Genomic DNA, 57,671 nt, shown 5'->3' with positions numbered 1-57,671 from the left:
CCCGACTCGAGCTCGAGCACGAACCCGGCCGGGGTGTCCCGCCGGACGTCGCTCACGCTGAACCGGGTGCTGTCCCAGTCGGGGTCCTCGTCGGTGGCCGCGGCGCTCGACACGGGGGCGACAGGTGCGGCAGGCGCCTGCTGGGGCGGAGCGGAGGGCGCGGCGTAGGACACGGGGGGCTGCGCCGTCGGGCCGGGAAGTCCCCCGCCCGACGACGGAGCCTCCGTGGGAGCGGAGGGCGCCACCTGGGCGGCGGTTCCCCCGGGCACCGAGACGCCGGGTGCTCCCGGGACTCCCGTGATCAGGCCGTCCTGGGCGCCCGCCTTGGGCGCCGGAGCCGCGCTGAACGCCCACGGGTCGGACGCGACCGGGACCTGCTGCGGGGCACCGGGATATCCGGGCGCGACCGGGGCCGCGTAGCCCGCGGGCGGGGTCGACGAGTACTGGACCGGCGTCGCGGCCGGGGCCGCGTACCCCGTGGGCGGGGCCGCGAAGGCACCCGTCGGGGGCATCGCCGCGAACGGCTCCGCGGGTGCGTGCGGCGCCCCGGACGCGGACGGCGCCACCGCGCGGACGTCGAGGACCACGGCCTTGGCCGCCTTGTCGTGCCAGCCCTGCCCGCGGCCGGACTTGTCGAAGGCCGGGGAGAGCGCCACGAGGAACTCTCCGACGCCGCACGCGATCGCCCCGAGCCCGATCACGATCCACCGCAGCGCGGCGCGGCCGAAGCCCAGGGGCGAGCGGTCCTCGGCCCGGACCGTGCGCAGCCCCAGCAGGAGGTTGCCGATCGTGCGGCCCGTCCGCCCCTCCCAGAACCAGATCCCGAGCCAGTAGACGAGCCCCAGGGCGCCGGTCACGGCCCACAGGATCGTCACGCTCCCGAGCAGCTCCTCCGCCTGAGCCTGCGTCGCCACGGTCATGCCGCCCGTGAGCGGCACGCCGAGGGCGGCCAGCCCACCGAGCACGACTCCCCCGGCGACGAGCCCGATCACCGCGCAGTCGACGAGGAACGCGACGAAGCGGCGGCCGACGCCCGCGACAGGGGCCGCGTGCCCTCCTGCCGACAAGGACCCGGAGGACGCCGAGGACACGGCGGGTGCGCCCGGGACCCCGGGTGCGCCCGGCTGCCCGGGACCCACGGGGAGGCCGTACGCACGCTGGGTCATGGCCGCGACCTCGCGCTCGGTCGTGACCCCGAGGACGGGCTCCGAGGCGGGGTCCGGCACCGGGTCCGGTGAGAGGCCCGCCGCGTACGGGCTGCCGGTGCGCGGGAACCTGGTCCCGCAGACCGCGCAGAACGCGGAGCCTGCGGCCTGCGTCGTGCCGCAGGCGCTGCAGGTCGTCGTCTCGGACATCACTTGTCTCCTGGCTTGGTGACGGGACCCGCCGCCGGCGTGCGCGCCGACCGGACGGACTGTCGAGCCCGACGGAACCTGGCAGGCAGCCAGGACCTCCGTGCGCCCCGCAGGGATCGTAGCGACACCGCGGCGCGAAGTCGCTGCCTGCGCGGCAGGGTGGACCGCATACCGGTCAGCACGGCGTCGACCTCCGTCCAGAAGGACTCGATCTCCTGCGGGCTCGGGTCCCCGGTCCCGAAGACCTGGGCATCGGCCGTCCGGGCGAGCGTGACGGTCGGTGCCGCAGCCGCGGGGAACGACTCGGACAGTGCCCCCGCGCCCTCCCGGCGCGTCGCACCGCCCGCGACGGGCGCTCCCAGGTCGGTGGCGGCGTCGAGCACCTCGCGCCAGCCACCGCTGATCCGGTCGACGGGCCGCTCGGCCTCGCGACGCCTCTTCCTGCGCCGTGACTTGAAGGCCACGATCAGGAGCAGCGGGAGGGCGAGCAGGATCAACGGCACCGCGACCGCGACCGCGACGAGGGCTGCCTGACCCCAGTCGAACCCGGACGACTCGGCGTCGTCCTTCTTCTCCTCGTCGTCGACCGTGCCGGCCTCCGCGTCCGCGGGCTCCTCGGGCGGCTCCGGGTCCTCGAGGACCGGGGGCTTGGGCACCTGGTCGCTCTTGGGCTCGGGCTCGATCTTGTTGTCCTCCTCCGGGATGGCGTCGACCGGCACCCACCCGTAGCCCTCGAACGGCACCTCGACCCAGGCGTGGACGTCGGCGCCCGTGGCCACGAACGGCGTGCCCTCCTCCCAGGTCTCGGGTGGGTAGAAGCCCATGACGACGCGCGCCGGGATCCCGGCGGACTGCGCCATCAGGGCGAGCGCGACCGCGAACTGCTCGTCGTCGCCGATCATCTCCTCGTCGGCGAGCAGCGTGTCGATGCGCTCGGCCGAGTGCCCCGGGCGCGAAGGGAGCTGCGTCTCGAGACCGCTCGAGAAGATGCCGCTCGCGACGAGGCCGTTCTTCAGGTTGTCGAGCTGGACGACGGGGTCCGTCTCCTCGGCCATGAACTGCGCGGCCTTGCCCGCGACCGAGTCGGGGACGTTGATCGAGCGCGGGAGCTTCTCGTCGAGGATGCGCGTGGACTGCAGGTCCTCGGCCGACGGGGCGGGCGCGACGATCGCGTCGAGGCGGAACGAGTCGCCCGGGCGCAGCCCCGCCGTCACGACACCGGTCGCCGTGGTCGAGTTGTAGTAGGTGGTCGAGCCCAGGTCCTCGGCCCGCTCGCCCTGGTAGACGATGCCCGCGAGCGACCCGACGTCGGGCACCCACACGCCCCGGTAGTCACCGATCGTGACCGTGAGGTCGGTCGGCGTGCCCTGGGCGACCGTGGCGATCTGGTCACCGGCCCGCGTGAAGACCCCCGACCCGGACCCGGCCCCGCCGCTCGAGACGTCGTAGACGACGCCGTTGTACGCGTCGAGCGTCGCGAGGCGGACGCGGGCACCCGCGGGCAGGCCCTCGACCGTGAACAGCTCGTCCTCGGTCATCTCCTTGGCGTACTTGCGGAACGACGCGAGCGGGCTGACGTACTCGTGCAGGTCGAGCGGCGGCACGACGTTCTCCCGCAGGACCATGCGCTCGGTGTCGGGCGTGAGCACGGGAGCCAGCAGGACAGCCGCGACCCCGCCGAGGGCGAGCATCGCGGCGCCGCCCCGGGCGCGGTGCCAGCGCAGCCGACGGGTCGCCGCGAGGCTCGCCTCGGTCGTGACCTGGTGCTCCCCGAGCCTCGCCTCGGTCGCGCGCCACGCGCCCCACAGCAGGCCGACGACGACCAGGACCAGGCCCTGGACCACGGGCACGGCAGGCACGACCGTGCCCAGGAGGATGATCGCGACGAACGCCAGCGCGACGGGGACGAGCGCCCACTGGGCGTCGCGGACCCGCCACGCGAGCGTGCCCGCGACGAGCGACGTGACGAAGAGCAGGAGGAACGGCACGACCCCGAGCTCCGGGAACGACTGGAGCGGCGGCACGGACGTGACGATCTCCTTCCAGCCCGTCACCGCGCCGAGCAGCAGGCCGCGGAACGTGTCGAGGGTCGGCAGGACGCCGGCGACCGTGGTGCCCGGCAGTGCGAACGGACCGCCGAGCAGCACGTAGACGAGGACCGCGGCGGCCGCGACGCTGAGCGTTCCCCAGCGGCGCCAGGCGCCGAGCCAGGCGACGCCGAGGCCCAGGACCATGCCGCCGACGGCGGGCAGCAGGTAGGCGGTCGAGCCCCACGCCGGGCCGAACCCGACGATCGCCGCGCCCAGCATCACGACGAGCGCGAGCGCGTCGAGGGCGCCCGAACCCGTGAGGGCCCGCGGGGCGCTCGTGCCGCGCGGGGCCCGGGACGTCGTCCCGTTCGAGCGGGTGCCCGTCGCGGTCGAGCCCGTGGTGTGGCCCGCGGGCCTGCCCTGCCAGGAGGGGCTGCCGGGACCGGCCGCCCGACCCCGGGTGTCGTTCTGGGACATCAGTCGTTCAGCCTCCGCAGTGCGAGGGGAAGGTCGCCCAGCTCCCCGATGGTGAGCACGACGAGCTCGGCGATCCGGTGGCGGCTGACCTTGGCGCCCGGGACGCACTGGATCGCCATGACCCGGACGTCCTGCGGCAGGCGGGCCGAGGCCGCGCGCAGCTCCGTGGGCGTGACCGAGCTGCCGACCACGAGCGCGACGACCGAGGCGTCCGTGACGCTCGCGGTCGCGACGCGGGCGACGTCGACGAGGCTCGTGCGCAGCTCACGGGTCTCGACGCGGGCGAGGTCGTCGAGCAGGCGTACGCGGTTGTCGCCGCGCAGGCTGCCGTCGTTGACGAGGACCGTGAGGCCACGGTCCTCCTTGATGGCCTGGAGGCCGAGCGAGCCGCACGAGCTCACCGCGAGCTCGAACTCGTCGGGGTGGCCGTAGTCCTCGGTGCGCGTGGACAGGATCACCGCGAGGTGCGAGCGCCGCGTCTCCTCGAACTGGCGGACCATGAGCTGCCCCGTGCGGGCCGTCGTCTTCCAGTGGATGTGGCGACGGTCGTCGCCCGGGACGTAGTCGCGCAGCGCGTGGAACGACACGTCGGAGTTGGAGATGTCCTGCGTCACGCGACCTTCGAGGTCGCGCAGGAAGCCCGTCGAGGAGCCCGACAGGTTCTTGGTGCGCGGGTGGACGAACAGCTCCTCGGGGTCCGTCCAGACGACCTCGCGACGCAGCAGGCCCAACGGGTCGGCACGGACCGAGCGCACGGGGCCCACGGGGATGACCGAGCGGCGGTGCGTCGGGATCGTGAAGATCTCCTCGTGGCTCGCCCCGGTGCGCAGGCGCGGGACCGGGAACGAGGCCACGCCCGCGCCCACGGGCAGCTCCATCACGGCGGGCAGGAGGGGACGCTGCGACTGGTTGCTCACCTCGAGCCGGCCGACCGCGCGGTCGCCGACCGTGACACGCTGCTGCCCGAGGTCCAGGTCCACCGTGTACTTGAAGGTCCCGCGCACGAACGCGACGGCTGCGAGGAGCGCGACCGTCAGGACGACCGCGACCACGATCAGCTCGACCCACGAGAACAGCAGCCCGGTCCACCACGCCGCGACCGTCCCGACCAGGACGGCCCAGCCGAACGGGCTCACGACCGAGGCCACGGGCGCGAGCGCCTCCGCGACGGGCGTCGTCACGGGCGCGAGGAGGCGGCGCAGGCGCGTCCCCCTGCCCGACGGCGTCGCGCGCCCCGGGCGCGCGGGCGCGGCCCTGCCCGTGGTCGGGCGGGCCGGACGGCTCCAGGGAGTCCGGGCGCGTCGGGGAGCTCCGGCCGGGGCCCCAGGGGACTCGGGGGCGCCGGGCGCACCCGTGGTGCCCTGGGCGCTCGGGACGCCCTGGGGCGTCCGTCCGGGAGCCGGGTCTGGGGTACCGCCTGCGGCGACGGAGGTCTCGGTCGTGGTCATCAGGTCAGGCCGACCGGCGTTCCTGCGGCGCCGCGACGTCGGCCAGGAGGCGCGCGAGCACGCCCTCGTTGGTCGCCCCCGCGAACTCGGCCTCGGGGTCGAGCACGAGCCGGTGCGCCCAGGCGGGCTGTGCGAGCTCCTTGATGTCGTCCGGCAGGACGTAGTTGCGACCGTGCGCCGCGGCCCACACCTTGGCGCACCGGACGAGCGCGAGCGCCCCACGCACCGAGACCCCGACGCGGCACTCGGCCGCGTTGCGGGTCTCCTCGGCGAGACGCGAGATGTACTCGAGCACGGCGCCGTCGACGTGGACACCCGCGGCGAGGTCGGCCATCTCCGCGACGGCCTGCGTCGTGATGAGGGCCTGCAGAGTCGCGCTGCGGTCACGCACCGAGGCCCCTTGCAGGATCTCGACCGTGGCCGCGTGGTCGGGGTACCCGAGCGACGTCTTCATGAGGAAGCGGTCGAGCTGCGCCTCGGGCAGGCGGTAGGTGCCGGCCTGCTCGATCGGGTTCTGGGTCGCGATGACCATGAACGGCCGACCCACCGAGTGGGTCACGCCGTCGACCGTGATCTGCCCCTCCTCCATGACCTCCAGGAGCGCGGACTGCGTCTTGGGCGAGGCACGGTTGATCTCGTCCGCGAGGACGATCGACGCGAAGATCGGGCCCTGGTGGAACTCGAACTTCGCGGTCTTCTGGTCGTAGATCGTCACGCCCGTGACGTCGGAGGGGAGCAGGTCCGGCGTGAACTGGATGCGGTTCTGCGTGCCCTGGACGCTCGCGGCCAGCGCTCGGGCCAGCGAGGTCTTGCCCGTGCCGGGCGCGTCCTCGAGGAGGATGTGGCCCTCGGAGAGCATGCACGTGAGGACCAGGCGCACGACGTGCGGCTTGCCCAGCACGGCCTGGCCCACGTTGGTGACCAGACGGTCGAAGGTCTGAGCGAACCAGGCGGCCTGCTCGGGGGTCATGGTGGTCATGGTGTTCTTTCCTGTGCGGAGGTCCGAGGGGTGAGAGGGCGCGGTCATCGGTTGGGCCAGGTCTGACGTTCGACCGTGACGCCTCCGTGGTTGATCGTGACCCAGGCCTGAGGCGCCGGGTAGTAGTTGCCCATGATGCAGGGAAGGTCGACCGAGCTGCCGGCAGCGAGATACGCCGAGTACGTGCGTCCAGCGGACACGATGTTGTGGTCGTACCCCGATGCGTTCGACCAGCACTGGAAGTTGTACGTGCCGCTGGGGAAGGTCTCGTTGGCGTTGACCCGGTACTTGGTGCAGATGTACGTGTCGTTGCAGTCACCGAGCGATCCGGTCGCGGCGCCGACGCCACGGGTGACCCAGACCTTGGGCGGGATGGGCGGTGCGTCGGTCGAGTAGCCGACGTAGCCGCTCCAGGCCCCGCACCCGGCGTTGTTGCAGGCCTGTGCGCGCAGCGAGAAGGACTGTCCGTAGTCGCTCCCCACGTTGATGGTCGTACCGGAACCCGAGCGGCCGTCGGTCAGAGCCCAGTTGTAGCTCGTCACGGGGTTGCCTCCGTCGGAGCCGGGGGCGTGGACGGTGTACTGGCCGCTGGTCGCTCCCGTGCGTCCGGCCGAGACGCCGGGCGCCCCCGGGGTCGTGTAGGCCTTGACCGCGCCCGAGGCCCCGCTCGCTGCCGAGGTCCCGCCGTCGTTGGTCGCGACGACCGTGAATGTGTACGTGGTCCCGGCGTTGAGGCCCGTGAAGGCGGCGGACGTGCCCGTCACGGTCTTGGTGCCGCCGCCGTTGCTCGCGGTCACGGTGTAGCTGGTGATCGGGCTGCCGTTGCTGTCGGGGGCGCTCCAGGCGATCTGGGGGACGCCCTTGGCGTCGCTGGCGCTGACACCGGTCGGGGCGTCGGGCTTGGCGAACGGCGTCACGGCACCCGAGGTCGCACTGGGCGCGCCGAGGCCTGCCTTGTTCTCGCCGACGACGGTGAACGTGTAGGACGCGGCGTTGTCCAGGCCCGTGGCCTTGTGCGTGGTGCCCGTGGTCGCGACGGGCCCCCCGTCCGCTGCGCCTCCCTTGTAGCGCTGGACGTAGTACGTCTTGGTGTCACCGTTCCACTGCTCGCCGGTGAGAGCTGTCCAGGAGACGTCGATGACGCCGCCGTTGATGGCGGACTCGCCCGAACGCTTGGCGCTCGGGGCCGAGGGTGCCGCGGGCTTGCCCGCGGGGACCATCCCCGCCGACCATTCGCCGAACTCGGAAGGGTCGGGTGCGAGGTTGACGGCCTGGATCCGGACCTTGTAGTCCACGCCGTTCTTCAGACCGGTCCAGACGAACTGGTTGCCGCCGATACCGGTCTTCTGGATCGCGCCGCCCGGCGGCGCCGGGGAGATCTCGAGGTTGACGGACTCGATCGCCGAGCGGTCGGTGTAGGTCTTGTTGACCCACGTGATCGTCAGCGACTGGTCGCCGAACTCGAGGGTCGGCGGGGCCGGCGGGTCCGGCTTCTCGTCGGGTCGTGCGTCCTCCGAGGGCGCCGACGGGTCGGAGTCCCCCACCTCGTTGGTCGCGACCACGGTGAAGTTGTAGGTCACGTTGTTGGTCAGGCCGTCCAGGGTGCACGTGGTGGTCGCGCACGCCTTGCTGTACCCGTTGGCCGACTTGACGGTGTACCCGGTGATCTCGGCACCGTTGTTGACGGGCGGGTCCCACGTCAGGACGACCGTCTTGGAGCGGACCTCCTCGACCGTGGGCTTGGCCGGGGTCTCGGGGCGCCCCTGGACGGTCACCTGGATGCGTCCCTCGACCTCGCGGTCGGGGTCCGCCGTGGCGTCCTGGATGCGGTAGCGCACGACCATGACCCCGACGAACGTCTTGTCCGGGGTGACCACGACCTGGTCGCCGGAGACCGCCGCCGAGCCGTTGCCGGTCTCGACCATGGCGCCGACGACCTTGAGGCCGGTCTCGGGGAACGGGTTGGAGTCGTTGGCCAGGACCTTGACCGGGACGTCCTTGCCCTGGTGGGCCTTGTCGACCGTGTCCTCGTTGGCCTTGGCCAGAGGCCGCGTCGAGGCCACGACCTTGACGGTCAGGGTCCCCTCGACCGGCGGGTGCTCCCCGTCGGTCACGGAGATCGGGACGCTCAGGACCGTGCCCTTGGCGACCTCCGGGGTGGCCTGGACCGTCGCGGTGGTACCGCTGATAGCGACCGAGATCCCGGCCGGGGCCCCGCCCGCGGTGAACGTCACGGGGTCCCCGTCCGGGTCCTCGACGAACCGCGCCAGGTCGACGCTGCCCTCGTCACCGGCCGCGACGTCGACGTTCGCGGCCGACAGGACCGGGGGAAGGTTCTTGGGTGCCAGCACGATGATGGGCAGCGTGAGCAGGGCCTTGTGCCCCTCGGGGTCGTCGGGCCCCGACCCGTCGGTGACCTCGAACGACAGGGCCGCGGGCCCGGCGTAGTCCACGCGGGGGGTGTACGTCAGGTTCGTGGCGTCGGTGACCGCGAACGTCCCCTCCAGCGCCGAGATCTTCGACTCCTCGGTCAGGCGCGGGGTGCGCCCCTCCAGGACCAGGACGTAGTCGGTGATGTCCACGGGCAGCGACTCGCCCGCGTGGACCTCGAGCGGCGCGATCCCCGGGCGCAGCTGCGGGATCTGCTCGGTCAGGCCGGGCACCTTCACGAACGCCCGGGAGGTGAGCCCGTCGACGTCGGTCACGGTGTACGTGATGACCTGGCGGTCCTGGGTCAGCGGAACCGTCAGCACCCCGTCCGGTGCCACGGAGACGCCCAGCGTCTCGGTCGTGACCGTGAGCTCGGACCCGGCCCCGTCGGGATCCTCGTCGTTGTCGAGGACCGCGACCTGCACGCTCGTCCGGCCCAGGATCGAGTCCATCGGGACCGTGTCGTCGCGCGCGATCGGCGCGAGCAACGGGGCGTCCTGGTCCACGTTCACCGTGATCGAGGCCGCGGCGCGCGCGCCGAGCGCGTCCTCGATCCCGTAGTAGAACGACGTCGCGCCCGCCTCGGCAGGGCTCGTCAGGACCACGCGGCCCTTCACGACCTGTGCGTCGAGCTCCTTCGGAGCCTCCAGGCCTGCCGGGCGCAACGCGATCTGGTCCCCGTCGGGGTCGGTGTCGTTGGCCAGCGCGGCCACCGAGACCGTGCGGTCGGGGCGGACCGTGACCACGTCGTCGATCGCGACGGGCGGCTGGTTCGCCGCCGGCGGGCGGGAGATCCCTACCTGGGCCGTGCCCACCGCGATCTCGCCACGCGCGTCCTGGACCGAGTACGTGAACGTGTCGGAACCGGTCGCGTCCTTGGACGCCTCGTAGACGAGGTACCCGTCCTCGACCGTGGCCTTCCCCTTGCCCGGTGCCGACGCGATCCCGGTGAGCTGGACCGAGTCGCCGTCCGGGTCGATCCCGTCCAACGGCACCGCGACCCGCACGCTCGCACCGGAGAGCACGCGCATCTGCACGGGCAGCGGCTGGGGCGCCGAGTTCTCCTCACCGTCACGGATGTGGATCGTGACCTGGGCCGAGTCCTCCTGGCCGTTCTTGTCCCGGACGCGGTAGATCGCGTACGCCGTGCCGGCCTCGGGACCGGCCTTGAACCGCAGCTGGCCCTCGGACGCGAAGATCTCGCCCTGCTCGGGGGCCACGCCCTGCTCGAGCTCGTCCTGCAGGAAGAGCTCCAGACCGTCGGGGTGCGTGTCGTTCTTGAGCACGGGGATCGTGACCACGTCGCCCACCCGCACGGTCGCCTCGTCCGCGGCGGCGTTCGGCGGCTGGAGCTTGACCGGGGCCGGGACCGGGATGACCCGCACCTGACCCGTCGTGGTCTGCGTCCCGTTGGAAGCCGTGTACTCGATCGTCACGGGCGCGTCCAAGCGGCGGATCTCGGTGATCCGGAGCATCTGGTGCCCCAGCACCGCGACCGACACACCAGCGTTGTCCGGCACGTTGACCGACTGCACCACGAGCACCCCGCCCGCAGGATCGGTGTCGTTGGCCAGCACGTCCACGAGCGTCTTGCCACCCGAAGGCAGCAGCGCGGTGTCGGAGACCACGATGGGCGGCCCCTCGGCGGCCGAGGCCGGCAGCACGTCGACGCGCACCAGCCCCGTCGTCGCGTTGGGACCGTCCGAGACCTGGTAGGTCAGGTCGTACGAACGCGGTTCGTTGGAGAAGAACTGGAACGTGCCCGCATCGAAGTTGGGCGTGATCTGCGCGGGCGCGGACTCGGAGACCGCCGCCAGGCGCAGCTCGTCACCGTTCGCGTCGTAGTCGTTCAGCAACGGCTCGACCGTGACGGGCTGCCCCGCGGGAACGACCACGTGGTCCGCGACGGCGACGGGCGCGAGCTGACCGGCCCCCGACACGTCCACGTTCAGCACACCCTCGAAGACCTCCTGGCCGTCGGCCACCATGATCTTGACGATCTTGCGGCCAGTCGACCCGCCGCCGTCACGGAACTCGACCGTGCCGTCCGGGCGCGAACGCACCTCGTCCCCGGCGGACGTCACCGATGCCGCCGCGAGGTACAGGTCGTCGCCGTCCGGGTCCCGGAAGAACGGCAGGACCTTGATCTCGGCGGTCTTGCCGGACTCCACGACCAGGACCGGCTCCCCCGTCTGCTCGGGCGCGGCGTTCTCGCTCCACGGCGAGACCTTCAGCTCGACCCCGGCCTCGGCGACCCCGCCGCGACCGTCGGACACCGAGTACCGGAACGAGGACGTCCCCGCCTCGGCGTCCGCCGGGACGACGGCCTGGAGCGCTGCGCCTCCCAGCACCGTCTGCACCTGCGCGTCGCGCGGCCCCTCGCCGGCGAGCGTCGCGGTCATGACGTCCCCGTCAGGGTCCACGTCGTTGCCCAGGACGGGCAGCAGGGTCGTGCGCCCGGGGCGCACGCCGAACGTGTCGTCGACCGGCAGCGGCGGCTGGTTGGGCTGGGAACGGTCGAGCACGAACTGGTCGACCTGCTCCGGGGTGCTCAGGTCCGCCTCGGACTCCTCGCCCTCGGCCTGCTCGGGGAGCACCAGCTCCCAGTCGTCGACCTTCTCGTACTCGTCGGCCGCCATCCAGAGCGTGCCCGCCGACAGGTCGTTGAGCACGATCGCCTTGCGGTTGACCCTGTACTCCAGCCGGTTCTGCGGATCCACCCCGTCGAGGCGCTTGTCGATGTCCAGGTCCGTCCCTGCGCAGTCACGGATGACCTGACCCGACTGCGACCACGCGCCGTACGTGCACCCGCCCAGCTGCACGGGCGCCGCCGGCAGGCCGGACGCCGCACGTGTCACGGCGTCCCCCCCGCCCAGGGGCGCCAGGACCAACCCCGAGCTCGTCGCGACCGCGACGTCCGCCGTCTTGGCCCCTGGCTGCTGCAGGCGCGCGTCCGACGCCCCCTCGAGCGGGACGGTCTTGCCCCCCGGGAGGACCAGCTGCGACTGCGTGCGGTTGAGCACGACCGGCTCCGAGCCCACGGTCGTGACCTCGACCTCGTCGCCCTTGCCGACCGGCACCTTGGACGAGGTGACCTCCTCGACCGTCCCGGTCGCCGTCGTCGTCACCTTGGTCAGCTCACCCGTGGCCGGGACCACGGCGTACACCGTGCCGTCCTGGGAGACCTGGACGACGCCCTCACCGCCGAGCTCGGCGGTCGGCTCGAGGTTCTCCGCGTCGAACGACGCGACCCCCGCGAACGGGACCACCCACAGCAGGCCCTCCTCGCCGTCGAGGACGGCCACCGTGGAACCTCCCAGCGCGACCTTCGCGCCCGTCGGCGGACGCACCGTCCCGTCGAGCTTCAGCCGCGCCACGTCGACGGGGCTCACGGACCCGGCGCCGTCGTCGACGAGCAGCACCTTGCCCGCGTTCTGCAGCACGTCGAACGAGGCCGACGACGCCAGCAACGACCCGTCCAGGGCCTGGGACTCGAAGTTGAACCGGCCCAGGGCACCCCCCGACGTCCGGGTCACCCAGACGCCCGAGTCGTTGAGCTCCACGTCAGCGGTGGCCTGACCGTCGTACGTGATCGCGAAGGCGACCAGCGCGGTCGAGAAGATGGACACCGTGCTCACAGATGCGACGGAGCGACGCCTGTCGTACAGACGGGAAAGGAAGGTCACAGATCCTCCGAGGATGCTGAGTGCTGCAACCAGGTGTCCCCAGAGCCCCTCCTGCCAGGTGCCCCTACCCGTCGCGGGTAGAAGGATAACCACAAGACGTCACGTCATTAGCATCCAGTGGATGGGGAGAACTCCCCCTGGCACTACTGGCAGCAATGCTGCGAGTGGTGTCCTCGCAGGCCAGGGACACCGTCCCGCGGGTCGGCGAGCGTGGCCCGGCGGGGCGAGATTCACCTGGTACGGCAGAGGGCGGCGCCGGGGACAGTGAGGTCCCCGGCGCCGCCCTCCGTGAGGATCAGGCCGCGCGGTCGGCGAGCGCCTGGGCGAACGAGACGAGCGCGTCCTTGACCGGCCCTGCGGGCAGCGGGTCGAGCTCGGCGATCGCCGCGCGGGCCCAGCCCACGGCGAGCGCCCGGGTCTCTGCCAGGACCTCGTGAGCACGCAGCGCGGCGACGGCCGAGGCCAGCTCTGCGTCCCCGGACAGGTCCGAGTCGAGCAGGTCGACGATCGCCACGTCCGCGGCGGTGCCCTTGCCGCCGCTCACGCGGGCGCGCAGCAGCAGAGCGGGCATGGTCGGGACCTTCTCGCGGAGGTCCGTGCCGGGTGTCTTGCCGGACTGCTCGCCCGAGGACGCGAGGTCGAGCACGTCGTCGGCGAGCTGGAACGCGACGCCCAGCTTCTCCCCGTACTCCGCGACGACCTCGACGACCGACTGGTCGCACCCGCCGAACATCGCACCCAGACGAGCCGAGGTCGAGAGCAGCGACGCGGTCTTGTCCGCGAGGACCTCGAGGTAGTGCTCGACGGGGTCGTCGTTCTCCGAGGGCCCCGTCGTCTCGTGCAGCTGGCCGAGGCACAACCGCTCGAAGGTCCGCGCCTGGATGAGCACGGCCTCCGGACCCAGCGCGGCGACCGTGGACGCTGCACGGGCGAAGAGCAGGTCACCGATGAGGATCGCGACGGAGTTGCCCCACACGGCGTGCGCAGAGGGAGCCCCGCGCCGCACGGGCGCGGAGTCCATGACGTCGTCGTGATAGAGCGAGGCCAGGTGGGTGAGCTCGACGACGACGGCCGCCTCCACCACCTCCGGCCGGGCGCCGTCGCCCAGCTCCGCGCACAGCAGTGCGAGGAGCGGGCGCAGGCGCTTTCCGCCGGCGTTCACGAGGTGGCGGGACGCGGTGTCCGCGAGCCCGTCGGAGTGCGCGACGGCGTCGCCCAGGCGCGCCTCGACGGTCGCAAGGCGTGCGGTGAGCGTCGCGGAGAGCTCCGGATCGGTCAGGGGGATCGCCGTCGCTGAGACGGGTGGCACTGTGGTCACGGTCTGAACTTAGCCGCCTCGAGGGCAAGATCGAGAACCGAGGAGGGCAAAACGCCGAGAAGGACGACTCCTGTCACGCAGATCACGATCGCGACCGTGGTGAATCCCTCGGACCTGACGACCGTCACCCGGGTCGCGAGCGCGGCCACGACGGAGGTCGCCGCGGGACCCCCGTCCGCGTTCTCCGGGCTCTCCTGCTCGACCCCGCCGGCGACGCTCGACGGCGACGGCGTGAAGAACATGAGGACGATGATCCGCACGTAGAAGAACACCGAGACCGCCGAGGCCAGGACGCCGATCAGGGCGAGCGGCCAGGCCCCCACCGCGACAGCGGCACCGAACGCCGTGAACTTCGCGATGAAGCCCGCGGTCAGCGGGATACCGGCCATCGAGAGAAGGAACAGGGCGAACGCCCCCGCGAGCCACGGGCTGCGCCTGCCCAGCCCGGCCCACTCGGTCAGGTGCGTGGCCTCGCCGAGGATCGCTCCGCCGTCGGACGCGGGGAGGTCCCCCGCTCCCCCGGCCCCAGACCCCGCTGCTGCCACGGACCCTGCCGTCCCGCCAGAACCCACCGCGGCGAGCACCGGGCTCTCCACGGCGGCCCGAGGCTGCGGCGACCGCTCGCGCACGAGCGTCACGACCGCGAAGGCCCCCACGGTCGCCAGACCGTACGCGAGCAGGTAGAACACCACGGCCCGGACGCCGAACCCGCTCAGCTCGCCGAAGCCCACGAGCGCCACCAGGAGGAAGCCGGCGTGCGCGATCGACGAGTACGCGAGCAGGCGCTTCATGTCGGTCTGGATCACACCGATGACCGACCCCACGACCATGGTGAGGATCGCGACGACCCACAGCGCGACCACGAGCTTCTCCTGGAGGTCCGGCGGGAGCGCCGAGCCGATCAGGTAGAGGACGCGCACCAGCGCTCCGAACGCGGCGGCCTTGGTGCAGGCTGCCATGAAGCCCGTGATGGGCGTCGGGGCGCCCTGGTAGACGTCGGGGGTCCACGAGTGGAACGGGGCCGCACCGATCTTGAAGAGCAGGCCCGCGAGCACCATGACCAGGCCCAGGAGCACCAGGCCCGTCATCCCGTCGAGGCCGCCGCCGTTCAGCAGGGCCGCGCGCACCTCGGCGAGCCGCACCGAGCCCGCGAAGCCGTAGACGAGCGCCACGCCGAAGATGAAGATCGCCGACGCGAAGGCCCCCAGCAGGAAGTACTTGAACGAGGCCTCCTGCGACAGGAGCCGACGACGGCGCGCGAGCGCCGTGAGCACGTACAGGGGCAGGGAGAGCACCTCGAGCGCGACGAACATCGTCAGCAGGTCGCCCGTGGCCGGGAAGATCATCATCCCGCCCACCGCGAACAGCACGAGCGGGAAGACCTCGGTCTGCTCGAGGCCACGGCGGCGCGCGAGGTCCTCGTACGCCGAGCCGGGCACGGCAGCTGCCGTGGGCGCGAACGCGTCCTGCCCGGTCGAGGTGCGGTCGGCGATCACGAGCGTGGCCAGCAGCGCGAGGACCACGACGATCCCCTGGAGCGCCAGGCCGAACGGGTCGATCACGAGCGACCCGCCCAGCACCTGGATGCCGTTGAGCTCCTGCACGTCGTCCCAGAGCAGGACGATCGTCGTGAGGGCCCCGACGAGGGCGCCCAGGGCCAGGACGACCTGGACCGCGCGGCGGTGCCGGTCCGGCACGAAGGCCTCGACCAGGACACCCAGGACACCGGCCCCCAGGACGACGATCACGGGGACGAGGTAGGCCCAGTCGATCGTGGGGGCCGCGAAGGCGGCTGCGGTGCTCACGAGTCGCTCCCTTCAACGCTGAGGAGTTCGGGGTTCGGGGCGGGATCCTCGAGCCCGACGGCCGTCATGGTCGCCTGCGCGGGCTCGCGCACCAGGTCGAGCGCCGGCGCCGGGTAGAAGCCGAGGACCAGCAGGGCCACGATCAGGGGCGCGACGACCCACTTCTCACGAGCTCCCAGGTCCGCCGTCCCTGTCAGGGCGTCGGGCGTCCGGCCCGTGAAGACCTTCTGGTAGGTCAGCAGCACGTACAGCGCCGCGAGGACCACGCCCAGGACCGCCACGAGGGCCGCCGGGTTGCTGCGCGAGAAGGTACCGACGAGGACCATGATCTCGGAGACGAACGTCGACAGGCCCGGCAGCGAGAGTGCCGAGAGACCGGCCACGAGGAACGTCCCCGCGAGGACCGGGGTGACCCGTTGGAGGCCGCCGTAGTCGGTCAGGCGCTGGGAGCGGGTCGGGTGCCGCGCGATCAGGAAGCCCGCCAGGAGGAAGAGCGCCCCGGTCGAGATGCCGTGGTTGAACATGTAGAACGACGCCCCGGAGATGCTGAGCGACGTGAACGAGAAGATCCCCAGGACGATGAACCCGAAGTGGGACACCGACGTGTAGGCGATGAGCCGCATGACGTCGGTCTGGCCGATCGCCATGAGTGCGCCGTAGAGGATCGAGACCACGGCCAGCACCACGACCACGGGCGCGGCCCAGCGGCTCGCGTTCGGGAAGAGCGGCAGGCACAGCGTCAGCATGCCGAACGTGCCGACCTTGTCGAGGACGCCCACGAGCAGCGTCGACGTGCCCGCAGGGGCGTGCTCGGCGGCGTCGGGCAGCCACGTGTGGACCGGGAAGAGCGGTGCCTTGATCGCGAACGCGAGGAAGAACGCGAGGAACAGCAGGCGCTCGGTGCTCACGGGCAGCGGGTTCGCCGCCAGGTCGTCGACCAGGGTCTGGGTCAGGAAGCCCTGCTCCCCGCCCGGCCCGTTGAGGTAGAGCGCGATGACCCCGACGAGCATGACGAGCCCGCCCGCGAGCGAGAAGAGCAGGAACTTCACGGCCGCGTACCGCCGCTGCGCCCCGCCCCCGAACCCGCCGATCATGAAGTAGACCGGGATCAGCATGGCCTCGAACAGGACGTAGAAGAAGAACACGTCGCGGGCCACGAAGACCGCGACCATGAACGCCTCGAGGAGGAGCACCAGGCCCAGGTAGTGGCGGAGCTTGGCGAGGTCGCCGTCCTGCTCGCGCCAGGCGGCGAGCACCACGAGCGGGACCAGCAGCACCGCGAGCCCGACCAGCAGGAGCGCGACGCCGTCCGCGCCGACCGCGTAGCTCACGCCGAGCTGCGGGATCCACGCGTGCGTCTCGGTGAGCTGGAACGTGCCCGCGTCCGCCGTGTCGAACGCGCTGATCGCGAGGCCGAGCAGCACGAGCTCGGCGAGCGCGAAGACGACCGCGACGGTCCGCAGGTGCTTGCGCGCGGAGGTCGCGCCCAGCCCCCAGACCGCGGCCGCGCCGACGAGCGGCAGGACGATCAGAAGTGTCAGCCAGGGAATCTCGGTGGTCATCGGTCCCTCAGCTCCCTGTTCCGGTGGTCACGGCGAGGACCACCGCGACGATCACGATCAGGCCAGCGAGCATCGTCGCCGCGTAGGACCTGACGAATCCGTTCTGCATGCCGCGCAACTTCTCCCCTGTCGCTCCGACGAGGCCGGCGAGGCCCATCCAGCCGCTGTCGACCATCTGCCGGTCCCCGTAGACCAGGGATCGTGTGAGGTACTGCCCGGGCCGCATGAAGACGGCCTCGTTGACGTCGTCCTGGTACAGGTCCCGGCGCGCGGCCCGCGTGAGCGCCGACCCGTGCGGAGGCACGATCGGCACGCGGGAGACCGCGTACTGGCGCCAGGCCAGCAGCACGCCCACGAGGACCAGCAGGAGGGTCAGGGTGATGAGCGCCCAGACCGGCAGGACCGGTTCCGCGTGCTCGGCGTGGCCCGTGACCGGCGAGAGCCAGTCGACGAACCCGTTGCCGATCGCGAGGAGCCCGCCGAGCGCGACCGACCCCACCGCGAGGACGACCATGGGGATCGTCATGAGTGCCGGGGACTCGTGCGGGTGCTGCACGGGGCCGTCGGTCGAGAGGTTGCCCGTGGGGCTGCCCGACCCGTCGTTCCAGCGCTTGTGCCCGTGGAACGTCATGAAGAACAGGCGCGACATGTAGAACGCCGTGATCCCGGCGCCCAGCAGCGCCACGCCGCCGAAGACCCACGCCCGCCACTCCTGCCCGTCGATCGGGACGAACGCGGCCTCGATGATCTTGTCCTTGGACCAGAACCCGGAGAACGGCGGGATGCCCAGGATCGCGAGCCAGCCCAGGCCGAACGTGACCCAGGTGACCTTCATGTATCTCGACAGCGCGCCGAAGCGCCGCATGTCCACCCCGTCGTTCATGCCGTGCATGACCGACCCCGCACCGAGGAACATCCCGGCCTTGAAGAAGCCGTGCGTCACGAGGTGGAAGATCGCGAACGCGTACCCGATGGGCCCCAGGCCCGCCGCGAGGATCATGTAGCCGATCTGGGACATGGTCGAGGCCGCCAGGGCCTTCTTGATGTCGTCCTTGGCGCAGCCGATGATCGCGCCGAACAGGAGCGTGACCGCACCGACGATGACCACGACGAGCTGCGCCGTCGGCGCCCCCTCGAACACGGGGGCCGAGCGGACCACCAGGTAGACGCCCGCGGTGACCATGGTCGCCGCGTGGATGAGGGCCGAGACGGGCGTGGGGCCAGCCATGGCGTCCCCGAGCCACGCCTGGAGCGGGAACTGGGCCGACTTGCCGCACGCGGCGACCAGGAGCGCCAGGCCGATCGCCGTCAGCAGGGCCGTGCCCGCCGCGGGCGCGTCGGCGAAGACCGTCGCGAAGTCGACCGCTCCGAAGCCCGCGAACATGAGCATGAGCGCGACGATCAGTCCCAGGTCGCCCACGCGGTTCATGATGAACGCCTTCTTGGCCGCGACCGCGTTGGCCCGCTCGTGGTTCCAGAACCCGATGAGCAGGTACGAGGCCAGACCCACGCCCTCCCAGCCGACGAACAGCAGCAGGTAGGAGTCCGCGAGGACCAGGATCAGCATGGCCGCGACGAACAGGTTGAGGTAGGCGAAGAACCGGCGCTTGTCGGGGTCGTGCTCCATGTACGCGACCGCGTAGACGTGGATCAGCGTGCCCACGAACGTCACGAGCAGCACGAACGTCATGGACAGCGGGTCGATCCGCAGCCCCACGCCCACGTCCAGGCCGCCCGCGGCGATCCAGTCGAAGAGCCGGTGGTCGACCACCCGCTCGTCGGCCGGCAGGCCGAGCATCGAGAAGAACACGACGAGGGCGACGACGAACGCGCCGCCCGACATCAGCACCCCGAACCACGCGCCCCAGCGGTCGCTGCGCCGCCCCGCGAGCAGCAGGATCGCGGCACCCAGGAGAGGCAGCAGGATCAGCAGCGGGGCCAGCAGGAAGGGGCCGGGCACGACCGTCGAGGCGGGCACGATCTCCTGGGTCGCGAGCGTGGCCGGCAGGGTCGCCGGCAGCAGCGCGCCGACCTCACCGACGTGCGGGAGGGCTGAAAGCAGAGTCACCGTTGGCATGCCTGCCCTCTCAGTTCTTCAGCAGGTTGACGTCGTCGACCGAGGCCGAGCGGCGGGTACGGAAGATGGCCACGATGATCGCGAGCCCCACGACGACCTCGGCCGCGGCCACGACCATCACGAAGAACGCGATGACCTGCCCGTGGAGGTCGCCGTGCATGCGCGAGAACGTCACGAACGTGAGGTTGGTGGCGTTGAGCATGAGCTCGATGCCCATGAACACGATGATCGCGTTTCGGCGCAGCAGCACCGTGGTCGCGCCGATCGCGAACAGGATCGCGGCGAGGATCAGGTAGTTGGTCAGCTCCATGTCAGCGTTCCTCGTCCTCGTCGGTGCCCGCGGCCAGCTCGGGGAACCTGCGGCCCGTGAGCTCGGGCTCGTGCTCGACCAGGACGTCGCGCTCGGCCGCGAGGATGCGGTCGGCCGACCTCTCCTGGCCGCGGATGCGCAGGATCCGCGAGACCGAGTGCTCGATCGGGCGGCCCTGCGGGTCGAGCGCGGGAGTGTCCATGGCGTTGTTCTGGGCGTAGACGCCCGGCGCGGGCAGGGGGGTGAGGAGCCCTCCCTCGGCGAGGGCCGCGACCTTGGCGTCCGAGACCTGCCGCTGCCCGACGCGCGGCACGAGCCGTCGGCGGTGGGTCAGGACCAGCGCGGCGATGGCCGCGGTCACGAGCAGGATCCCGACGACCTCGAGGGCGAACACGTAGTCCGCGAAGAGGATGCGGGCCAGCGCGACGGGGTTGGTCTCCGCGTTCGCGGCCGTGAGCCCGACCGAGGGCGGGAACGTCGCCTGCGCGATCACGCCGACCAGGACCGAGCCGAGCCCCAGGCCCAGCAGGATCCCGATGAAGCGCTGGCCGCGGATGGTCTCGACGAGCGAGTCCGAGGCGTCGACGCCCACGAGCATGAGCACGAACAGGAAGAGCATCATCACGGCGCCCGTGTAGACCACGATCTGCACGACGCCCAGGAACGCGGCCTCCTGCGCGATGTAGAGGATCGCGAGGCTGATCATGACGAACACGACGCAGATCGCGGCGTGCACGGCCTTGCGGGCGAACAGCAGGCCGAGCGCGGCCAGGACCATGAGGGGGGCGAGGACCCAGAACAGGACGACCTCTCCCCCGCTGACGGTCACCGGACCACCTTGCGGACCTCGGGGCGCCGGGCGGCGGCGGGGTCCACGACGGGAGGCAGGGTCGGGTCGTCGGGCCGGTGCTCGCGCACCCAGTCGATCTGCTCGGGCACGGGCCCGGTCACCTCTCCCCGGTAGTAGTCGGTGTCGGTCGTGCCCGGCACCATGGGGTGCGGCGCGGCCAGCATGCCCTCGCGCAGCGGCGCGAGGAGGTCTTCCTTCTCCCAGATCAGCCCTTCACGGGTGGGTCCGGTGAGCTCGTACTCGTTGGTCATGGTGAGCGCCCGGGTGGGGCACGCCTCGATGCACAGCCCGCAGAAGATGCAGCGCAGGTAGTTGATCTGGTAGACGCTGCCGTAGCGCTCGCCGGGCGAGCGGTGCGCGCCGTCGGGCAGCGCGGAGTTGTCCGCGCCCTCGACGTAGATCGCGTCCGCGGGGCACGCCCAGGCGCACAGCTCGCACCCGATGCACTTCTCGAGCCCGTCCTCGTACCGGTTGAGCTGGTGACGCCCGTGGTAGCGGGGCTTGGTGGGCACCTTCTCGAACGGGTACTGCTCGGTCACCGTGGGCTTGAACATCGAGGAGAACGTCACCCCGAACCCGGCGACGGGCGCGAGCAGCCCGCCGAGCCCCTTCCTCTGCGGGATCAACGACTCGTAGTCAGCCACGGGGGACCTCCTCGTCCTGGGCGTCGGGTGCTGCGGGACCGTCCCCTGCGGGCGGGCTGCCCTCGGGGACCAGGCGCCGTGCCCGGCGCGGCGCACTGGGCAGCGTCTGGCCCGGCAGCGGCGGGACGGGGAAGCCGCCCGCGAAGGCGTCGAAGGGCTCGGGTGCAGCGGTGCTGCCCTTGCGGTAGGGCGAGGTGCCCGACGGCGCCGCTCGCCCGCCTTCGTCGGCGTCGGGCACCTTCTTCTGCGGCCACAGGAAGATCGCGGCGATCGCGACCACCCCCAGGACGACGGCCGCCACGAGGATCGCGCGGTTGTCGACGTCGCCGAAGCGGATCATGCCCTGGACGACCGAGAGCACGACGATCCAGGCGAGCGCGGCCGGGATGAGGACCTTCCAGCCGAACTTCATGAACTGGTCGTAGCGCAGGCGCAGGAGCGTCCCGCGGACCCACACGAACACGAACATGAAGGCCCAGACCTTGACGAGGAACCAGAGGATGGGCCACCAGCCCTCGTTGAACATGCCGTCGTTGATCGCCGACAGGGGCCACGGCGCACGCCAGCCGCCCAGGAAGAGCGTGGTTGCGACCGCCGAGACGTTGATCATGTTGATGTACTCGGCGAGGAAGAACCACGCGAACTTCATGGACGAGTACTCGGTCATGTAGCCCGACACCAGCTCGCCCTCGGCCTCGGGGAGGTCGAAGGGCAGTCGATTGGTCTCGCCGATCATCGCGATGATGTAGATCACGAAGCTCGGGACGAGGATGAGCGCCCACCAGACCTTGGTCTGGGAGTCGACGATCTGCGAGGTCGACATCGAGCCGGCCATGATGAAGACGCTCACCAGGGCCAGGCCCATCGCGAGCTCGTAGCTGATGACCTGGGCGGTCGAGCGGACCGCGCCCAGCAGCGGGTAGGTGGAGCCCGACGACCAGCCGCCGAGCACGATCCCGTACACGCCCACCGAGGCGCACGCCAGGATGTAGAGCACCGCGACGGGGAAGTCGGTGAGCTGTGCGGGTGTCGAGTAATCGGTGAACGGGATCGTGACGTTCGGCCCGAACGGGATGACCGCGAACGTCAGGAGCGAGCAGAACACCGCGATCATGGGCGCGAGGATGTAGACGAACTTGTCCGCCGCCGTGACCGTGAGGTCCTCCTTGAGGAGGAGCTTCATGGCGTCCGCGAGCGACTGGAGCAGGCCGAACGGCCCGTGCACGTTGGGGCCGGGACGGACCTGCATCCGGGCCACGACCTTGCGCTCGAACCAGATCGCGATGAGCACGCTCGTGAGCAGGAAGACGATGATCAGCACGGCCTTGACCAGGTAGGTCCAGCCGTTGTCCTGGGAGAAGTCGGCCGAGATCCCGGGCACGCCCGGGGTCTCGGTGACCAGGGCGAGGTTCAGCAGGCCGCTCATGATGCTCCCCCGTCGGTGGGCTGGACGGTCTCGCCGGGCCGCGAGGCTCCGGCAGCGGGCTCGATCCGAACGAGCGCGCCCTGGGCCACGCCGAGCTCACGATGGACCTGCGAGCCCTCGGAACCGAGCGGGAGCCAGACGACGTGCTCGACCATGTCGGTGATCACCACGGGCAGCTCGATCGAGCCGCGGTCGGTCGACACCCGGACCACGTCCCCCTCGAACAGGTCCGCGGCGGCCGCGGTCGTCGCCGACAAGCGGGCCACGGGCCGCTTGGCCGTGCCCGCGAGGAAGCGCTCGCCGTCCTGGCCGCGCGCGGCGTCCAGGAGCAGGCGCCACCCTGCGAGCACCGCGGTGCCCGGGGCGACCGCGGGTGGTTCTGCGGCCGCGACCTCGGGGGCCGCGGGGCGGGCTCCGTCCCAGGTGCCGAGCTGGTCGATCTCCGCCCGGACCTCCTCGGTCGTGCGGGCCCCGAGCACGAGGCCCGCGGCGTCGGCGAGCGCGTCGAGCACGCGGTGGTCGGGCATCGCGGTCGAGGCGAGCGCGGCCTCGAAGGTCCGCACGCGCCCCTCCCAGCTCACGAACGCGCCGGCCTTCTCGACCGGCGGCGCGACGGGCAGCACCACGTCCGCGAGCGCCGTGACGTCCGAGGCACGCACCTCGAGCGAGACGACGAACCCTGCGGCCTCGAGCGCCCGGAGCGTGTGCGCGGGGTCGGGCAGGTCGTCGGTGTGCAGACCGCCCACGAGCACGCCGCCGAGCTGGCCCACGGACAGCGCGTCGAGGATGTCTCCCGTGCTGCGGCCGGGCGTCTCCGGGAGGTGCTCGACGCCCCAGGCGACGGCCACGTCGACCCGGGCTGCGGCGTCGGGCACGGGGCGTCCTCCCGGGAGGAGGGCCGGCAGCGTGCCGGCCTCGACCGCCCCGCGCTCCCCCGCGCGACGCGGGACCCACGCGAGGCGTGCTCCCGTGCTCGCGACGAGGCGCAGGAGCGCCGAGTACCCGCCGGGGACGCCGGCGAGACGTTCGCCGACCAGGACCACGGCCCCGGGCCGGGCGAGCGCGTCGCGCAGGGCCGAGACCTCGGCCGGCTCCTCGACCGACTCGGGGGCGTCGGGGCCCACGGCCCCGTCGTGCCCGAACAGCGTCTGGGTCCCGGTGGCGAGCACGTCGAGCCACTCGGCCTCGGTGCCCGGGGCGGCGCGCAGGAGCGTGGCGTCGAGGCGCTGCACGCCCCGGCTCGCGAAGGGGGCCAGCGAGAAGACCCGCAGGCCGTGCTTCTGGACGCCCTTGCGCAGGCGCAGGAACGTGACGCCGGCCTCCTCCTCGGCCTCGAGCGCCACGAGGAGCACCGCGGGCGCGTGCTCGATCTCGTCGAACGTCACGCCCAGTCCGGTGCCGGCGACCGCGTGGGCGAGGAAGTCCGCCTCCTCGGTCGAGTGCACGCGGGCGCGGTGGTCCACGTCGTTGGTCCCGAGGACGACGCGGGCGAACTTGCCGTACGCGTACGCGTCCTCGACCGTGAGGCGCCCCCCGGGGAGCACCCCGACGCCGCCCGCGGCCCGCGCTTGCGCGAGGCCGGTCGCCGCGACCTCGAGGGCCTCGGCCCAGCTCGCGGGGCGCAGCTCGCCACGCGTGACCCGGCCCTCGGCGTCGACCTCGCGGTCGCGCACGAGCGGGTGGGTCAGACGGTCCGGTGCGTCCTGCCACGCGAACGCGAAGCGGTCCTTGTCGGTGATCCACTCCTCGTTGACCTGGGGGTCCTCGCCCGACAGGCGCCGGAGCACCACGCCGCGGCGGTGGTCGATGCGGATCGCGGACCCGCACGCGTCGTGCTCGCCCACGCTCGGGGTCGAGACCAGGTCGAACGGCCGCGACCGGAAGCGGTACGCGGCCCCCGTCAGGGCGCCGACGGGGCAGATCTGCACGGTGTTGCCGCTGAAGTACGAGGCGAACGGGCGCCCCGACTCGTCCTCGAGCGCGGCCCCCACGGGCGCCTCGAAGCCGGCCTGCGCGCCGTACGGCAGGGAGCCTGCAGGGGCCGCGGGCTCGGACTCGCCGTCGGCGAAGCCCAGGACGCGCGCGTCGAACCGTCCGATCTGCTGCTGTGCCCCGCGCTTCTGCAGGTCGATGAAGGCGTCGCCCGCGATCTCCGCGGAGAACCGGGTGCAGCGCTGGCACAGCACGCAGCGCTCGCGGTCGAGCAGGATCTCGGTCGAGATCGCGATGGGCTTGGGGAACGTGCGCTTGACGTCGACGAACCGGCTCGTCGCGCGCCCGTTGCTCATGGCCTGGTTCTGCAGGGGGCACTCACCGCCCTTGTCGCAGACCGGGCAGTCGAGCGGGTGGTTGATGAGCAGGAGCTCCATGACCCCGTGCTGCGCCTTGTCCGCGACCGCCGACGTGTGCTGGGTCTTGACGACCATGCCGGGCGTGGCCTCGAGCGTGCAGGAGGCCTGCGGCTTGGGCATGGGGCGGACGTTGCCCTCGCGGTCGGGCGTCGCGACCTCGACCAGGCACTGTCGGCACGCGCCCGCGGGGGCGAGCAGCGGGTGGTCGCAGAACCGCGGGATCTGGATGCCGACCTGCTCGGCGGCACGGATCACGAGCGTGCCCTTGGGCACGGCCATCTCGATGCCGTCGATCGTGAACGTCACCTCGTCGCGACGCGCGGGGGGCTGGGCGCCCCCTGCCGCCGCGGCGGGCGACGTGCCGGCGGACGTCGTGGTCGTCATCAGTGCGCTCCTGCCGTCAGGGCCTGCGGGGCACGCCGGGGCGTGTAGTCGAACAGTGCGGCGGCCGACGGGTCGAACGGGCAGCCGCGGCCGGTGATGTGCGCCTCGAACTCCTCGCGGAACAGCGCGATGCTGCTCGTGACGGGCGACGTCGCGCCGTCGCCGAGCGCGCAGAACGCACGGCCGAGGATGTTGTCGCACGTGTCGAGCAGGACGTCGAGGTCGCTCTCGGTGCCCTCGCCGTGCTCGATGCGGCGCAGGATCTGCTTGAGCCAGTACGTGCCCTCGCGGCACGGCGTGCACTTGCCGCACGACTCGTGGGCGTAGAAGTCCATCCACCGGCTCACGGCCCGCACCACGCACGTGGTCTCGTCGAAGATCTGCAGGGCGCGCGTGCCGAGCATCGAGCCCGCCGCGGCGACCGACTCGTAGTCGAGCGGGGTGTCGAGGTGGGCGTCGGTGAACAGGGGCGTCGAGGACCCGCCGGGCGTCCAGAACTTCAGGCGGTTGCCGCCACGGATCCCGCCGGCCATGTCGAGCAGCTCGCGCAGCGTGATGCCGAGCGGTGCCTCGTACTGCCCCGGGCGCACGACGTGCCCCGACAGCGAGAACAGCCCGTGGCCCGACGACCGCTCGGTCCCCATGGACCTGAACCAGTCGGAGCCCTGGTTGACGATCGCCGGGACGCTCGCGATCGACTCGACGTTGTTGACCACGGTGGGCCGCGCGTACAGGCCCGCGACCGCGGGGAACGGGGGCTTGAGGCGCGGCTGGCCGCGCAGTCCCTCGAGCGAGTCGAGCAGCGCGGTCTCCTCGCCGCAGATGTACGCGCCAGCGCCCGCGTGGACCGTGACGTCGAGGTCGAAGCCCGAGCCCTGGATGTTCTTGCCCAGGTACCCGGCCGTGTACGCCTCCTCGACGGCCCGCAGCAGGCGGCGGTACACGTGCAGGACCTCGCCGCGCACGTAGATGAACGCGTGGTCGCAGCCGATCGCGTAGGACGTGATGGCCACGCCCTCGATCAGGAGCTGCGGGCTCGCGAGCATGAGCGGGATGTCCTTGCACGTGCCGGGCTCGGACTCGTCGGCGTTGACGACGAGGTAGCGGGGCCCGCCGTCGGGCGCGGGAAGGAAGCCCCACTTCATGCCCGTGGGGAACCCTGCCCCGCCGCGGCCGCGCAGGCCCGAGTCCTTGACGACCTGCACGACGTCCGCGGGCGGCTGCGAGAGCGCCTTCGCGAGGCCCTTCCAGCCCCCCTGCGCGACGTACGCGTCGAGCGTCCAGGAGCGCTCGGCGTCCCAGGTCTCGCTGAGGATCGGGGTCAGCGGGTCGATCGTCTGCTCGCTCACGGCTGCTTCCCCTTCGCGGCGTCGGGCGTGGCCCCCGTGGCGTCGGCGGGCGTGGTGGGCGTGCGCTCGGCGGAGGACTGCTCGTGCCCGACGGCGGAGGCGCCCGCCGCGGTCGTCTCACCCGCGACGGCGGCCGACTCGGGCTCCCGCCCGGTGGCAGGCTCGTCGACCTGGTCCGGAGCCGCCCCGCCCGGGGCGGTCCAGTCGTGCTCGCGCGCGAGCCGCAGGCCGGCGAGGGTGGGTTCGCCTGCCCCGACCCCCTCGTCGGCGCGCCCGTCCGAGAACCCGGCGAGCACGCGACTCATCTGCTTGAAGCTGCACACCGAGGCGGCGCCCCGCGTGGGGGCGACCTGCTCCCCCGCCCGCAGGCGGTCCGCGAGCCGGGTGGCCCCCGCCGGGGTCTGGTTGTCGAAGAACTCCCAGTTGACCATCACGACGGGCGCGTAGTCGCACGCCGCGTTGCACTCGACGCGCTCGAGCGTGATGGCCCCGTCCTCGGTCGTCTCGTCGTGCCCGACCCCCAGGTGCTCGGAGAGCTCGTCGAAGATCTCGTCGCCCCCCATGACCGCGCACAGCGTGTTGGTGCACACCCCCACGGTGTAGGTGCCGTTGGGGTGGCGCTTGTACTGCGTGTAGAAGGTCGCGACGGCCGACACCTCGGCCGCCGTGATGCCGAGCTGCTCGGCGCAGAAGGCGATGCCGTCGCGCGAGACGTACCCGTCCTCCGACTGCACCAGGTGCAGCATGGGCAGCAGCGCCGAGCGCTTCTGCGGGTACCGGGCGATGATCGCCGCGGTGTCCTGCGCGAGGCGCGCGTACGTCGCCTCGTCGTATCCGGACCTGTGAGCCTCGAGCGTCATCGGTCCACCCCTCCCAGCACCGGGTCGAGCGAGGCGACCGCGACGACGACGTCGGCGACCTGGCCGCCCTCGCACATCACGGCGACCGCCTGCAGGTTGTTGAACGAAGGATCACGGAAGTGCGCCCGGTAGGGGCGCGTGCCGCCGTCGGACACCAGGTGCACCCCGAGCTCGCCGCGCGGGTGCTCGACCGACTGGAAGACCTGGCCCACGGGGACCCGGAACCCCTCCGTGACGAGCTTGAAGTGGTGGATCAGGGCCTCCATCGAGGTGCCCATGATCTCCCTGATGTGGTCGAGCGAGTTGCCCATGCCGTCGCTGCCGATCGCGAGCTGGGCGGGCCAGGCGATCTTCTTGTCGCCGACCATGACGGGCTGGCCGGCCGTGGCCTCGAGCCGCTCGAGGCACTGCTCGACGATGCGCAGCGACTGGTAGCACTCCTCGAGCCGCAGCACGACGCGCGAGTAGCAGTCGGCGTCGTCCGAGGTGGGCACGTCGAAGTCGTACGTCTCGTAGCCGCAGTACGGCGCGGCCTTGCGCACGTCGTACGGCAGCCCGGTCGAGCGCAGCACGGGCCCCGTGATCGCGAGCGCCATGCAGCCCGAGAGGTTGAGGTGCCCCACCCCGACCAGGCGGGACTTGAAGATGGGGTTGGCGAGCATGAGGTCGCCGAGCTGGGCGAGGTACCCGCGGATCAGCGGGTCGGCCTTGCGGATCTGGGCCACGACGTCCGGCGGGACGTCCTGGACCACCCCGCCCGGGCGCACGTACGCGTGGTTCATGCGCAGTCCCGTGACGGCCTCGAAGATCCGCAGGATCTCCTCGCGGGCCGTGAACGAGATGGTCATGACCGTGGTCGCGCCCATCTCGTTCCCGCCCGTGCCGAGGCACACGAGGTGGGACGCGATCCTGTTGAGCTCCATCATGAGCACGCGGATGATGCTCGCCCGCTCCGGGATGTCGTCCGTGATGCCGAGGAGCTTCTCGACCGCGAGGCAGTAGGCCGTCTCCTGGAACAGGGGCGCGAGGTAGTCCATGCGGGTGCAGAACGTGACCCCCTGGGTCCACGTCCGGAACTCCATGTTCTTCTCGATGCCCGTGTGGAGGTAGCCCACGCCGCAGCGGGCCTCCGTGACGGTCTCGCCGTCGATCTCGAGCATGAGCCGCAGCACGCCGTGGGTCGACGGGTGCTGGGGGCCCATGTTGACGACGATGCGCTCCTCGCCGAGCTGGGTCGCTTCTGCCGCGATGTCCGCCCAGTCGCCGCCCGAGGCCTCGTAGCTGGGGATCGACGCGTCGAAGTCGCCGTACGGCGCCTTCGTGGCGTGGGGTGTCGCGTGCGGTGTGGTGGGGCTCACGAGTACGACCTCCTCTGGTCCGGCGGGGGCACCGTGGCGCCCTTGTACTCGACCGGGATGCCGCCGAGCGGGTAGTCCTTGCGCTGCGGGTGGCCCGGCCAGTCGTCCGGCATCTCGATGCGGGCCAGGGCCGGGTGGTCGTCGAAGACGATCCCGAAGAAGTCCCACGTCTCGCGCTCGTGCCAGTCGTTGGACGGGTACACCGACGTGGTCGAGGGGATGTGCGGGTGCGCATCAGGCACTGCGACCTCGAGGCGCAGGCTCCGCCCGTGCGTGACCGACGTCAGGTGGTAGACGGCGTGCAGCTCGCGGCCCACGTCGTGGGGGTAGTGCACCCCGCTCACGCCCATGCTCAGCTCGAACCGCAGGTCCTGCTCGTCGCGCAGCGCGCGGGCGACCGTGACGACGTGCCGCGGCCGGACGTGCAGCGTGAGCTCGGCGTGCAGCCCCGGCGGGTCGACGACGACCTGCTCGACGGCGTCCTCGAACCGCACGCCGGCCTCGGCGAGCACCTCCGCCAGGACGTCCACGGCCTCGTCGAACCACCCGCCGTAGGGGCGAGCGCTCGGTCCGGGCAGCACCACGGGGCGCACCAGACCGCCGTAGCCCGAGGTGTCCCCCGAGCCGTGGGCCCCGAACATGCCCGTGCGGACCTCGACGACCTCGAGCGGCTCGCGCCCACCCGAGCCCGGTCCCGCCACGAGCTCCTCGCCGGGCACGTCGCCCTGCGCGACCTTCTCCCGCTGGACGGCGTCCGCCGGGCGGCCCGTCGTCCCGTCGTTGGTGCTCGTCACCGCAGCAGCCCCTTCATCTGGAACGTCGGGGTCGCCTCGAGCGCCGCGGCCTCGGCCGCCTTGGCCGCCTCGCGACGGTTCACGCCCAGCGGCTCGGCCTGGATCTGCTCGTGCAGCGCGAGGATCGCGTTGATGAGCATCTCCGGGCGCGGCGGGCAGCCGGGCAGGTAGATGTCGACCGGCACGATGTGGTCGACCCCCTGGACGATCGCGTAGTTGTTGAACATCCCGCCGCTCGACGCGCACACGCCCATCGACAGCACCCACTTGGGCTCGGACATCTGGTCGTAGACCTGGCGCACCACGGGCGCCATCTTCTGGCTCACGCGGCCCGCGACGATCATCAGGTCGGCCTGCCGCGGCGAGGCCCGGAAGACCTCCATGCCGAAGCGGGACAGGTCGAAGCGCGACGCGCCGGCCGCCATCATCTCGATGGCGCAGCACGCCAGGCCGAACGTCACCGGCCACAGCGACGCCTTGCGGAAGTACCCCGCGAGGTTCTCCACGCTCGTGAGCAAGAAGCCCGAGGGAGCCTCTTCGATCCCCATCTGCGTTCTCCCTATCTGGTTCCGGCTAGTCCCACTCGAACCCGCCACGGCGCCATTCGTAGACGAACGGCACCGTGATCAGGGCGAGGAAGCTCAGCATGGCGACGAGGCCGAAGGTGGCCAGGACGGTGAAGTCCACCGCCCACGGGTAGAGGAAGACCACCTCGATGTCGAAGATGATGAAGGTCATCGCGACGAGGTAGTACTTGATCGGGAAGCGCCCTCCGCCGATCGCGTGCGGGGTGGGCTCGATGCCGCACTCGTACGCGTCGAGCTTGGCGCGGTTGTATCTCTTGGGGCCGATCACGGCGCTCGCGGCGACTCCGCCGAGGGCGAGCACGGCTCCGATGCCCATCAGGACGAGCACGGGCACGTAGGGGTTGGTCATCGGTCTGCTCTCCGGGGGGCGCGCTGGGGCATGTCGGGAGTGCTGCCGCCGGGCGTCCGCGCGAAGCTGCGGGCACCCGGGTCTGACGGGGGTTGGGGTGGTGACTGCGTGAACAGCGGTGACGGCCTCTTTGCCGCCTCACCAAGGTTTGTCATGCCGATGGCACCACCCTCGTCAGTCCCGCGATGACCCGGTCGACGACGTCGCCACCACGAGGTTCGTAACAGTCGGACAACAGCTTGAGGACGAAGCGCATGACGAGCGGCCGCGGCAGCCCGTACCTGGTGCACAACCGCATGATCTCGGGGTGCTCGATGAGACGCACGAAGTACCGGCCGAGCGTGTAGTAGCCGCCCAGGTCGCGGCGCATGATCTCGGGGTAGGTCGCGAGCGTGCGCTCGCGCGCCGCGTCGGTGCCGCGGGCCCGCGACTGCGCCACGACGTCCGCTGCGACGCGCGCGGCCTGCATCGCGTAGGCGATGCCCTCGCCGTTGAACGGGCTGACCATGCCGCCCGAGTCGCCGACCAGCACCACGCCGCGCGAGTAGAGGGGCTTGCGGTTGAAGCCCATGGGCAGGGCCGCACCGCGGACGGGTCCGGTCTGGTTCTCCGGCGTGAACTCCCACTCGGCGGGCGCGTTGGCCATCCAGCGGGCGAACAGGTCCTTGTAGTCCACGTTCGCGGCCGACTGCCGGGCCGGGGTCGAGTTGACCGAGCCGAGCCCCACGTTCGCGGTGCCGTCGCCGAGCGCGAAGATCCACCCGTAGCCGGGCAGGAGGTTCGACTTCCCTGCCGGCCCGTCCCAGAGCTCGAGGTGGGACTCCATCCAGGCGTCGTCGTGGCGCGGGGTCTTGAAGTAGGTCCGCACCGCGACGCCCATGGGGCGGTCCTCGCGCTTCTCGAGCCCCAGGGCGAGCGCGAAGCGGGACGAGACGCCGTCCGCGGCGACGACGACGGGGGCGCGCAGCTCGTACTCGTCGCCCGCGCGGCGCCCGTTCTCGTCGAGCGGGCGTGCCGTGACACCCACGACGCGGCCCGTGCGCTCGTCGAGCAGGGGGCCCGTCACGTTGGTGCGCTCGAGCAGCTTGGCGCCCGTGCGCTGCGCGTGCTCGGCGAGCGTCTGGTCGAGGTTCATGCGCGAGCGGGCGAGCCCGTAGGACGGGTAGGCCTTGAGCTCGGGCCAGGGCAGCTCCCACGAGCGTCCGCTCGCGACGACGCGCAGGCCCTTGTTGCGGATCCAGCCGTCCTCGGCGCGGGTGGGGACGCCCATGCGCACGAGCTCGCCGACGGCCCGCGGGGTCAGCCCGTCGCCGCAGATCTTGTCGCGCGGGAAGGAGGCCTTCTCGAGGAGGAGGACGTTCAGGCCCGCCGAGGCGCAGTAGTGCGCGGCCGTGGCCCCTGCTGGGCCCGCACCGACGACGATGACGTCCGCGTCATCATTCCTGTCACGCACGTTCTCACCTCGCTCGGCAAGCTCGAACACACCTCGGAAAGCCCCTTGTGAAGTCGCTCACAATGGACATCGCCACTCTAGTCACAGACGCGGGCGGATGTGTAGCAAGGCAACCCTTCCCTGGTGACCGAACCGCCAGGTCAGGCCGCGGACGCGCCGCGCCCCGGCCCGCGCGCACGGGGGGGCGACGGCGGAACGGGGCGCGGCAGAGCGAACGACAACGGGCCCGCGCGGGGCACGCCGGCCGGCGCCGCAGCGCGCAGAGCGCGCCGGCCCGGCGCAGGGAGCCGCTCAGGCGGGGCGCACGGCCCGGTGCAGCGCGACGAGGCCGCCGCTCAGGTTCCGGTACGCAGCGCCCTCCCACCCGGCGTCGATCATGAGGTGCGCCAGCTCGGGCTGCGCGGGCCAGTCCTGGATCGACTCGACGAGGTACTCGTACGAGCTCTTCTCCTTGGTCACGAGCCCCGCCATGACCGGCAGCATCTTCATGAAGACGCCCGTGTAGAGCGCGCGGAAGGGCTTCCAGGTGGGGCGGGAGAACTCGCAGATGACGACCCGACCCCCCGGGCGTGTCACGCGCAGCATCTCGCGCAGCGCGGCGTCGGTGTCCACGACGTTGCGCAGCCCGAACGAGATGGTCACGGCGTCGAACGACTCGTCGGCGAAGGGCAGCGCCGTGGCGTCCCCCGCGACGAACGGCAGGTCCGGGCGCCGGCGCTTGCCCACCTGGAGCATCCCGACCGAGAAGTCGCACGGCACGACCTCGACGCCCTCGTCCGCGAACGGCTCGCTCGACGTGCCGGTGCCGGCCGCGAGGTCCAGGACGCGCTCGCCCGGCAGGGCCGCGACGGCGTCGACCGTCTGCTTGCGCCACCGCCGGTCCTGCCCCAGCGAGATGACGTCGTTGGTGAGGTCGTAGCGGGAGGCGATCCCGTCGAACATCGAGGCGACCTCGGTGGGCTTCTTGTCCAGGCTTGCTCGCGACATGCGCCCATCGTTTCACGCCTACGCTGGACACGATGACTGCGCACGCTCACCCCCGCAGGGACGCCGACGACCTCGGCGCCCCTCCGGCGGGGTCCCCCCGCCCTGGCTCCACCGACTTCCCGGCCGCACCCCGCCTGGTCGTGCGGACGACCCGCCTGCCCGAGGGGCTGCCGGGCGACCTGACGGCCCTGCTCGACCTCCTGCCCGACGCGCGCCCCCTGGCGTGGGTGCGGCGCGGGGACGGGATCGTGGGGTGGGGCGAGGCGCTGCGCCTCGAGGCGTGGGGTCCCGGACGGTTCGCCGACGCCGAGGCGGCCTGGCAGGAGGTCCTGGGCGCCGCCGTCGTGCACGACGACGTGGACGTGCCCGGCTCGGGACTGGTCGCGTTCGGCTCGTTCGCGTTCGACGACACGTCCGGCACGGCCGGGGACGCCCGACCGGGCGGGACGATCGTGGTGCCGCGCGTCGTCGTCGGGCGCCGGGGCGGGCCCGAGGGCACGGCCTGGGTCACGAGCATCACCCAGGGCGACGCCCTGCCCGACGACGTCGCGTCCGTCCTCGACCCGGCCCGCCGCGAGCCCGTGGCCGGGCCCGGCGCGGTCAGGACCGTGGACGGCTCGCTGAGCGCCGAGGACTGGACCGCGGTGGTCGCCGAGGGCGTCGAGCGCATCCGGCGCGGCGACCTCGAGAAGGTCGTGCTCGCACGCGACGTGCTGGCCACGGCCGAGCACCCCGTGGACCCCCGCTGGATGCTCCGCCGCCTCGCGGTGGCCTACGACGCGTGCTGGACCTTCTCGGTGGACGGCATGGTCGGCGCGACCCCCGAGCTGCTCGTGCGCAGCGAGAAGGGGCTCGTGACCTCGCGCGTGCTCGCGGGCACCATCCGCCGCTCGGGCGGCGCCGAGGCGGACGACGACTCGCTGCTGCGCGCCGCGCACCTCGCGCGCTCGTCCAAGGACCTCGAGGAGCACGAGTACGCCGTGGCGTCGGTCGCCGACGCTCTCGCCCCGTTCTGCTCGTCGATGAACGTGCCCGACGCGCCGTTCGTGCTGCACCTGCCCAACGTCCTGCACCTGGCCTCGGACGTCACGGGCGTGCTCGCGGCCGGGGCGGGCGGGTCCCCCGCCCCGACGAGCCTCGCGCTCGCGGCCGCGCTGCACCCGTCGGCCGCCGTGTGCGGGACCCCGACGCTCGCCGCGCGTGACCTCATCCGCGAGATCGAGGGCATGGACCGCGCCCGCTACGCGGCCCCGGTCGGGTGGTTCGGCGCCGACGGCGACGGCGAGTGGGGCATCGCGCTGCGCTCGGCCGAGCTGTCGCCGCAGGACCCGCACCGGGTGCGTCTCTTCGCGGGCTGCGGGATCGTCGCAGCCTCCGACCCGGGAGCCGAGCTCGCCGAGTCCGAGGCCAAGCTCGAGCCCATGCGGTACGCGCTCGGGGGCTGAGCGCGGCCGGTCGACCAACGCGCACACCACCTGTGGCAGAGTCGGAACCCCTCGGCTCTGCTGGTGGTTTTGGTGAGTTACGCGACGTATAGCCCGTTCGACGGACATCTCCGGACAACGCCCAGGTCGGCCTGTTAAATTCGCCCGGTGCCCGATGCGACGATGACGATGACTCTGGATCCCACGCAGCGCGACGTCACCGTGCGCCGCGCCACGACCGCGGACCGCGAGGACCTCTGGCTCCTGGTGCTCCGCCTGCAGCCCGACGCGCCGGACCGGGCGACCTACGACCGCGTGGTCGGGCCCCTGCTGCGGGCGCTCGACACCCTCCTGCTGGTCGCCCAGGACGCCACGGGGGTCGTCGGCTATCTTCTCGCGAGCCAGCGCCTGACCTTCAGCGGGAACGGCGCGGTCGTCGAGATCGACGAGATCGCTCTCGCCCCCGAGGCCGACCAGTGCCTCGTCTCGGCAGAGCTGATCGGCGCGGTCGAGGCGTGGGGCCAGGAGCAGCGCGCGACGCGTGTCACGCTCGCCGACGTCCTGCCCCGCGAGACCGCCGAGGAGCTCGGGTTCGCCACGACCGAGGTCCGCTCCACCAAGGCGCTCGACCTCCTCGACGCCGACCCCGTGCTCACCTCGCCCTGGGACGGTCCGGCCGTGCCCGCGAGCGACGCCGACGAGGCCCTGCCGGTCCGCGACTGACCACGTCGCCCGGGCGCCACCGCCCTCGGGCGATCGAGCGCGTCCTCCCCGGCGGATCCCGGACGCGACAGAGCCCGGACACGACAGATCCCGGACACGACGACGCCCGGTCCGTGCGGAGAACCGCACGTACCGGGCGTCGGTGCCGAGGGGCACCTGCAGGGGAACAGGGCCACGCCTCGGCTCGGTCTCGCCGGTCACGGGGGACGCGTCCCGGCGAGACCGTGAAGGACCGCAGCGGTACCGGCTCACGTCGGTGGGCACAGGGGGGAGGTCCCCACCGGTGCAGCCGGTACCGCCGGGTCCGGCCTGTGGTGCTCAGCCCTGACCGTTGAACCAGTCGAAGGGGTTGGGCACGTTGTTCGGGCTGGTCTGGTCGGACCCGTCCTGACCGTTGCCCGGGAGCTGGCCCGAGCCCGGGAGCTGGCCCGAGCCGTCCTGGCCGCTCGAGCCCTGGTCGGAGCCGGAACCCGAGCCGGTGGGCTCCTCGGTCGGCTTGGCGGCGAGGGTCACGTCGACGTCGATCGCCTTGCCGTCGCGGACGACCGTGAGCTTCACGACGTCGCCCGTCGCACGCTCGCGCACGAACCCGGTCAGGGACTCGGCGCCGCTCACGGCGGTGTCGTCGATCGCGACGATCACGTCACCGACCTCGAGCCCGGCCTCGGCGGCCGGGGAGCCCTCGGAGACCTGCTTGACCTCGGCGCCACGGCGCGTGACGCCGTCGGCCGTCGCGGTCGCGTCGGTCATGCTCACGCCCAGGAACGCGTGCTCGGCCGTGCCGCTCTCGATGAGCTGCGCGCTGATGTTCTTCGCGAGGTTCACCGGGATGGCGAAGCCCAGGCCGATCGAGCCGGACTGGCTCGACGTCGTCGCGATCGACGAGGTGATGCCGATGACCTCACCCTGCGCGTTGAACAGCGGGCCACCGGAGTTGCCCGGGTTGATCGCGGCGTCGATCTGGATCGCATTGGTGACCACGGTGCTGCCACCGTCGGCACCCGACGCGGCGACCGGGCGGTCGAGCGCGGAGACGATGCCCGTCGTGGCGGTGTTCGCGAGGCCCAGCGGGTTCCCGACGGCCAGGACGGACTCGCCGACCGTGACGTCGTCGGAGTCGCCGAACGACGCGGGCGTGAGGTTGCTCGGCGGGTCGACCAGCTTGACGACCGCGAGGTCGGTCGTCGGGTCGAGCCCGACGATCTTGGCCTCGTAGAGGCGTCCGTCGCTCAGCGTCACCTGGACGGTGTCGCCCTGGGCGCCCTCGACGACGTGGTTGTTGGTCAGGACGTGACCCTCGGTGTCGATCACGACACCCGAGCCCTCGCCACCGCCCGAGGCCGTGGTGACCTGGATCGAGACGACGGACGGCGCGACGGCGCTCGTCACGGCCTGCCAGTCCGGGTTCTCCGACGTCGAGTTCGCCACGGGGACCGTGGTGTTCTCCTTGTTCTCGCCGACCGAGGCCAGCGAGCTGGGCGCGGAGCCCGACCCGTCGAGGACGCTGAGCAGGCCGGCGGTCCCGGCGCTCGCGAGGACGGCCGCCGCGGCGGCCGCGCCGACCACGGGGATCCAGGTCCTGTTCCTCTTCGAGGCGGCCGGTGCTGCCTCGGTCGCGACCGGGGCGGGCGGCATGCCTGCCGCGGAGTACGCGGTGCTCGTGGGCGCACCGTACGGGGCGTGCGTCCCGTGGGGCGCGTGCTGGGCCGGGGTCGGCTGCGCGGGTGCCACGTGCGGCGCCGGCGGCGCGGGCACGGGGGCCGGGTGCGGCGCGGCGAACTGCTGCGTGGGCTGCGCCTGCGGGGCCGGAGCCTGCGGGGCGGCGGGCGCCTCGGGCGTCACGGGAAGCTGCTGCGTGGCCTGCGCCTCGATGCGCTGCGTGTCGCCGTCGCGGGGGGCCTCGGGCTGGGGGACGTTCGACTGCGGGGTGTTCTCGGTCATGGGGTGTTCCCTCCTCGTTCTGTCTGAGGACTACTTCACACCCGGGCGCTGAAACACTGCTTGAACGTTCCTGTGAGTTCGCTGCGAGTTCCTGACGACGGCTGGGAGACCTCTCAGGCGCCCTCGGACGGCGCCGCGCCACCCGGCAGGAGCTCCGGCGGCACGGCCCGCAGGACCGCGTCCCGCACGTCGGCAGCGAGACGGGAGCCCTCGGTCCGGCGCGCACCGCGCCCGACGCGGACCTCGAGCACCTCGACGCCCCGGGGCCGTCCCGCGAGCGCCTCGCGCAGCCCCTCGACGTCGGTCAGGAGCCGGTGCCGCACGCCGTAGCCCGCGCACAGCGCCGCGAGGCCGGCCCCGTGCGGCGTCGCGAAGACCCGCTCGAACGCACGGCTCGTCGACGGTTCCTGCTCCGCGAGCGCCCCGTACTCGAGGGTCGCGAAGATCGAGCCGCCGTCGTCGTTGACGACGACGACCTGGAGGTCCGCGGCCGGTTCGAGGGGCCCCCGCAGGAGCCCGCCCGCGTCGTGCAGGAACGTGAGGTCGCCGACGAGCACGCGCGTGCGGCGCCCCGAGCGCGCCGCGACGTGGGCGACGCCGGTCGCGGTCGAGACCGTCCCGTCGATGCCCGCGAGGCCCCGGTTGGCCAGCACGAGCGGCGAGGCTCCCCAGTCGGCGACCAGGTCCAGGTCACGCACGGGGTTGCTCGAGCCGACCACGAGCACGTCGCCCGGCCCGCTCGCCTCGGCGACGGCCGCTGCCACGGCGAGCGCCGTCGTCGGGCCGGGGGCCGCGGCGCTCGCGGCGACGACCTTGCGCGCCGCCTCGCCCGCGCCGCGCCACGCGTCGAGCCAGGCACGGTCCCCCACGGGCTCGGTCCACCACCCGGCCGGGACGCCGGGCAGGACGACGTCCGCCGCCCGGGCGGCGTCGGGCCAGGGTGCCGCGCCGGGCGCGACCACGAGCACCTCGACGTCCTCTCGCGCGAGGAGCTGCTGGACGGGCCGCGAGAGCGTCGGGCGCCCCATGACGACGACGCGCTCGACACGACCGCCGAGCACACCCAGGACGAGCCGGTGCGCCGCGACCGCGTGCGTCCCGGCCGCGGCCCCGGACGAGGCCTCGGCGAGCAGCGGCCAGCCGCGCGCCTCGGCGAGGCGCCGTGCGTCGTCCCCTGCCCCGTCCCCGGCGACGAGCACGGTCGCGGGGCCTGGATCGAGCGGATACGGCCCGACGACGTCGCTCACCTCCCCGACGAACGTCCGGAGCGCGTCGGCCCGGGTCTCGCCCGGCACCTCCCCCGGCCCTGCCGACAGCAGCGCTGCGAGCTCCGCGGGGGGCGCGAGGGGCTCACGGAACGCGACGTTCAGGTGGACCGGGCCGGGGTACCGCGAGCGGGTCCCGCGCGCGGCCGCGAGCGCCCGCACCAGGACGGAGCGGAGGTCGCGGGCCTCGCCCGGGCGACCGTCGGGGGCCGGGACGTCGACCGCGTGGCGCACCGCTCCCCCGTAGAGACCGACCTGGTCGGTCGTCTGGTTGGCACCGGTGCCGCGCAGCTCGTGCGGGCGGTCGGCCGTGACCAGGACGAGAGGCACCCCGGTGTGGTGGGCCTCGAGCACCGCGGGGTGGAGGTTGGCGGCCGCGGTGCCCGACGTCGTCACCACGGCCACGGGGCGCAGGCGGTCCGGACCCTCGGTGATGGCCGAGCCGCGCGAGAGGCCGAGCGCGAGGAAGGCCGCGGTGCGCTCGTCGATCCGCACGTGCAGGGTCAGCCGTCCGGCAGCGTCGGCCGCGGCGAGCGCGTACGCGAGCGCCGCGCTGCGCGATCCGGGGGACAGCACCACGTCCGTCACCCCGTCGGCGACCAGGCCCTCGACGATCTGCCGCGCCGCAGCCAGGGCGGGCGGGAGGACAGGGCGGTCGCCGCTCACGCTGCGGCCCCGTCGAGGAGGGCGCCGACGCGCTCGTACCGAGCAGTCCACCGTGCCCCGGTGGCGGGGTCGGCAGCGGCGCGGGCGAGCGCCCGGGTCGAGGGCTCGGGGCGCCGTACGGCGATCTGCCCGCCCACGGGCAGGAGCGGCTCGTCGACCACGTCGTGGGCCAGGAGCTGGGACGTCGCGAGGCCGCACGCGTACGGCAGGTCCGGCAGGGCAGCCGCGAGCGCGAGGCCCGCCGCGAGGCCCACCGAGCTCTCGAGGGCCGAGGACACGACGACGGGGAGCCCGACCTGATCGGCGAGGTCGAGGCAGGCCCTGACCCCTCCGAGCGGCTGGACCTTGAGGACCACGACGTCCGCGGCCTCGGCACGCAGGACCTCGAAGGGGTCCTCGGCACGGCGGATCGACTCGTCGGCCGCGACCAGGACGGAGACCGCACGCCGCACGGCCGCGAGCTCGGGGACGCTCGCGCAGGGCTGCTCGACGTACTCGAGGCCGCCGGCCGCCCGGTCGAGGAGCGGGATCCGGTGCAGGGCCTCGTCGAGCGTCCAGGCCCCGTTGGCGTCGACGCGGATCCGGCCGCCCGGTCCGAGCGCGTCGCGGACGGCCTCGAGTCGCGCGATCTCGTGGTCGACGGGCTCGACCCGACCGTCGGGGCCTCGCTGGGCGACCTTGACCTTGGCGGTCCGGCAGCCGTCGGACGCCAGGACGATCCCGTGCGCGCGCTGCGGGTCGGTCGCGGGCACCGTGACGTTGACGGGCACGCTCGACCGCACCGGCGCGGGCCACCCGAGGTGCGCGGCCTCCCGGGCTGCACGCAACCACGCGGCGGACTCGGCGTCGTCGTACTCCCAGAAGGGCGAGAACTCGGCCCACCCCGCCTCTCCTCGCACGAGCAGCCCGTCCCGGACGTCCAGGCCCCGGAATCGGGTGCGCAGGGGCGTGGACCAGGCGACGAGCGGCGGGAGAGGAGGCGTGGGGGGCACGGTCACAGGTTATCTCCGGAGGCCGCCCCGGGCCGTCCGGTGGTGCCCCAGGGCCACGGAGGCACCGGAGCACCGGAGGCCCGTCATCCCTGGGGCCCGACCGCGGGCGGACGGGTCAGACGCCCCCGAGCAGCTCGGTCACGCACTCGACCGCGAGGTCGCGGACGGCACGGCCCTCGCACAGCGCGGTCACCGCGGCGCCGTCCACCACCGCGATCAGCAGGACCGCGGAGAACCGCGCGCCGAGCTGGGCGAGCAGCTCGTCGATCACGACGTCGAGCTCCCCCCGTCCCTGCGCGAACGCGGCGGCCAGGACGGGGCTGCGCCCCGCGCTCACGACGTGCTCGTAGAAGCCGAGGAGCTCGCCGTGGTCCCCCGGGGGCAGCACCGCGTCGACGAGCAGCAGGGCACGCGAGCGCGTGCTCAGGGTCTCGACGCCGCCCTCGGCGACCAGCTCGGTCACCGAGTGGCCGATCGCCTGGGCCCGCTCGGCCCAGCCACGGACGATCTGCTCGCCCGCCGCACCGAGCAGGTCGTCGAGCCCCGTGAAGTAGTAGGTCGTCGCGGCGAGCGGGACGTCGGCCTGGGCGGCCACCGAACGGTGCGTCACGGCCGCGGGGCCGTCCCGCAGGATGAGCTCGGCCGCGGCCGAGACGATGCGGTCGCGTCGCTGGGTGCCGCGGGCCTGCCTGCGGGGGACGTGCTTCTCGGACTCTGGAGCCATCAGGGACTTCCTCCGGACAGGTTGAGGCCGTCGGTCCCGCGCGCGGCGGGGACCAGCGGCAGGATCTTGAGCACAGACGTGGCTTCACCGAAGTACACGATCGCGAGCACCGCCGTCAAGATCTCGCCGATCCCACCCACACACCGTAGGCCACACCGACGGTCGCCGACTCCCGGGCGGCTAGGGTGGCGGTCGTGAGCAGCATCCCCGCACAGGTGTCCGAGACGTTCGATCCCCAGGCCTGGCGCACCGTCGCCGGCTTCGAGGGACTCACCGACATCACCTACCACCGTGGCGTCGAACGCGGCCTGGTCGACGGTGAGCCGCGCGAGCGCGACCTCCCGGTCGTCCGCGTCGCGTTCGACCGGCCCGAGGTCCGCAACGCGTTCCGCCCCCACACGGTCGACGAGCTCTACCGGGTGCTCGACCACGCGCGCATGACCTCCGACGTCGGGACGGTCCTGCTCACGGGCAACGGCCCCTCGGCCAAGGACGGCGGCTGGGCGTTCTGCTCGGGCGGCGACCAGCGCATCCGCGGGCGCGACGGCTACCGGTACACGACGAGCGAGGACGCCCAGACGGCCGACGCGATCGACCCCGCCAAGGCCGGGCGGCTCCACATCCTCGAGGTCCAGCGCCTCATCCGGACCATGCCCAAGGTCGTCATCGCCGTGGTCAACGGGTGGGCCGCCGGGGGCGGGCACTCGCTGCACGTGGTCGCGGACCTGTCGATCGCGAGCCGCGAGCACGCGCGGTTCAAGCAGACCGACGCCAACGTGGGCTCGTTCGACGCGGGCTACGGATCGGCGCTCTTCGCCCGGCAGGTCGGGCAGAAGCGTGCCCGTGAGGTCTTCTTCCTCGCCCGCGAGTACTCGGCCCAGGACGCCTACGAGTGGGGCGCCGTGAACGAGGTCGCGGACCACGCCGACCTCGAGAGGCTCGCGCTCGAGCACGCGCGGATCATCGCGACCAAGTCGCCCCAGGCGATCCGCATGCTCAAGTTCGCGTTCAACCTGGCCGACGACGGGCTGGCGGGCCAGCAGGTCTTCGCCGGGGAGGCCACGCGGCTCGCGTACATGACCGACGAGGCCGTCGAGGGGCGCGACGCGTTCCTCGAGCGCCGCGACCCGCAGTGGGACGACTTCCCGTACTACTTCTGACGGGCGCCGGCGGTCTGACGGGCGCCGGCGGTCTGACGGGCGCCGGCGGTCTGACGGGCGCCGGCGGTCTGACGGGCGACGGCGGTCTGACGGGCGCCGGCGCGGCGCGCTGCGCGCCGCGTCAGCCCGTGATGAAGCCGCTCAGCAGCCCGACGATCCCGCGGCCGGCGAACGCCGCGGTGACGGCCAGGCCGAACAGCAGGACGATCGACGCGACGACGGGGCCGATCGACCCGGCCGGCCGCGCGCCGTCCTCGTCGTCGTCCTCCTCGGCACGCAGCACGGGCCGGGCGGGGGCGATCGAAGGCGGGAACGGGGTGGCCGTGGACGTGGGCTCGAACGGGCTCTGGGTGGGGTTGATCGTTGCCATGCCTCTACGTTCCCGTGGGGAGGGGTGCAGGCACATCGGTCCAGCGGCTCGACCTGCGCACCCGGTGGTCCACCTCAGGGGTGAGCGGGTCGTCCTCCCCGAGGAGGAGGTACCACGGACCGTCCTCCTCGAACCGTCCGGAACATCGCTCCGACCTGCGGTGTTGCTCCGGGCATGACTCCTCGCACCGACGCCGTTGCCTCCACGCGCCCGCCCGTCCGGGAACCGGCACCCAGCACGAGACCGGCTCCCCCGGCGACCAGGATCGTGGTGGTGCACGGCCTGGGCGCGACGGCCGACAGCCACTGGTTCGGCGCGCTCCAGGAGCGTTACACGCCGTACGGGATCGAGGTCCTGGTCCCGGACCTGCCCGACTCGCAGGCTCCGGACCTCGACACGTGGCTCTCGCGGCTCGCCGAGGTGGTCGGGACGATCGACGAGCGCACCGTCCTGGTGGGCCACAGCCTCGGCTGCGTCAGCATCCTCCAGCATCTCGCCGCCCGCGACGACGACTGGCGGCTCGGCGGTCTCGCGCTCGTGGCCGGCTTCGTGGAGCAGGTCCCCGGGATCCCCGAGGTCGACCACTTCGTCGCCCGCGAGACCGACCCGGCGAGGATCGCTGCCCGCACCGCGCGCCGGCTCGTCCTGAGCGCCGACGACGACCCCGTGGTCCCCCGACGGCTGACGGAGGACCTCGCACGGCTCCTCGACGCCGACCTGACCGTGGTCGACGGCGCCGGGCACTTCCTCGCGCGCGGGGGCTTCGACCGGCTCGAGGTGCTCGAGTCGGTGCTCGACGGGTGGACGCTCACCGGCCCTGAGGCCGGCCCGCAACCAGTCAGCTGACCGTCCAGCTCCCGCCCTCGCGCGGGACGAGCTCGACCCAGGTGACGCCCTGCTCGAGGAGGACGGGCTCGCCGTCGGGCCCCGTGAGGACGAGCGGCTCGTCGACCGACTCCTGCGACCACGTCACGGCGACGTGCTTCCCAGCACTGGCCACGAGCCCCTCGCCCGAGCCCACCAGCAGCGTCTCCGGCACGGGCGTCCCGGCCGGGTCCTTGAACTGCGTGTCGCGGACCTCGACGCCGAGCACCACGACGTTCTGCGCCGAGAGCCGCGCGCCGTCGGACGAAACGGCCGGCGTGGTCCCCTCGTTGCGCAGGAAGGCCGCCTGCTCGGCGTCCCAGACCCACTGGGCCCGGCTCGCGAACGTGAGCGTCACGTCGAGCAGGCTCAGCGGCGCGCCCGTCGTGGTCGCGGTGCCCTGGCCCGGGACCCGGACGTGCCGGAGCTGGGTCGGAGGCGCCGCGCGGTCGTCCCCGGCCTGCGCCCAGAAGTCGGCCGGCGTCCCGAACAGGTTGTGCGGGGCCCGCTTGCCCTTCTTGAGGAAGAACCCGTCGTCGCCCTCGTCGTGCACGATCGTCTGGATGCCGGCATCGCGGACGGCTTCCACGAACGGGGGCTGCCCACCGCTGAAGGCGAGCACGCCGTGCGTCGGCCCGACGATGGCCGGGTCCATGGGACGCACCGAGCGGACGGGACCGACCGTCTCCGGGGACTGTGAGTGGTAGACCGCCACGAACCGCGTGATGCCGCCCTCGACGACCTCCTCCCACACCATGTCGGCCTGCTCGAGGCCGGTCTGGGGACGCGCCTGCGGCAGGTTCTCGATCTTGACGGCGAGCGCCGGACGGTCGTCGACCGCATCGGAGGGGACACCGGTGAGGGGCCAGGCGGGCGGGACCGCCGGGTCGGGCGGGCCCGCCTTGTCCGACTCGACGGCCGCCGGGACCGTGCTGGTCGGGGCGTCCGTGGGACCGCCGCTGCACGCCGCGAGCACGAGCGCGCTCACGATCAGCGCCCCGGCCCGCCCGAGGTCCCGTCCGACGCGCCCTGGTGCCCCTGCCGTCACGGTTGCCTGCCCTTCGTCGTGCTCCGGTCCACGGTTCCTCGTCACCCTACGACCGGATCTACGCTGGACGGATGTCACGCGCCGATGGTCCCCCTGACGCCCTCGCCCTGCGTGCGGCGGTCGCCGACGCCCTCGCCGGGCGCGGTCCCGCGGTCGCCCCGGCGCCGCTCGCCTTCACCGGACCGCTGCCCGAGGGCACGGCCCTGGTGCTGCAGACCTCGGGCTCGACGGGACTGCCGCGCGAGGTCGCCCTGAGCGCGAGCGCGCTCGTCGCCTCGGCGCGCGCCACGCACGAGCGTCTCGGAGGGGACGCGCAGTGGTTGCTCGCCCTGCCGCCGACGCACGTCGCGGGGCTCCAGGTGGTCCTGCGCTCCGTGGTCGCCGGGACCCCGCTCGTGACCGCCGACCTCGACGCTCCGTTCTCGCCCGCGGGCTTCGCCGCGGACGCCGCGCGCATGGACGGCGAGCGGCGCTACGTCTCGCTCGTCCCGACCCAGCTCCACCGCCTCGTGCACGCCCAGGGGACCGCGGACGGCGAGGCCGCGCTCGCCGCGCTGCGCTCGTTCGACGCGATCCTGCTCGGCGGGGCCGCGGCCCCGCCCGCGCTGCTGGCCGGGGCCCGCGCGGCAGGGGCCAGGGTCGTGACGACCTACGGGATGACGGAGACCTGCGGGGGCTGCGTGTACGACGGCGTCCCGCTCGCGGGCGTGCGGGTGCGGGTCGTCGAGCGCTCGTCCGGGCAGGTCCTGCCCCCGGGGGACGCGGGGGTCGTCGAGATCGGCGGGCCCGTCCTCGCGACGGGCTACCTCGGTGACGAGGCGCTCACGGCCGAGGCGTTCCGGCGCGACCCCGACGGCTCGCGCTGGCTGCGCACCAACGACCTGGGCTCGCTCTCCCCGGACGGATCGCTCACGGTCCACGGCCGGGCCGACGACGTCGTGGTCTCGGGCGGGGTCAACGTCGCCCCGGCCGCGGTCGAGGCCGTGCTGGCCGGTGCGCTCTCGGGCGAGGACGGGATCGGCGAGGTGTGCGTGGTCGGGATCCCCGACCCCGAGTGGGGGCAGGCGGTCGTCGCGGTCGTGACCCGCGGAGGCTCGCCCCGTGCGACTCCTGGCCCCGAGGGCGAGCCCGACGCCGAGCTGCTGACCCGGGCCCGGCACGCGGTCGCGACTACGCTGGGACCGCCCGCCGCACCGCGGTACCTGCTCGTCGTGGACGACCTGCCGCGACGAGGCCCGGGCAAGATCGACCGGGCGGCCGTGTCCGCGCTCGCCGCCCGCACCGCACCTCGCACCACCCACTGATCGGAGCACCATGGCCACCTCTGCCGAATGGGTCGCGGGCGCGCGCCTGCGCACCCTCCCCGCGGCGGCCGCACCCGTCCTCGTCGGCTCCGGAGCCGCGGCGCAGATCGACGCGTTCGCGTTCTGGCCCGCGCTGCTCGCGCTGGGCGTCGCGCTCGCGCTGCAGGTCGGCGTGAACTACGCGAACGACTACTCGGACGGGGTGCGCGGCACGGACGTCGACCGCGTGGGCCCCATGCGGTTGACCGCGTCGGGGGCCGCGCTCGCCTCGCAGGTCCGCAACGCGGCCTTCGTGTGCTTCGGCGTGGCAGCGGTCCTCGGTCTGGGGCTCGTGGCCCTCACGGGCCACTGGTGGCTGCTGGCCGTGGGAGCCGTCGCGATCGCCGCCGCCTGGTTCTACACGGGAGGCAAGAACCCCTACGGCTACCGCGGTCTCGGCGAGGTCGGGGTCTTCGTGTTCTTCGGGCTCGTCGCGGTCCTCGGGACCACCTACACGCAGGCCGGCCGCATCACCTGGGTCGCGGGCGTGGGCGCCGTGGCCGTGGGCCTGCTCGCGTGCGCGCTGCTCATGATCAACAACGTCCGTGACATCCCCACCGACGTGCTCGCCGGGAAGCGGACCGTGGCCGTGCGCCTCGGGGACTTCCGGGCGCGGCGCGCCTACGTCGCGATGATCTGGGTGCCGATCCTGCTGGCCGTGGTGTGCGCGTTCGCCGCGCCGTGGTCCTTGCTGGTGCTGCTCCTGCTGCTGCCCGCGGTGCTGCTGACCCTCCCGGTGCTCGCCGGGGCGCGCGGCCCCCTGCTGGTCCCCGTCCTCGCGGGCACGGGCATGTTCGAGCTCGGGTACGGGGTGCTGCTGGGCCTGGGGCTCGCGCTCTAGCCGTCCGTCCGACGGGCGTGCGTCTCGTCGGAGGCCGCGTCGACCGCGGCGTCCTCGAACGCGGCGTCGTCCTCGACCGCCCGCGAGAACTGCTCACCCGTCGCCCGCCTGTGTGCGGCGCGGTCCGCGAGGTACTGCGCAGCGCGCTCGCGCGGGCCCCGCAGCGTCAGGTAGGAGACCAGCAGGGCGAGCACGGCCGCGAGGACCGCGCACACGACCCAGTGGCCGAGGCCGAAGGCGTAGAGCACGACGAAGAGCACCCCGAAGATCGCGAGGCGCAGGGCGGAGTAGATGACCATGGGCACCCCTCCAGGGTAGGCGCCCAGAGGAGCCCGGGGCGACACGCCCCGGTGTGCACGAGCACCGCTCCCGCCCCGACCCCCGAAGGTCGCAGGCTGGACACGTCCTCGCCTCGGACGCATAGGCTGGGGGCATGTCCCGCGTCCTGCTGACCCTGCTCGCCGTAGGCCTCGCGGTCTACGCCCTCTCCGACTGCGCCACGAGCGCCGAGGACGACCGGAGCGGGATCCCCAAGGGGCTGTGGATCGTGATGATCATCTTCCTGCCGTTCGTCGGTCCGCTCGCCTGGATCCTGGTCTCCCGGACGCAGCGCTCGCGTCATGCCGCCGCGGGCGGGGCCGGCTCGCCCCGCCGCCCGTCGACCGGAGGCGCACGGCGCCGCAGCAGCGGACCGGTGGCTCCTGACGACGACCCGGACTTCCTGTGGAAGCTCGAGCAGCAGCGACGTCGCGAGGCACGCGACGAAGGGTCGACGTCGGGCTCGGGGACCGCTCCCGGCACGGCTCCCGGTCATGCCCCCGGTGCTGCCGACCACGAGGACGAGCGGGAGCAGGAGCCGCGGTCCCCGGGCAAGGGCTCGACGGGCGAGACGGACAGCGCGCCGGACGCGCCGTCGTCGGGCAGCAACGACCCGTCCTAGCAAGGAACCGGACCGCACCGGCTACGTCACCAGGAGCCGCACCGTGCTCAGCACGTCTCCTGGGCGTCGGCCGACGTGATCGCCTCGCCCGGCAGCCGGTCGGCGAGCGGGTCGACCGGCGCCTCGGGCGTCGTCGTCGCGGCGTCGACGGGAGGCACCGTGGCCGAGTCCGGGGTCTGCGGTTCGACGGCCGCGTCGGGGACGATCGGCTCGTCGGCGGCCAGCCGGGCCCACACGTCTGCGGCCTCGTCGCTCAGGACGACACGAGCAGGGTTGGACGGCTGGGGACCCGACGGGATCGTCAGGAACGTGACCGCGTCCGCGCGCACCGAGCGCAGCGAGAACGCGAGCCCCTTGAGGTCCACACCCCCGCTGATCGTGAGCGAGCTCGTCGCGGCGTCCAGGAACCTGATCAGGCTCGGGAGGTCGGTCAGGACGTTCTTGCCCAGCACGGACTTCGTGAGCGCCGCGAGCAACGCCTGCTGACGTCCCATCCGGTAGGTGTCCGAGCCGTCGCTCAGCCCGTGCCGTGCTCGTGCGAGGGCGAGCGCCTCGGGCCCCGACAGGACGTGGTCTCCCGCGGTGAGGTGCAGGTTCGCGTCCTCGTCGTCCATGTCCTCGGGGATGCAGATGGGCACGCCGCCGAGCGCGTCCACCATGCTCTGGAACCCCGCGAAGTCGACGACCAGGAACCCGTCGGTCCGCACCCCGCTGATCTGCTCGACGGTCATCTGCGTGCAGGTCGCGGCCGAGGCGAGGTCCTGGCCCGCGTTCCAACCGCGAGAGAACGCCGAGTTGAAGATCGACCAGGAGGACGGCTCGGTCGTCCCCCCGCCCGTGACCGTGCACGCGGGGATCGGGATCATCAGGTCGCGCGGGACCGAGACGAGCTCGACGCGCGACCGGTCGGCCGAGACGTGCAGCAGCATCGTCGTGTCCGAGCGCATACCGGCCTCGGCCCCGCCGATCGCCTCGTTCACCCCGGACCGGTCGTCCGAGCCGATGAGGACGAGGTTCACGGGCAGCCCGGCGAGGGGGTCCTCGGGGTCCGGGGTCGCGACAGGCGGGCGGGACGCCTCGGGTGCGACGAGCTCCTCGGTGTCCACCTGGTCGACGTTCGCGAGCGACTTCACGACGAGCGCCGTGGCTCCCGAGGCTCCGAAGGCCAGGACGGCTGTCGTCACGAGCCCGAGGACGCGCAGCACCCGGTGCTCCCGTCGCGCCGCTGCGTGACGTACCTGCCCGCGCCAGGGGACGTCGCCGTGGAGCGGCTCCGGGCCCGCACCGGCCCTGCGGTCGCCCTCGGGCCACGTCCCCCCGCCACGTTCGCTGGTCACGAGCGCCGACTCTAGCGACGGTGCCCGCAGGGCGCTCGTTCACCGCGGGGCGAGCCCGTCGAGATCCGGTGAAGGTCCGTCCGTGCAGGACAGGGCCGTCCCGCTCGGCGGGACGGCCCTGCGTGACCCCGGCGGCCCGGGGCGGGCGGCGCTACTCCTGGGTCGTGATGCCCGAGTACGAGTGCTTGCCGTTGAAGATCAGGTTGACGCCCGTGAAGTTGAACAGCACGCACGCGTAGCCCACGATCACGAAGTAGGCCGCACGTCGTCCGGACCATCCGCGCGTGGTGCGGGCGTGCAGGTAGGCCGCATAGACGACCCACACGACGAAGCTCCAGACCTCCTTGGGGTCCCAGCCCCAGTAGCGACCCCAGGCGTGCTCGGCCCAGATCGCGCCGCCGATGATGGTGAAGGTCCACAGGACGAACGCGACCGCGTTGAGGCGGAAGCTCAGTGCCTCGAGCTGCGCGGGCCGGGGCGTGGTGTCGAGCCAGCGCCAGGCGGGATGCCCCAGGAACGCGTTGCCGTTCTCGCGCGAGTCGCGCAGGAGCTGGATCACGGACATGACGAACGCGACCGTGAAGATGCCCGTGGCGATGATCGCGACCCCCACGTGGATCACGAGCCAGTAGGACTGGAGCGCGGGCTGGACGCCCGTGGCGTCGAGGAAGAACGAGTTCTGGGCGACCACGAGGAACAGCACCGAGAGGCCCGTGACGAAAGCACCGAGGAAGCGCACGTCGCGCCGCAGGCTCACCCCGAGGAACACCGCCATCGCGACGAACGCGCCGACGAGCGTGAACTCGTACATGTTGGCCCAGGGTGCGCGGCCGGCGGCGATCCCGCGGGTCACGATCGCCGCCAGGAGCAGGATGGTGCCGAGCCACCCCGTCGAGATGCCGATGCCCGCGGCCTTGCGCGAGACGGGCTTGGCGGGGGTCGCGACCGCGACCTTGACGGGGGCGTCCGCGTCACCGGAGGCGTCGGCGGCAGCCGGCTCGGCGACCGGTTCCTTGGCCCCCAGCCGGGACAGGTCGATCGCGAAGGCGATGAACGCGACCGTGAGCGCGGTCGCCGCCGCCCACACCAGGTCGGAGCTCAGCTCGGCAACGGTCATCGGTCAGCCTTTCGTGGTCGGTCGGCGCGAGCCGGCCCGGTGGTTCGGGTGGAGGACCCGCCGCGCGCGGCGGGCCGTTCGTCGGGGGGTTCGGTCGCGTGCTCGATCCCGGGGAGCGACTCGACCACGCGGTCGACCTCTCCCTGGAGTCCTGCGTCGTCGCCGCGGGCGAGCCCCGCGACCGTGACGACGGTACGCCGCGCGGACGTCTCGCCGTCGGGCACCTCGTCGCTCCACACACGCAACCACACGCGGCGGCGCGGTGTGAAGAGCGAGACGGCCAGCCCGCCGAGCGCGCCGAGCGCGAACACGAGGATCCAGGCGAGCGCCGGGTCGTGCCGCATGTCGAGCGCCACGTAGCGCGCGACCGGCCCCTCGGCGAACGTGAGGGTGCCCAGCCCGTCCGGCAGCTCGACCGTCTCGCCCGGCGCGACGAGGACCTGGACGCGGCCTCCCGTCTCGTCGACCGACGCCGTGAGGGTGTCGGTGTTGAGGCGGTAGACGTTCTGCGGCAGCCCGTCGTCGAGGCCCAGGTCGCCCCGGTAGACCTCGAGGACCAGCAGCGGGTTGGCCGGCTGCGGGAAGATCGAGCGAGCCCCGTCCTCGGTGACCTCGGCCGTGGGCAGGAAGTAGCCGACGAGGCCGATCTGGTCGAGTCCGGGCGAGGTGTCGGGCACCTTGATGACCCCGCGCGAGGTGTACATGGTGTCCTCGGGCAGGAACGGGACACGGCCCGCGAACGCGACCTGCCCGTCGGCGTCGTGGATGGTGACCTCGGGTGCGTAGCCGTTGCCCTGCAGGTAGATCTTGGCCCCGCCGGCCACGATCGGGTGGTTGACCTTGATCTGCTCCTCCTGCGAGGAACCGTCGGGGTTGCGCACCGAGACGTTGGCCGTGAAGTCGCGCGACTGCGCGAACGCGACCTGGTCCATCGCGAACTCGGCGTCGAACGAGTCGAGGGTCATCGAGAACGGGACGAGCGAGCTCGGCCGGAACAGCGAGCCGTTCTCGAACGTGTCGTAGTCGACGACCGCGTTCGCGAACCCGCGCCCCTCCGTGATGATCGCCTGCCCACGGAAGTGCAGGAGCTGTCCGGTCGCGACCGAGACGAGCAGGCCCAGGAGCGAGAGGTGGAACAGCAGGTTGCCGGACTCGCGCAGGTAGCCGCGCTCGGCGGCCACGGTCCGGCGTTCGGGCAGCCCGCGGGCCACGTCGGCCGGCTCGGTCGAGACGTCCACGCGGAACGTGGGCAGCCGGCGGAACCGGCCGCGCAGGTGCGCGGCTGCCGCCTCGACGACCTCGTCGGGCGTCGCCGTGCTCGTGGTCTCGGCCTTGGCCGGGAAGCGGTCGAACCGTCGCGGGGTGCGCGGCGGGCGGTTGCGCACGGCCTGCAGGTGCGCCTTGGTGCGCGGCAGGATGCATCCCACGAGCGACACGAACAGCAGGATGTAGATCGCGGAGAACCACACCGACGCGTACACGTCGAAGAAGCCCAGCCGGTCGAGCCACTCCCCCGTGCGCGGGTTGTCCTGGAGGTAGGTCAGGACCGCGGCCGGGTCCTGGGGGCGCTGCGGCAGCACCGAGCCCGGGACGGCCGCGACGGCCAGCAGCATGAGGAGCATGAGAGCGACGCGCATGCTCGTGACCTGGCGCCAGACCCAGCGCAGGCTGCCCTGGAGGCCGAGCGAGGGGAGCTGCGGCGTGCCGGCCTCGCCGGCGCGCGCGGTACCGGGCGCGTCCGGGATCGCGGCGTCGGGTCCGGTCGCGCGCGGGGCGCGCTTCGAGCTGCCCGACGGCGTCGCTCCCGTCTCGGCGGGCGCCTCGCCCTCGGAGGGGCGAGCCTCGGGCTCGGGGTGGCTGAACGCGTCGTCGATGCCCTCGGGGCGGTAGAGGTCCTTGTCGCTCATCAGATCACCGTCTCGAAGCCCGTGATGAGCCCGCCGAGGCGCGAGGTCCAGGTGCCCCAGACGCCGGTCACGAGCGCCAGGCCGATGAGGATGAGCATGCCGCCTCCGATGCGCATGATCGCGAGCCGGTGGCGCCGCAGGAAGGCCACGGCCTTCTTGGACCGCTCGAGGCCGATCCCGATGAGCAGGAACGGGACGCCGAGGCCCAGGCTGTACGCGATGCCCAGGATCGCGCCGCGACCCGCGGTGGCCTCGTCGAGCGACAGCGCCATGACCGCGGTGAGCGTCGGGCCGATGCAGGGCGCCCAGCCCAGGCCGAACACGATGCCCAGCAGGGGTGCACCCCACAGCCCCGCGGTGGGGCTCAGGTGCAGCCTGCGGTCGCGCTGGAGGAACGGCATGGCCCCCATGAACGCGAAGCCCATGAGGATCACGAAGACCCCGATGACGCGCGTGATGACGTCCTCCCACTGCTTGACGTGCACGCCGACCGCACCGGCGGCGACCATGAGCAGGACGAAGACGAGCGTGAAGCCGGCCACGAAGAGCCCGACGCCGGTCGCGACCCGCCACCGGCCCGGGGCGCGCACGGTCCGGACGGCGCTACCGCCACCCCCACCGCCGCTGCCGCCTGCCTGGCGCGACGTGGTGCCGGCGTTGGCCGCGGCGAGCCCGCTCACGTACCCGACGTAGCCGGGGACGAGCGGCAGCACGCACGGGGACGCGAAGGACACGAGCCCCGCGAGGAGCGCGACCGGCACCGCCAGCAGCATGGAACCGCTGAACGCCGTGGTGGCGAACGTGGTGCCGACGTCACCGGCGAAGGAGAGAGGGTTCACGGGTCAGGCGTCCTCTGCGAGGACGTCGTCGACGAGCCCGGTGAGGGTCGAGCCCTCGGCGCGACCGATGATGCGTGCGGCGACGCGCCCCTCGCGGTCGAGCACGACCGTCGTGGGCACCGCCTGGATGGGCACCGAGCCCTCGAGCGTCGCGATCGCCTCGCCGCGCGTGTCCTCGATCGAGGGGTAGGGCACCTCGAACGTGCGCTCGAACGCGAGCGCGGCGCCCGCGTCGTCGGTGCTGTTGATCCCGAGCAGGCGCACCCCCTGGTCCGCGCGGTCGTTCGCGAGCGCGACCAGGTCCGGCGCCTCGGCCCGGCACGGCGCGCACGACGCGTACCAGGTGTTGAGCACGACGACGTCGCCGGCCCACTCGCTCGTGTCGATCGCGTTGCCCTCGAAGTCCGTGCCGGTCAGGACGACGGGGTCGTCACGGTCCGACACGTCCCACGTCTTGACCGAGCCGTCGCCCGAGACGTAGCCCTGACCCACGACGTCGTCGGGGCTCGTGGCGCCCGACTCCTGGGCGCAGCCCGTGAGGACCAGGCCGAGCGAGACGATCGCGACGGGGACGAGAGCAGGACGACCGGCGGTGCGATGCCCGGGTGCGGGCGCGCGACCGTGCCGGGCACGGAAGGGGTGGATCATGGCAGCACTGTCTCCCACCTGCCTGGGCACAACCTGAGAAACCCCTGGTGGGTCACGCTCCGGAGACCTTCGCGGCCCCCGGCAGCAGGTCCGCGACCGGCTCGGTGTAGTGGATCCCGACGAGGCGGTCGCCGTCGAAGCGCAACGAGGTGAGGGACGCGAGCGAGCACTGACGGTTGCGCGGGTCGTGCCACAGCCGCTTGCCCTCGAACGCCAGGCGCGAGATCCAGATGGGGAGCTGGTGGCTCACGAGCACGACCTCGCGCCCCTCGGCCTGCGCACGGGCGTCGTGGATCGCGGCGTGCATGCGCGCGACCTGCTCCTTGTAGGGCTCGCCCCAGGACGGGCGCAGCGGGTTCCAGAGGTAGGGCCAGTGCCCGGGGTGGCGCAGCGAGCCGTCGCCCACGCCGAACTTCATCCCCTCGAAGTGGTTGCCCGCCTCGATGAGCCGCTCGTCGGTCCCGAGCGGCAGGCCGAAGGCCTCGGCGACGGGCGTCGCGGTCTCCTGCGCGCGCTGGAGCGGGGACGCGATGACCAGGGCGACGTCGAAGGGCTCGTGCGCGCCGTCGTCGGGCAGTGCGGGTGCGCCTTCCGCGGGCTTGCCCGACAGGTGCCCCGCGACGCGACGCGCCATGGTGTGCCCGAGCTCGGAGAGGTGGTACCCGGGGATTCGCCCGTAGAGGATGCCGTCCGGGTTGAAGACTTCACCGTGACGCATGAGGTGGACCGTGGTTGCAACCATGCCGACCAGTCTCCCAAAGATCTGGCGCGCGCGGTGCACGTGCCCGGGGTGCTCCGGGCCACACCGCGCCGCCCGGCGCGCCCGGCCATACCTACTGCTCGCGCGGCTCCGCGACCCGGCACGCCTCGGCGACGGCTTCCATGGCCTCGCCGAGGTTGCGCAGCTGCGCCGGGGTCAGGACGTCGACCAGGTAGCGACGGACCGCGGTCACGTGGCCCGGGGCCGACGCGACGAGCTCGGCGTACCCCGCCTCCGTCATGACGCAGTTCACACCCCGTCCGTCGCCCACGCTCGCGGCGCGACGCACGAGCCCGCGCTGCTCCATGCGGTGGACCGTGTGGGTCACGCGGCTGCGGGAGCGGGCCAGGCCGTCGGCCAGCGCGGACATGCGCAGGGTGTGGTCGGTCGCCTCGGACAGGCGGACCAGGAGCTCGTACTCGCCGAGGGTCAGGCTCGAGAGGTCCTCGTGCTCCCTGCTGAGGGCTTCGACGAACCGCGCAGAGCCGTCGAGGAACGAGCGCCAGTAGCGCTGCTGGTCGTCGTCGAGCCAGGAGGTGTCGTGCACCGCGGTGGCGTGCTGGTCCTGCTGAGCCGTCATCTCTTCCTTCATCCGTCACGCCCCCTCCGTGTGAACAACGGCCCCATTCTCCCATCGTCGGGGGTGGTGGCCGGTCCAGGGAGAACTCGTGCCCTCCTCGGGGAATAGAGGGCGGTGGGCTTGCGTTGATGCGTTCGTATGAAGTTGAATCTTCAACTAATGGCACGTCGACGGCGCGCCTGACGCAACGCAACTCGACCTCTCAGGAGACACCCATGGCCACGAACCTTCCCTCCGGACTGACCGCAGGCACCTACGCGATCGACCCCTCGCACTCGCAGGCGACCTTCACGGTCCGCCACGCAGGCATCTCCAAGGTCCGCGGCTCGCTCGCGATCGCCGACGGCAACATCACCATCGGTGACGACGTCGAGTCCTCCAACGTGGTCGCCGCGATCGACGCCAAGTCGGTCAACACGGGTGACGCGGGCCGCGACGGCCACCTCCAGTCGGCCGACTTCTGGGACGCCGAGAAGAACCCGACCTGGAACTTCGTCTCGACCGCCGTCGAGGCCGACGACGACGACTTCGTCATCGCGGGCGACCTGACCATCAACGGCGTGACCAAGCCGGTCAAGCTCGAGACCGAGTTCACGGGCACCGCCGTCGACGCCTACGGCAACTCGCGCGCCGGGTTCGAGGCCGAGACCGAGATCTCCCGCAAGGAGTTCGGCCTGACCTGGAACGTGGCCCTCGAGGCCGGTGGCGTGCTCGTCGGCGACAAGATCAAGATCGCGCTCGACCTCTCGGCGATCAAGCAGGCCTGAGCCTCTCGCCCCCGACCGGCCCCCGCGTCCTGACGCGGCCCGGTACGCCAGGAGCCGGCGACCCGTGACGGGTCGCCGGCTCCTGTGCTGTCCGGGCGAGGTGCGCACGAGGCCCGACGGCGGGACGCGCCACCGCGGTCGGGCCCGGTGCGGGTGCCCTAGGCCCCGGCGCCCTCGTCGTCCTCGTCCGGACCGGGCTCGCCCGGGGGACGGTTCGCGAGTGCTCGCGCCTGCGCGTGGAAGGCCAGGATCTGCAGCTCGCTGCCCACGTCGACCGAGCGCACGATCACGTCGTCGGGCAGCTGGAGGGCGCGCGGCGCGAAGTTGAGGATCTCGCGGACCCCGGCCTCGACGACCCGCTCGGCGACGTCCTGCGCGACGTGCGCGGGCGTGGCCAGGACGACGATCGTGACGTTCTCGCGAGCGATGACCTCCTCGAGCGCGTCGACGTGCTCGACCACGAGGCCCGCCGCCTCGGTGCCCACGACCGACGGTGACGCGTCGAGCAGGGCCGCGACCTCGAAGCCACGGGTCCCGTAGCCCGAGTAGTTCGCGAGCGCGTGGCCCAGGCTACCGATACCGATGATCGCGATCCGGTGCTCGTCGGTCACGCCCAGCGCCGACGTGATGTAGGTCGCGAGCGAGTCCACCACGTACCCCACGCCGCGCGTCCCGTACGACCCGAGGAACGACAGGTCCTTGCGGAGCTGTGCGGAACCGACCCCGGCCAGCTCGGCGAGCTCGGTCGACGAGGTGGTCTCCACCCCGCGCCCCTCCAGGTCGCGCAACGCCCGCAGATAGGCGGGCAGACGTGTCACCGTCGCGCCAGGAATGCCGGTGTCCCCCAGGGTCTCTGCCACTCGTACCACCCATACCTCGTCATGTCGTCGTCGTTGACGACCTCCCTGTGCTGCTTTCTCGGATCATCTCAGGCTCTGGCCCCGAACGCGGAACGTCAGCCGCTGACGCGCCGCCGGGCGAGCGCCTTGGCGAGCCGTGCGCCGTCGACCTGCCAGAACCCTTGCTGGACCCCGTCCACGGTCACGACCGGGACGTAGTCCCCGTACTCGGACGCGAGCGCACCGGTCGGGTCGTCGTCCACGTCGACCTCGGTCCACGTGACCCGCTGCTCGGCGCACACCGCCTCGACGATCTCGCGAGCCGTGTCGCACAGGTGGCACCCGTCGCGCCCGTAGAGCACGACGCGCGGGGGCAGGGGAGGCACGGCTCGGGGAGGGGCGGCCGGGCCGAGCGCCTCGGACCCTGCCTCGGGTCCTGCGGCTCGTCCTGCGGCGTGTCCGGCGGCAGGTTCTGCGGTGCTCACTCCCCCAGCCTACGCATCCCGGACAGAAGGTCCGTCCGGGTGCCCGGCGTCCTGAGGCGCGCGGGTCGTCGGCGGGGGTCGGTGGGCGCCGATAGAGTGGACGGCATGCCGACGTCTGCACCTGGGTCCACCCATCCGACGGCGGCCTTCTTCGACGTCGACAACACCATCATCCGGGGCGCCAGCTCGTTCCACCTGGCCCGGGCGCTGTACCAGCGCGGCTTCTTCTCCACCCCGGACCTCGTGACGTTCGCGTTCCACCAGGCCCGGTACCTCCTGCTCGGGGAGAACAAGCGCCAGATCGACCAGGTCCGCTCCCGGGCCCTCGACCTCATCGCCGGCCGCTCGGTCGCCGAGGTCGTCGCGATCGGCGAGGAGGTCTACGACCAGGTCCTCTCCCTGCGGATCTTCCCCGGGACCCAAAAGCTCCTCGACGAGCACATCGCGGCCGGTCACCAGGTGTGGCTCGTGTCCGCGACCCCTCTGGAGATCGGCCAGCTCATCGCCCGGCGGCTCGGGGCCACCGGGGCGCTCGGCACGGTCGCCGAGCACGAGGACGGTCTCTACACGGGCCGCCTCGTGGGCGACATGATGCACGGCCGGGCCAAGGCCGCGGGCGTGCGCGAGCTCGCCGAGCGCCACGGGATCGACCTCTCGGCCTCCTACGCCTACGGCGACTCGCTCAACGACGTCACCATGATGCAGGCCGTGGGCCACCCGTGCGCGATCAACCCGGACACGCGGCTGCGCCGCCACGCCAAGGACGTCGGGTGGCCCATCCGCGAGTTCCGCGGCCGGCGCCGACGCGTCGCGAACCGGGGGCTCAAGACCGCGAGCTGGGCGGGGGCGGCCTGGGTCCTCGGGCTCGTCATGCGCTCGATCCGGCGCTCGCTCAAGGGCCGCACCGGCCTCTGACCTGCCGCTCCCCGGGCCGCCGACGAGCCGGACTCACCGACCAGCCGGCGCCCGCGACGATCCCGGGCATGCGAAGAGCCCGGCACCCCTGAGGGGTTCCGGGCTCCTGCGGCAACCGGCGCGCGAACGCGCCGCGCTGCTACTTCTTGTTACGACGCTGGTGGCGCGTCTTGCGAAGCAGCTTGCGGTGCTTCTTCTTGGCCATACGCTTGCGGCGCTTCTTGATGACGGAGCCCATGGGTCCTCACAATGCTGGATCGGTGTGCGATCGGGATCGCCCCGATCATGGTGGTCCACGGCTGATCGG

Annotated in this window: 49 protein-coding genes (1 of these 49 running past the window's edge); 9 read left to right on the top strand and 40 right to left on the bottom strand. The window is 72.7% G+C overall.

Features of this window, described 5'->3' with window-relative positions; genetic code table 11:
• The 22 genes from ASE27_RS11130 to ASE27_RS11025 all read right to left on the bottom strand — a co-directional run.
• Window positions 1–1,355: the 5' portion of an RDD family protein gene (locus ASE27_RS11130; RefSeq protein WP_056649843.1), read on the bottom strand. The gene continues 307 nt to the left of window position 1, outside the view; the window shows 1,355 of its 1,662 coding nt (coding positions 1–1,355); the start codon lies at window positions 1,353–1,355; the stop codon falls past the left edge of the window.
• Window positions 1,355–3,862 (bottom strand): transglutaminase family protein, encoded by a 2,508-nt coding sequence (locus tag ASE27_RS11125; RefSeq protein WP_056649840.1) that lies wholly within the window; start codon window positions 3,860–3,862, stop codon window positions 1,355–1,357. Before ASE27_RS11125 ends, ASE27_RS11130 begins: the two co-directional genes overlap by 1 nt.
• A complete protein-coding gene (locus ASE27_RS11120) occupies window positions 3,862–5,310 on the bottom strand; it encodes a DUF58 domain-containing protein (protein WP_082608818.1) in 1,449 nt (482 codons plus the stop codon). Before ASE27_RS11120 ends, ASE27_RS11125 begins: the two co-directional genes overlap by 1 nt.
• Window positions 5,311–5,314: 4 nt before the next feature.
• A complete protein-coding gene (locus tag ASE27_RS11115; RefSeq protein WP_056649837.1) occupies window positions 5,315–6,289 on the bottom strand; it encodes a MoxR family ATPase in 975 nt (324 codons plus the stop codon).
• A gap of 44 nt (window positions 6,290–6,333) precedes the next feature.
• Window positions 6,334–12,357 carry an Ig-like domain-containing protein gene (locus ASE27_RS11110; RefSeq protein WP_235535419.1) on the bottom strand — a complete coding sequence of 2,008 codons (6,024 nt, stop codon included), beginning with the start codon at window positions 12,355–12,357 and terminating at the stop codon, window positions 6,334–6,336.
• A gap of 343 nt (window positions 12,358–12,700) precedes the next feature.
• Window positions 12,701–13,723: a polyprenyl synthetase family protein gene (locus ASE27_RS11105; RefSeq protein ID WP_056649835.1), complete on the bottom strand. Its 1,023-nt coding sequence runs from the start codon at window positions 13,721–13,723 to the stop codon at window positions 12,701–12,703.
• Window positions 13,720–15,528, bottom strand: coding sequence for an NADH-quinone oxidoreductase subunit NuoN (gene nuoN, locus ASE27_RS11100; RefSeq protein ID WP_056649832.1), 1,809 nt, complete (start codon window positions 15,526–15,528; stop codon window positions 13,720–13,722). Before nuoN ends, ASE27_RS11105 begins: the two co-directional genes overlap by 4 nt.
• Window positions 15,525–17,090: an NADH-quinone oxidoreductase subunit M gene (locus ASE27_RS11095; RefSeq protein ID WP_056649829.1), complete on the bottom strand. Its 1,566-nt coding sequence runs from the start codon at window positions 17,088–17,090 to the stop codon at window positions 15,525–15,527. The genes nuoN and ASE27_RS11095 overlap by 4 nt, the downstream gene beginning before the upstream one ends.
• Window positions 17,091–17,097: 7 nt before the next feature.
• Entirely contained in the window at window positions 17,098–19,068 is a 1,971-nt protein-coding gene (nuoL, locus tag ASE27_RS11090) for an NADH-quinone oxidoreductase subunit L (protein ID WP_056650060.1), read from the bottom strand.
• Between the two features lie 109 nt (window positions 19,069–19,177).
• On the bottom strand, window positions 19,178–19,477 hold the full coding sequence (gene nuoK / locus ASE27_RS11085; RefSeq protein ID WP_056649827.1) for an NADH-quinone oxidoreductase subunit NuoK: 300 nt from the start codon (window positions 19,475–19,477) through the stop codon (window positions 19,178–19,180).
• Between the two features lies 1 nt (window position 19,478).
• Window positions 19,479–20,306, bottom strand: coding sequence for an NADH-quinone oxidoreductase subunit J (locus ASE27_RS11080; protein ID WP_056649825.1), 828 nt, complete (start codon window positions 20,304–20,306; stop codon window positions 19,479–19,481).
• Window positions 20,303–20,971: an NADH-quinone oxidoreductase subunit NuoI gene (gene nuoI, locus ASE27_RS11075; protein WP_056649822.1), complete on the bottom strand. Its 669-nt coding sequence runs from the start codon at window positions 20,969–20,971 to the stop codon at window positions 20,303–20,305. Before nuoI ends, ASE27_RS11080 begins: the two co-directional genes overlap by 4 nt.
• Window positions 20,964–22,397: an NADH-quinone oxidoreductase subunit NuoH gene (gene nuoH, locus ASE27_RS11070; RefSeq protein ID WP_056649820.1), complete on the bottom strand. Its 1,434-nt coding sequence runs from the start codon at window positions 22,395–22,397 to the stop codon at window positions 20,964–20,966. Before nuoH ends, nuoI begins: the two co-directional genes overlap by 8 nt.
• Complete coding sequence (locus ASE27_RS11065) at window positions 22,394–25,132, bottom strand: NADH-quinone oxidoreductase subunit G (RefSeq protein ID WP_056649816.1); 2,739 nt, start codon at window positions 25,130–25,132, stop codon at window positions 22,394–22,396. The genes nuoH and ASE27_RS11065 overlap by 4 nt, the downstream gene beginning before the upstream one ends.
• Window positions 25,132–26,466, bottom strand: a complete 1,335-nt coding sequence (gene nuoF, locus ASE27_RS11060) for an NADH-quinone oxidoreductase subunit NuoF (RefSeq protein WP_056650058.1) — start codon at window positions 26,464–26,466, stop codon at window positions 25,132–25,134. The genes ASE27_RS11065 and nuoF overlap by 1 nt, the downstream gene beginning before the upstream one ends.
• Window positions 26,467–26,477: 11 nt before the next feature.
• Window positions 26,478–27,341: an NADH-quinone oxidoreductase subunit NuoE gene (gene nuoE, locus ASE27_RS11055; protein WP_056649813.1), complete on the bottom strand. Its 864-nt coding sequence runs from the start codon at window positions 27,339–27,341 to the stop codon at window positions 26,478–26,480.
• Window positions 27,338–28,699, bottom strand: a complete 1,362-nt coding sequence (locus tag ASE27_RS11050; protein WP_056649810.1) for an NADH-quinone oxidoreductase subunit D — start codon at window positions 28,697–28,699, stop codon at window positions 27,338–27,340. Before ASE27_RS11050 ends, nuoE begins: the two co-directional genes overlap by 4 nt.
• The gene (locus ASE27_RS11045; protein WP_139107617.1) at window positions 28,696–29,418 is read right to left on the bottom strand and encodes an NADH-quinone oxidoreductase subunit C; all 723 of its coding nucleotides are present in this window, start codon (window positions 29,416–29,418) and stop codon (window positions 28,696–28,698) included. Before ASE27_RS11045 ends, ASE27_RS11050 begins: the two co-directional genes overlap by 4 nt.
• A gap of 71 nt (window positions 29,419–29,489) precedes the next feature.
• Entirely contained in the window at window positions 29,490–30,041 is a 552-nt protein-coding gene (locus tag ASE27_RS11040; protein WP_056649804.1) for an NADH-quinone oxidoreductase subunit B family protein, read from the bottom strand.
• 25 nt (window positions 30,042–30,066) lie between these two features.
• On the bottom strand, window positions 30,067–30,429 hold the full coding sequence (locus ASE27_RS11035; protein ID WP_056649801.1) for an NADH-quinone oxidoreductase subunit A: 363 nt from the start codon (window positions 30,427–30,429) through the stop codon (window positions 30,067–30,069).
• A 151-nt stretch (window positions 30,430–30,580) separates the two neighbouring features.
• Entirely contained in the window at window positions 30,581–31,882 is a 1,302-nt protein-coding gene (locus ASE27_RS11030) for a geranylgeranyl reductase family protein (RefSeq protein ID WP_082608843.1), read from the bottom strand.
• A gap of 291 nt (window positions 31,883–32,173) precedes the next feature.
• A complete protein-coding gene (locus ASE27_RS11025) occupies window positions 32,174–32,869 on the bottom strand; it encodes a demethylmenaquinone methyltransferase (protein WP_056649794.1) in 696 nt (231 codons plus the stop codon).
• Window positions 32,870–32,901: 32 nt separating this feature from the next.
• Here ASE27_RS11025 and ASE27_RS11020 point away from each other — a divergent pair, with 32 nt between their 5' ends.
• Together ASE27_RS11020 and ASE27_RS11015 are read left to right on the top strand one after the other, a co-directional pair.
• Window positions 32,902–34,314 (top strand): isochorismate synthase MenF, encoded by a 1,413-nt coding sequence (locus ASE27_RS11020; RefSeq protein WP_082608815.1) that lies wholly within the window; start codon window positions 32,902–32,904, stop codon window positions 34,312–34,314.
• Window positions 34,315–34,482: 168 nt separating this feature from the next.
• Window positions 34,483–35,016, top strand: coding sequence for a hypothetical protein (locus ASE27_RS11015; protein WP_157257544.1), 534 nt, complete (start codon window positions 34,483–34,485; stop codon window positions 35,014–35,016).
• A 318-nt stretch (window positions 35,017–35,334) separates the two neighbouring features.
• Here the strand turns inward: ASE27_RS11015 and ASE27_RS11010 are convergent, their stop codons facing one another.
• The 5 genes from ASE27_RS11010 to ASE27_RS20250 form a co-directional block, all read right to left on the bottom strand.
• A complete protein-coding gene (locus ASE27_RS11010) occupies window positions 35,335–36,957 on the bottom strand; it encodes a S1C family serine protease (RefSeq protein WP_082608814.1) in 1,623 nt (540 codons plus the stop codon).
• Between the two features lie 113 nt (window positions 36,958–37,070).
• Window positions 37,071–38,888 carry a 2-succinyl-5-enolpyruvyl-6-hydroxy-3-cyclohexene-1-carboxylic-acid synthase gene (gene menD / locus ASE27_RS11005; RefSeq protein ID WP_056649786.1) on the bottom strand — a complete coding sequence of 606 codons (1,818 nt, stop codon included), beginning with the start codon at window positions 38,886–38,888 and terminating at the stop codon, window positions 37,071–37,073.
• Complete coding sequence (locus tag ASE27_RS11000; protein ID WP_056650048.1) at window positions 38,885–39,880, bottom strand: o-succinylbenzoate synthase; 996 nt, start codon at window positions 39,878–39,880, stop codon at window positions 38,885–38,887. The genes menD and ASE27_RS11000 overlap by 4 nt, the downstream gene beginning before the upstream one ends.
• Window positions 39,881–39,995: 115 nt before the next feature.
• Complete coding sequence (locus ASE27_RS10995) at window positions 39,996–40,604, bottom strand: TetR/AcrR family transcriptional regulator (RefSeq protein ID WP_056649784.1); 609 nt, start codon at window positions 40,602–40,604, stop codon at window positions 39,996–39,998.
• Window positions 40,604–40,744 (bottom strand): hypothetical protein, encoded by a 141-nt coding sequence (locus ASE27_RS20250; protein ID WP_157257542.1) that lies wholly within the window; start codon window positions 40,742–40,744, stop codon window positions 40,604–40,606. The genes ASE27_RS10995 and ASE27_RS20250 overlap by 1 nt, the downstream gene beginning before the upstream one ends.
• 54 nt (window positions 40,745–40,798) lie before the next feature.
• On the opposite strand from ASE27_RS20250, the gene ASE27_RS10990 reads away from it, so the two are divergent.
• The gene (locus ASE27_RS10990; RefSeq protein ID WP_056650045.1) at window positions 40,799–41,764 is read left to right on the top strand and encodes a 1,4-dihydroxy-2-naphthoyl-CoA synthase; all 966 of its coding nucleotides are present in this window, start codon (window positions 40,799–40,801) and stop codon (window positions 41,762–41,764) included.
• A 121-nt stretch (window positions 41,765–41,885) separates the two neighbouring features.
• On the opposite strand, the gene ASE27_RS20245 is transcribed toward ASE27_RS10990, so the two are convergent.
• Entirely contained in the window at window positions 41,886–42,134 is a 249-nt protein-coding gene (locus ASE27_RS20245) for a hypothetical protein (protein ID WP_056649781.1), read from the bottom strand.
• Window positions 42,135–42,308: 174 nt separating this feature from the next.
• Here ASE27_RS20245 and ASE27_RS10980 point away from each other — a divergent pair, with 174 nt between their 5' ends.
• Complete coding sequence (locus ASE27_RS10980; RefSeq protein ID WP_082608812.1) at window positions 42,309–42,980, top strand: alpha/beta hydrolase; 672 nt, start codon at window positions 42,309–42,311, stop codon at window positions 42,978–42,980.
• Here the strand turns inward: ASE27_RS10980 and ASE27_RS10975 are convergent.
• Window positions 42,973–44,046: a DUF3048 domain-containing protein gene (locus ASE27_RS10975; protein ID WP_235534332.1), complete on the bottom strand. Its 1,074-nt coding sequence runs from the start codon at window positions 44,044–44,046 to the stop codon at window positions 42,973–42,975. The two genes, ASE27_RS10980 and ASE27_RS10975, sit on opposite strands and share 8 nt — an antisense overlap.
• A gap of 71 nt (window positions 44,047–44,117) precedes the next feature.
• On the opposite strand from ASE27_RS10975, the gene ASE27_RS10970 reads away from it, so the two are divergent.
• Window positions 44,118–45,350, top strand: coding sequence for an AMP-binding protein (locus ASE27_RS10970; protein ID WP_056649774.1), 1,233 nt, complete (start codon window positions 44,118–44,120; stop codon window positions 45,348–45,350).
• Between the two features lie 10 nt (window positions 45,351–45,360).
• Window positions 45,361–46,230, top strand: a complete 870-nt coding sequence (locus ASE27_RS10965; RefSeq protein WP_056649771.1) for a 1,4-dihydroxy-2-naphthoate polyprenyltransferase — start codon at window positions 45,361–45,363, stop codon at window positions 46,228–46,230.
• Here the strand turns inward: ASE27_RS10965 and ASE27_RS10960 are convergent.
• Window positions 46,227–46,529, bottom strand: coding sequence for a DUF4229 domain-containing protein (locus ASE27_RS10960; RefSeq protein WP_056649768.1), 303 nt, complete (start codon window positions 46,527–46,529; stop codon window positions 46,227–46,229). The genes ASE27_RS10965 and ASE27_RS10960 overlap by 4 nt on opposite strands.
• Window positions 46,530–46,663: 134 nt before the next feature.
• On the opposite strand from ASE27_RS10960, the gene ASE27_RS10955 reads away from it, so the two are divergent.
• Window positions 46,664–47,170: a PLD nuclease N-terminal domain-containing protein gene (locus ASE27_RS10955; protein WP_082608809.1), complete on the top strand. Its 507-nt coding sequence runs from the start codon at window positions 46,664–46,666 to the stop codon at window positions 47,168–47,170.
• Between the two features lie 47 nt (window positions 47,171–47,217).
• Here the strand turns inward: ASE27_RS10955 and ASE27_RS10950 are convergent, their stop codons facing one another.
• From ASE27_RS10950 to ASE27_RS10920, 7 genes are all read right to left on the bottom strand, one after another.
• Window positions 47,218–48,507 (bottom strand): LCP family protein, encoded by a 1,290-nt coding sequence (locus tag ASE27_RS10950; RefSeq protein WP_056649765.1) that lies wholly within the window; start codon window positions 48,505–48,507, stop codon window positions 47,218–47,220.
• A 151-nt stretch (window positions 48,508–48,658) separates the two neighbouring features.
• Window positions 48,659–49,624, bottom strand: coding sequence for a c-type cytochrome biogenesis protein CcsB (gene ccsB / locus ASE27_RS10945; RefSeq protein ID WP_056649761.1), 966 nt, complete (start codon window positions 49,622–49,624; stop codon window positions 48,659–48,661).
• On the bottom strand, window positions 49,621–51,531 hold the full coding sequence (locus ASE27_RS10940; RefSeq protein ID WP_056649752.1) for a cytochrome c biogenesis protein ResB: 1,911 nt from the start codon (window positions 51,529–51,531) through the stop codon (window positions 49,621–49,623). Before ASE27_RS10940 ends, ccsB begins: the two co-directional genes overlap by 4 nt.
• Window positions 51,531–52,304 carry a cytochrome c biogenesis CcdA family protein gene (locus tag ASE27_RS10935; protein ID WP_056650038.1) on the bottom strand — a complete coding sequence of 258 codons (774 nt, stop codon included), beginning with the start codon at window positions 52,302–52,304 and terminating at the stop codon, window positions 51,531–51,533. The genes ASE27_RS10940 and ASE27_RS10935 overlap by 1 nt, the downstream gene beginning before the upstream one ends.
• 69 nt (window positions 52,305–52,373) lie before the next feature.
• A complete protein-coding gene (locus ASE27_RS10930) occupies window positions 52,374–53,018 on the bottom strand; it encodes a TlpA disulfide reductase family protein (RefSeq protein ID WP_082608808.1) in 645 nt (214 codons plus the stop codon).
• Between the two features lie 52 nt (window positions 53,019–53,070).
• Window positions 53,071–53,760: a histidine phosphatase family protein gene (locus ASE27_RS10925; protein ID WP_056649749.1), complete on the bottom strand. Its 690-nt coding sequence runs from the start codon at window positions 53,758–53,760 to the stop codon at window positions 53,071–53,073.
• A gap of 91 nt (window positions 53,761–53,851) precedes the next feature.
• Window positions 53,852–54,358 carry a MarR family winged helix-turn-helix transcriptional regulator gene (locus tag ASE27_RS10920; RefSeq protein WP_056649746.1) on the bottom strand — a complete coding sequence of 169 codons (507 nt, stop codon included), beginning with the start codon at window positions 54,356–54,358 and terminating at the stop codon, window positions 53,852–53,854.
• 215 nt (window positions 54,359–54,573) lie between these two features.
• Between ASE27_RS10920 and ASE27_RS10915 the strand changes: the two genes are divergently transcribed.
• On the top strand, window positions 54,574–55,125 hold the full coding sequence (locus ASE27_RS10915) for a YceI family protein (protein WP_056649743.1): 552 nt from the start codon (window positions 54,574–54,576) through the stop codon (window positions 55,123–55,125).
• A 158-nt stretch (window positions 55,126–55,283) separates the two neighbouring features.
• Here the strand turns inward: ASE27_RS10915 and ASE27_RS10910 are convergent, their stop codons facing one another.
• Both ASE27_RS10910 and ASE27_RS10905 read right to left on the bottom strand, forming a co-directional pair.
• Entirely contained in the window at window positions 55,284–55,985 is a 702-nt protein-coding gene (locus ASE27_RS10910; RefSeq protein ID WP_056649740.1) for a redox-sensing transcriptional repressor Rex, read from the bottom strand.
• A 95-nt stretch (window positions 55,986–56,080) separates the two neighbouring features.
• A complete protein-coding gene (locus ASE27_RS10905) occupies window positions 56,081–56,449 on the bottom strand; it encodes a glutaredoxin family protein (RefSeq protein WP_369819009.1) in 369 nt (122 codons plus the stop codon).
• A gap of 105 nt (window positions 56,450–56,554) precedes the next feature.
• Between ASE27_RS10905 and ASE27_RS10900 the strand changes: the two genes are divergently transcribed.
• On the top strand, window positions 56,555–57,364 hold the full coding sequence (locus tag ASE27_RS10900; protein WP_056649733.1) for an HAD family phosphatase: 810 nt from the start codon (window positions 56,555–56,557) through the stop codon (window positions 57,362–57,364).
• Between the two features lie 139 nt (window positions 57,365–57,503).
• Here the strand turns inward: ASE27_RS10900 and ASE27_RS19800 are convergent, their stop codons facing one another.
• Complete coding sequence (locus tag ASE27_RS19800) at window positions 57,504–57,602, bottom strand: 30S ribosomal protein bS22 (RefSeq protein ID WP_003792170.1); 99 nt, start codon at window positions 57,600–57,602, stop codon at window positions 57,504–57,506.
• Window positions 57,603–57,671 lie beyond the last annotated feature (69 nt).

The sequence above is a fragment of the Oerskovia sp. Root918 genome (genome assembly GCF_001428945.1).
GTDB classification, from domain to species: Bacteria; Actinomycetota; Actinomycetes; order Actinomycetales; family Cellulomonadaceae; genus Oerskovia; species Oerskovia enterophila.
This window is presented reverse-complemented; position numbering and strand designations above follow the sequence as displayed.

What these genes read in the sequence shown, in the direction of transcription:
- ASE27_RS11125 (WP_056649840.1), bottom strand. Translation starts at nt 3,862, where the DNA reads ATGTCCCAGAACGACACCCGGGGTCGGGCGGCCGGTCCCGGCAGCCCC.
- ASE27_RS11120 (WP_082608818.1), bottom strand. Translation starts at nt 5,310, where the DNA reads ATGACCACGACCGAGACCTCCGTCGCCGCAGGCGGTACCCCAGACCCG.
- ASE27_RS11115 (WP_056649837.1), bottom strand. Translation starts at nt 6,289, where the DNA reads ATGACCACCATGACCCCCGAGCAGGCCGCCTGGTTCGCTCAGACCTTC.
- ASE27_RS11095 (WP_056649829.1), bottom strand. Translation starts at nt 17,090, where the DNA reads ATGACCACCGAGATTCCCTGGCTGACACTTCTGATCGTCCTGCCGCTC.
- nuoK (WP_056649827.1), bottom strand. Translation starts at nt 19,477, where the DNA reads ATGGAGCTGACCAACTACCTGATCCTCGCCGCGATCCTGTTCGCGATC.
- nuoH (WP_056649820.1), bottom strand. Translation starts at nt 22,397, where the DNA reads ATGAGCGGCCTGCTGAACCTCGCCCTGGTCACCGAGACCCCGGGCGTG.
- ASE27_RS11065 (WP_056649816.1), bottom strand. Translation starts at nt 25,132, where the DNA reads ATGACGACCACGACGTCCGCCGGCACGTCGCCCGCCGCGGCGGCAGGG.
- nuoE (WP_056649813.1), bottom strand. Translation starts at nt 27,341, where the DNA reads ATGACGCTCGAGGCTCACAGGTCCGGATACGACGAGGCGACGTACGCG.
- ASE27_RS11040 (WP_056649804.1), bottom strand. Translation starts at nt 30,041, where the DNA reads ATGGGGATCGAAGAGGCTCCCTCGGGCTTCTTGCTCACGAGCGTGGAG.
- ASE27_RS11035 (WP_056649801.1), bottom strand. Translation starts at nt 30,429, where the DNA reads ATGACCAACCCCTACGTGCCCGTGCTCGTCCTGATGGGCATCGGAGCC.
- ASE27_RS11025 (WP_056649794.1), bottom strand. Translation starts at nt 32,869, where the DNA reads ATGTCGCGAGCAAGCCTGGACAAGAAGCCCACCGAGGTCGCCTCGATG.
- ASE27_RS11020 (WP_082608815.1), top strand. Translation starts at nt 32,902, where the DNA reads ATGACTGCGCACGCTCACCCCCGCAGGGACGCCGACGACCTCGGCGCC.
- ASE27_RS11015 (WP_157257544.1), top strand. Translation starts at nt 34,483, where the DNA reads ATGACTCTGGATCCCACGCAGCGCGACGTCACCGTGCGCCGCGCCACG.
- ASE27_RS11010 (WP_082608814.1), bottom strand. Translation starts at nt 36,957, where the DNA reads ATGACCGAGAACACCCCGCAGTCGAACGTCCCCCAGCCCGAGGCCCCC.
- ASE27_RS10995 (WP_056649784.1), bottom strand. Translation starts at nt 40,604, where the DNA reads ATGGCTCCAGAGTCCGAGAAGCACGTCCCCCGCAGGCAGGCCCGCGGC.
- ASE27_RS20245 (WP_056649781.1), bottom strand. Translation starts at nt 42,134, where the DNA reads ATGGCAACGATCAACCCCACCCAGAGCCCGTTCGAGCCCACGTCCACG.
- ASE27_RS10980 (WP_082608812.1), top strand. Translation starts at nt 42,309, where the DNA reads ATGACTCCTCGCACCGACGCCGTTGCCTCCACGCGCCCGCCCGTCCGG.
- ASE27_RS10970 (WP_056649774.1), top strand. Translation starts at nt 44,118, where the DNA reads ATGTCACGCGCCGATGGTCCCCCTGACGCCCTCGCCCTGCGTGCGGCG.
- ASE27_RS10965 (WP_056649771.1), top strand. Translation starts at nt 45,361, where the DNA reads ATGGCCACCTCTGCCGAATGGGTCGCGGGCGCGCGCCTGCGCACCCTC.
- ASE27_RS10960 (WP_056649768.1), bottom strand. Translation starts at nt 46,529, where the DNA reads ATGGTCATCTACTCCGCCCTGCGCCTCGCGATCTTCGGGGTGCTCTTC.
- ASE27_RS10955 (WP_082608809.1), top strand. Translation starts at nt 46,664, where the DNA reads ATGTCCCGCGTCCTGCTGACCCTGCTCGCCGTAGGCCTCGCGGTCTAC.
- ccsB (WP_056649761.1), bottom strand. Translation starts at nt 49,624, where the DNA reads ATGACCGTTGCCGAGCTGAGCTCCGACCTGGTGTGGGCGGCGGCGACC.
- ASE27_RS10940 (WP_056649752.1), bottom strand. Translation starts at nt 51,531, where the DNA reads ATGAGCGACAAGGACCTCTACCGCCCCGAGGGCATCGACGACGCGTTC.
- ASE27_RS10935 (WP_056650038.1), bottom strand. Translation starts at nt 52,304, where the DNA reads ATGCTGCTGGCGGTGCCGGTCGCGCTCCTCGCGGGGCTCGTGTCCTTC.
- ASE27_RS10930 (WP_082608808.1), bottom strand. Translation starts at nt 53,018, where the DNA reads ATGATCCACCCCTTCCGTGCCCGGCACGGTCGCGCGCCCGCACCCGGG.
- ASE27_RS10925 (WP_056649749.1), bottom strand. Translation starts at nt 53,760, where the DNA reads ATGGTTGCAACCACGGTCCACCTCATGCGTCACGGTGAAGTCTTCAAC.
- ASE27_RS10920 (WP_056649746.1), bottom strand. Translation starts at nt 54,358, where the DNA reads ATGACGGCTCAGCAGGACCAGCACGCCACCGCGGTGCACGACACCTCC.
- ASE27_RS10915 (WP_056649743.1), top strand. Translation starts at nt 54,574, where the DNA reads ATGGCCACGAACCTTCCCTCCGGACTGACCGCAGGCACCTACGCGATC.
- ASE27_RS10900 (WP_056649733.1), top strand. Translation starts at nt 56,555, where the DNA reads ATGCCGACGTCTGCACCTGGGTCCACCCATCCGACGGCGGCCTTCTTC.
- ASE27_RS19800 (WP_003792170.1), bottom strand. Translation starts at nt 57,602, where the DNA reads ATGGGCTCCGTCATCAAGAAGCGCCGCAAGCGTATGGCCAAGAAGAAG.